The organism is Paraburkholderia sediminicola, from assembly GCF_046026675.1.
Lineage (GTDB): Bacteria > Pseudomonadota > Gammaproteobacteria > Burkholderiales > Burkholderiaceae > Paraburkholderia > Paraburkholderia sediminicola_F.
The window spans coordinates 1607280-1664950 of sequence record NZ_JAQQEY010000002.1 but is presented as its reverse complement, the minus strand read 5'-3'; the positions used below and the strand labels follow the sequence as shown (position 1 = coordinate 1664950).

49 protein-coding genes and 2 pseudogenes (1 of these 51 only partly in view) are annotated in these 57671 nt (G+C 60.9%); 15 read left to right on the top strand and 36 right to left on the bottom strand.

Translation table 11 applies throughout. The features are described 5' to 3' along the window. A protein-coding gene (locus PQQ86_RS27130) for an amidohydrolase family protein (RefSeq protein ID WP_408273949.1) crosses the window boundary here: on the bottom strand, positions 1-1160 show its 5' portion. Its footprint begins 58 nt before the window's first position; 1160 of the gene's 1218 nt are visible here — the first part of the coding sequence; the start codon lies at positions 1158-1160; its stop codon lies beyond the left edge, outside the window. 167 nt (positions 1161-1327) lie between these two features. Between PQQ86_RS27130 and PQQ86_RS27125 the strand changes: the two are divergent. Both PQQ86_RS27125 and PQQ86_RS27120 read left to right on the top strand, forming a co-directional pair. Beyond that, positions 1328-1486, top strand: a pseudogene (locus tag PQQ86_RS27125) (5-oxoproline transporter, DUF979 family subunit); the annotation flags it as partial. A gap of 36 nt (positions 1487-1522) precedes the next feature. Beyond that, positions 1523-2533 carry a DUF2891 domain-containing protein gene (locus tag PQQ86_RS27120; protein WP_408273946.1) on the top strand — a complete coding sequence of 337 codons (1011 nt, stop codon included), beginning with the start codon at positions 1523-1525 and terminating at the stop codon, positions 2531-2533. Positions 2534-2563: 30 nt separating this feature from the next. On the opposite strand, the gene PQQ86_RS27115 is transcribed toward PQQ86_RS27120, so the two are convergent. Continuing rightward, on the bottom strand, positions 2564-2989 hold the full coding sequence (locus PQQ86_RS27115) for a PRC-barrel domain-containing protein (RefSeq protein ID WP_054041262.1): 426 nt from the start codon (positions 2987-2989) through the stop codon (positions 2564-2566). Positions 2990-3208: 219 nt separating this feature from the next. On the opposite strand from PQQ86_RS27115, the gene PQQ86_RS27110 reads away from it, so the two are divergent. Further along, on the top strand, positions 3209-5575 hold the full coding sequence (locus tag PQQ86_RS27110) for a DNA polymerase II (RefSeq protein ID WP_408273943.1): 2367 nt from the start codon (positions 3209-3211) through the stop codon (positions 5573-5575). A gap of 66 nt (positions 5576-5641) precedes the next feature. On the opposite strand, the gene PQQ86_RS27105 is transcribed toward PQQ86_RS27110, so the two are convergent. The 15 genes from PQQ86_RS27105 to PQQ86_RS27035 form a co-directional block, all read right to left on the bottom strand. After that, positions 5642-6763 carry a porin gene (locus PQQ86_RS27105; protein ID WP_408273940.1) on the bottom strand — a complete coding sequence of 374 codons (1122 nt, stop codon included), beginning with the start codon at positions 6761-6763 and terminating at the stop codon, positions 5642-5644. Beyond that, positions 6760-7128 carry a Rieske (2Fe-2S) protein gene (locus tag PQQ86_RS27100; RefSeq protein ID WP_408273937.1) on the bottom strand — a complete coding sequence of 123 codons (369 nt, stop codon included), beginning with the start codon at positions 7126-7128 and terminating at the stop codon, positions 6760-6762. The genes PQQ86_RS27105 and PQQ86_RS27100 overlap by 4 nt, the downstream gene beginning before the upstream one ends. A gap of 12 nt (positions 7129-7140) precedes the next feature. Continuing rightward, a complete protein-coding gene (locus PQQ86_RS27095) occupies positions 7141-8016 on the bottom strand; it encodes an intradiol ring-cleavage dioxygenase (RefSeq protein ID WP_408273934.1) in 876 nt (291 codons plus the stop codon). Beyond that, positions 8013-9122: a branched-chain amino acid ABC transporter permease gene (locus PQQ86_RS27090; protein ID WP_408273931.1), complete on the bottom strand. Its 1110-nt coding sequence runs from the start codon at positions 9120-9122 to the stop codon at positions 8013-8015. The genes PQQ86_RS27095 and PQQ86_RS27090 overlap by 4 nt, the downstream gene beginning before the upstream one ends. Positions 9123-9131: 9 nt before the next feature. Then, a complete protein-coding gene (locus tag PQQ86_RS27085; RefSeq protein ID WP_408273928.1) occupies positions 9132-9998 on the bottom strand; it encodes a branched-chain amino acid ABC transporter permease in 867 nt (288 codons plus the stop codon). Then, the gene (locus PQQ86_RS27080) at positions 9995-10705 is read right to left on the bottom strand and encodes an ABC transporter ATP-binding protein (protein WP_408273925.1); all 711 of its coding nucleotides are present in this window, start codon (positions 10703-10705) and stop codon (positions 9995-9997) included. Before PQQ86_RS27080 ends, PQQ86_RS27085 begins: the two co-directional genes overlap by 4 nt. Positions 10706-10707: 2 nt before the next feature. Next, positions 10708-11430: an ABC transporter ATP-binding protein gene (locus PQQ86_RS27075; protein WP_408273922.1), complete on the bottom strand. Its 723-nt coding sequence runs from the start codon at positions 11428-11430 to the stop codon at positions 10708-10710. 20 nt (positions 11431-11450) lie between these two features. Continuing rightward, on the bottom strand, positions 11451-12752 hold the full coding sequence (locus PQQ86_RS27070) for an ABC transporter substrate-binding protein (RefSeq protein ID WP_408273920.1): 1302 nt from the start codon (positions 12750-12752) through the stop codon (positions 11451-11453). Positions 12753-12793: 41 nt separating this feature from the next. After that, positions 12794-13852, bottom strand: a complete 1059-nt coding sequence (locus PQQ86_RS27065) for a maleylacetate reductase (RefSeq protein WP_408273917.1) — start codon at positions 13850-13852, stop codon at positions 12794-12796. Between the two features lie 6 nt (positions 13853-13858). Continuing rightward, positions 13859-15322, bottom strand: coding sequence for an aldehyde dehydrogenase family protein (locus PQQ86_RS27060; protein WP_408273914.1), 1464 nt, complete (start codon positions 15320-15322; stop codon positions 13859-13861). 96 nt (positions 15323-15418) lie between these two features. Next, on the bottom strand, positions 15419-16414 hold the full coding sequence (locus PQQ86_RS27055) for a hydroxyquinol 1,2-dioxygenase (RefSeq protein WP_408273912.1): 996 nt from the start codon (positions 16412-16414) through the stop codon (positions 15419-15421). A 37-nt stretch (positions 16415-16451) separates the two neighbouring features. After that, complete coding sequence (locus PQQ86_RS27050; protein WP_408273909.1) at positions 16452-16943, bottom strand: cupin domain-containing protein; 492 nt, start codon at positions 16941-16943, stop codon at positions 16452-16454. Positions 16944-17115: 172 nt separating this feature from the next. Continuing rightward, complete coding sequence (locus PQQ86_RS27045) at positions 17116-18081, bottom strand: LysR family transcriptional regulator (protein WP_408273906.1); 966 nt, start codon at positions 18079-18081, stop codon at positions 17116-17118. A 14-nt stretch (positions 18082-18095) separates the two neighbouring features. Beyond that, positions 18096-19151 (bottom strand): 3-hydroxybutyryl-CoA dehydrogenase, encoded by a 1056-nt coding sequence (locus PQQ86_RS27040; protein WP_408273903.1) that lies wholly within the window; start codon positions 19149-19151, stop codon positions 18096-18098. After that, positions 19148-20254: an NAD/NADP-dependent octopine/nopaline dehydrogenase family protein gene (locus PQQ86_RS27035; RefSeq protein WP_408273900.1), complete on the bottom strand. Its 1107-nt coding sequence runs from the start codon at positions 20252-20254 to the stop codon at positions 19148-19150. Before PQQ86_RS27035 ends, PQQ86_RS27040 begins: the two co-directional genes overlap by 4 nt. Before the next feature lie 215 nt (positions 20255-20469). Between PQQ86_RS27035 and PQQ86_RS27030 the strand changes: the two genes are divergently transcribed. Together PQQ86_RS27030 and PQQ86_RS27025 are read left to right on the top strand one after the other, a co-directional pair. After that, on the top strand, positions 20470-21453 hold the full coding sequence (locus PQQ86_RS27030) for an AraC family transcriptional regulator (RefSeq protein WP_408273897.1): 984 nt from the start codon (positions 20470-20472) through the stop codon (positions 21451-21453). Between the two features lie 5 nt (positions 21454-21458). Beyond that, on the top strand, positions 21459-22532 hold the full coding sequence (locus tag PQQ86_RS27025) for a LysR family transcriptional regulator (RefSeq protein WP_408273894.1): 1074 nt from the start codon (positions 21459-21461) through the stop codon (positions 22530-22532). 52 nt (positions 22533-22584) lie between these two features. On the opposite strand, the gene PQQ86_RS27020 is transcribed toward PQQ86_RS27025, so the two are convergent. Next, positions 22585-23679, bottom strand: a complete 1095-nt coding sequence (locus PQQ86_RS27020; RefSeq protein ID WP_408273891.1) for a porin — start codon at positions 23677-23679, stop codon at positions 22585-22587. A 395-nt stretch (positions 23680-24074) separates the two neighbouring features. Here PQQ86_RS27020 and PQQ86_RS27015 point away from each other — a divergent pair, with 395 nt between their 5' ends. After that, positions 24075-25499 (top strand): spinster family MFS transporter, encoded by a 1425-nt coding sequence (locus PQQ86_RS27015; protein WP_408273888.1) that lies wholly within the window; start codon positions 24075-24077, stop codon positions 25497-25499. A gap of 188 nt (positions 25500-25687) precedes the next feature. Here the strand turns inward: PQQ86_RS27015 and PQQ86_RS27010 are convergent, their stop codons facing one another. Beyond that, positions 25688-26098 carry a hypothetical protein gene (locus PQQ86_RS27010; protein ID WP_408273885.1) on the bottom strand — a complete coding sequence of 137 codons (411 nt, stop codon included), beginning with the start codon at positions 26096-26098 and terminating at the stop codon, positions 25688-25690. Between the two features lie 656 nt (positions 26099-26754). Between PQQ86_RS27010 and PQQ86_RS27005 the strand changes: the two genes are divergently transcribed. Further along, positions 26755-27204 (top strand): hypothetical protein, encoded by a 450-nt coding sequence (locus tag PQQ86_RS27005; RefSeq protein ID WP_408203275.1) that lies wholly within the window; start codon positions 26755-26757, stop codon positions 27202-27204. Between the two features lie 439 nt (positions 27205-27643). On the opposite strand, the gene PQQ86_RS27000 is transcribed toward PQQ86_RS27005, so the two are convergent. Both PQQ86_RS27000 and PQQ86_RS26995 read right to left on the bottom strand, forming a co-directional pair. Then, entirely contained in the window at positions 27644-28771 is a 1128-nt protein-coding gene (locus tag PQQ86_RS27000; RefSeq protein ID WP_408273882.1) for an aminotransferase class V-fold PLP-dependent enzyme, read from the bottom strand. 336 nt (positions 28772-29107) lie between these two features. Then, positions 29108-30316: a hypothetical protein gene (locus tag PQQ86_RS26995; RefSeq protein WP_408273880.1), complete on the bottom strand. Its 1209-nt coding sequence runs from the start codon at positions 30314-30316 to the stop codon at positions 29108-29110. 444 nt (positions 30317-30760) lie between these two features. On the opposite strand from PQQ86_RS26995, the gene PQQ86_RS26990 reads away from it, so the two are divergent. Then, positions 30761-31273 carry a hypothetical protein gene (locus PQQ86_RS26990; protein WP_408273878.1) on the top strand — a complete coding sequence of 171 codons (513 nt, stop codon included), beginning with the start codon at positions 30761-30763 and terminating at the stop codon, positions 31271-31273. Between the two features lie 209 nt (positions 31274-31482). On the opposite strand, the gene PQQ86_RS26985 is transcribed toward PQQ86_RS26990, so the two are convergent. After that, on the bottom strand, positions 31483-31932 hold the full coding sequence (locus PQQ86_RS26985; RefSeq protein WP_408273876.1) for a hypothetical protein: 450 nt from the start codon (positions 31930-31932) through the stop codon (positions 31483-31485). A 614-nt stretch (positions 31933-32546) separates the two neighbouring features. Here PQQ86_RS26985 and PQQ86_RS26980 point away from each other — a divergent pair. Beyond that, positions 32547-33368, top strand: coding sequence for a hypothetical protein (locus tag PQQ86_RS26980; protein WP_408273873.1), 822 nt, complete (start codon positions 32547-32549; stop codon positions 33366-33368). Positions 33369-33419: 51 nt separating this feature from the next. Here the strand turns inward: PQQ86_RS26980 and PQQ86_RS26975 are convergent. Next, positions 33420-34743 (bottom strand): annotated as a pseudogene (locus PQQ86_RS26975) (hypothetical protein). A gap of 427 nt (positions 34744-35170) precedes the next feature. Between PQQ86_RS26975 and PQQ86_RS26970 the strand changes: the two are divergent. Further along, positions 35171-35797 carry a tyrosine-type recombinase/integrase gene (locus tag PQQ86_RS26970; RefSeq protein ID WP_408273870.1) on the top strand — a complete coding sequence of 209 codons (627 nt, stop codon included), beginning with the start codon at positions 35171-35173 and terminating at the stop codon, positions 35795-35797. 217 nt (positions 35798-36014) lie between these two features. Here PQQ86_RS26970 and PQQ86_RS26965 read toward each other — a convergent pair whose 3' ends face one another. Then, positions 36015-36707: a phosphatase PAP2 family protein gene (locus PQQ86_RS26965; RefSeq protein ID WP_408279369.1), complete on the bottom strand. Its 693-nt coding sequence runs from the start codon at positions 36705-36707 to the stop codon at positions 36015-36017. A 117-nt stretch (positions 36708-36824) separates the two neighbouring features. Then, positions 36825-37301: a hypothetical protein gene (locus PQQ86_RS26960; RefSeq protein ID WP_408273867.1), complete on the bottom strand. Its 477-nt coding sequence runs from the start codon at positions 37299-37301 to the stop codon at positions 36825-36827. A 269-nt stretch (positions 37302-37570) separates the two neighbouring features. On the opposite strand from PQQ86_RS26960, the gene PQQ86_RS26955 reads away from it, so the two are divergent. Then, positions 37571-39250, top strand: a complete 1680-nt coding sequence (locus PQQ86_RS26955; protein ID WP_408273864.1) for an ABC-F family ATP-binding cassette domain-containing protein — start codon at positions 37571-37573, stop codon at positions 39248-39250. 101 nt (positions 39251-39351) lie between these two features. On the opposite strand, the gene PQQ86_RS26950 is transcribed toward PQQ86_RS26955, so the two are convergent. The 4 genes from PQQ86_RS26950 to PQQ86_RS26935 all read right to left on the bottom strand — a co-directional run bounded on the left by PQQ86_RS26950 (position 39352) and on the right by PQQ86_RS26935 (position 45225). Continuing rightward, positions 39352-40812, bottom strand: a complete 1461-nt coding sequence (locus tag PQQ86_RS26950; RefSeq protein ID WP_408273861.1) for an MFS transporter — start codon at positions 40810-40812, stop codon at positions 39352-39354. Between the two features lie 136 nt (positions 40813-40948). Further along, positions 40949-42916, bottom strand: a complete 1968-nt coding sequence (locus tag PQQ86_RS26945; RefSeq protein ID WP_408273859.1) for an aconitase family protein — start codon at positions 42914-42916, stop codon at positions 40949-40951. A 106-nt stretch (positions 42917-43022) separates the two neighbouring features. Continuing rightward, a complete protein-coding gene (locus PQQ86_RS26940; protein WP_408273857.1) occupies positions 43023-43925 on the bottom strand; it encodes a LysR family transcriptional regulator in 903 nt (300 codons plus the stop codon). Positions 43926-43983: 58 nt separating this feature from the next. Next, positions 43984-45225 carry an ammonium transporter gene (locus tag PQQ86_RS26935; protein ID WP_218869728.1) on the bottom strand — a complete coding sequence of 414 codons (1242 nt, stop codon included), beginning with the start codon at positions 45223-45225 and terminating at the stop codon, positions 43984-43986. 528 nt (positions 45226-45753) lie between these two features. Between PQQ86_RS26935 and PQQ86_RS26930 the strand changes: the two genes are divergently transcribed. From PQQ86_RS26930 to PQQ86_RS26915, 4 genes are all read left to right on the top strand, one after another. Next, the gene (locus PQQ86_RS26930) at positions 45754-46470 is read left to right on the top strand and encodes a gluconate 2-dehydrogenase subunit 3 family protein (RefSeq protein WP_408273850.1); all 717 of its coding nucleotides are present in this window, start codon (positions 45754-45756) and stop codon (positions 46468-46470) included. Further along, positions 46470-48248 carry a GMC family oxidoreductase gene (locus PQQ86_RS26925; RefSeq protein WP_408273848.1) on the top strand — a complete coding sequence of 593 codons (1779 nt, stop codon included), beginning with the start codon at positions 46470-46472 and terminating at the stop codon, positions 48246-48248. The genes PQQ86_RS26930 and PQQ86_RS26925 overlap by 1 nt, the downstream gene beginning before the upstream one ends. Next, a complete protein-coding gene (locus tag PQQ86_RS26920) occupies positions 48245-49612 on the top strand; it encodes a c-type cytochrome (protein ID WP_408273845.1) in 1368 nt (455 codons plus the stop codon). The genes PQQ86_RS26925 and PQQ86_RS26920 overlap by 4 nt, the downstream gene beginning before the upstream one ends. Before the next feature lie 177 nt (positions 49613-49789). Continuing rightward, positions 49790-50983, top strand: coding sequence for a porin (locus tag PQQ86_RS26915; protein WP_408273839.1), 1194 nt, complete (start codon positions 49790-49792; stop codon positions 50981-50983). 40 nt (positions 50984-51023) lie between these two features. On the opposite strand, the gene PQQ86_RS26910 is transcribed toward PQQ86_RS26915, so the two are convergent. The 7 genes from PQQ86_RS26910 to PQQ86_RS26880 all read right to left on the bottom strand — a co-directional run bounded on the left by PQQ86_RS26910 (position 51024) and on the right by PQQ86_RS26880 (position 57363). Next, a complete protein-coding gene (locus tag PQQ86_RS26910) occupies positions 51024-51881 on the bottom strand; it encodes a helix-turn-helix domain-containing protein (RefSeq protein ID WP_408273836.1) in 858 nt (285 codons plus the stop codon). Positions 51882-52023: 142 nt separating this feature from the next. Further along, positions 52024-52572 carry a carboxymuconolactone decarboxylase family protein gene (locus PQQ86_RS26905; RefSeq protein ID WP_408273833.1) on the bottom strand — a complete coding sequence of 183 codons (549 nt, stop codon included), beginning with the start codon at positions 52570-52572 and terminating at the stop codon, positions 52024-52026. 195 nt (positions 52573-52767) lie between these two features. Next, positions 52768-53988, bottom strand: coding sequence for a porin (locus PQQ86_RS26900; protein ID WP_408273831.1), 1221 nt, complete (start codon positions 53986-53988; stop codon positions 52768-52770). Between the two features lie 80 nt (positions 53989-54068). Further along, positions 54069-54617 (bottom strand): hypothetical protein, encoded by a 549-nt coding sequence (locus PQQ86_RS26895; RefSeq protein ID WP_408273828.1) that lies wholly within the window; start codon positions 54615-54617, stop codon positions 54069-54071. 86 nt (positions 54618-54703) lie between these two features. Next, positions 54704-56047: an MFS transporter gene (locus PQQ86_RS26890; RefSeq protein ID WP_408273825.1), complete on the bottom strand. Its 1344-nt coding sequence runs from the start codon at positions 56045-56047 to the stop codon at positions 54704-54706. Between the two features lie 114 nt (positions 56048-56161). Further along, positions 56162-56521: a protocatechuate 3,4-dioxygenase gene (locus PQQ86_RS26885; RefSeq protein WP_408273823.1), complete on the bottom strand. Its 360-nt coding sequence runs from the start codon at positions 56519-56521 to the stop codon at positions 56162-56164. Next, the gene (locus tag PQQ86_RS26880) at positions 56518-57363 is read right to left on the bottom strand and encodes a gallate dioxygenase (RefSeq protein ID WP_093637918.1); all 846 of its coding nucleotides are present in this window, start codon (positions 57361-57363) and stop codon (positions 56518-56520) included. Before PQQ86_RS26880 ends, PQQ86_RS26885 begins: the two co-directional genes overlap by 4 nt. Between the last annotated feature and the right edge of the window lie 308 nt (positions 57364-57671).

Below are 57671 nucleotides of genomic sequence, written 5' to 3'. Positions count from 1 at the left end.
CCCCAGAATTGCCCGCTTCTGACGATAGCCCGATCGGCCGGCACCGCAGCAACGGCAGCAGCAGCGTTCGGCGCTTTCACGACGACGAAGGTCGCCTCATTGCCGACCTTCAATCCGTAGCCGCTCTTCCCCACCACGGCAGCGCCCGCTTCCGTTGCCATGTGCAGCGCAACGCTCAGTTCTTCATCCGTATAAAAGCCGGAGCGATAACCAACAAGCATGGCTCGTTGCAACATGTCGCCGTTGCCATACGGCCACCACGCGTCCTGAATGTTGTCGTTACCGGTGAACACGCGCACACCGGCTGCGCGCAGTTGCAGGATCGGCGGGAACGAACGATCGCCCGGCGCATTCGTCATGATCGATACACCAGCTTCCGCAAGCGCGGCGGCGACACGATCCACCACCTCGGGTGCGACGTCGCCGAGCCCGTAGGCGTGGCTCACCGACACCCGTCCGTTCAACCCCGATGCAAGGGTACGCGCGGCAATGCGGTGCAGTTGATCGATCCCCTGCTGCTCCGGCTCATGGAGGTGAATATCGATTTTCACGCCGCGCTTTTCAGCAATGCCGAACACAATATCGAGCTGGCCATCAGCGTCGCCATCCAGCGTTGTCGGGTCGATTCCGCCCACCACCTGCGCGCCTTCACGGGCGGCCGCATCGAGCACCTCCGCTGTGCCCGGACACGACACGACGCCCGCCTGCGGGAACGCAACGAGTTCGATATCCACCACACCACGCCATTTCTCGCGCGCTTCCATCACGGCATGCAGGTTGGTCAGGCCCGTCGTCGCGTCGACGTCGACATGGCTTCGCATCGCAATGGTGCCGAACGATGCAGCCTGGCGGATCAGCGCGTCGGCGCGCTCGACAATAGGCGCGGCGCTTGCCAGTTCCTGCTTTTCGATAGCGAGACGCTCACGCAGGCTTGTGACATGACGATGAGGACGCCAGCGATCGCCAACGAAGCTTTTATCGAGGTGAATATGTCCGTCGACGAACCCGGGCAACACCAGCTGCCCGGCCAGATCGACGACTTCCGCGCCGTCGATCGCGGGACGTTCCGGACCGATGGCGGCAAAGCACCCCTCACGCACGGCGAGATTGAGCGGGTTGCCGTCGGCGTCTACGGCATTGACGAATACGCGGTCGAACATGGTTCTGGCCTCTGCAAATCAGGACTCAAGCACTCATCCAGCGCGCCCTGATCGGGTTGCGTTCGTTGCGCCGCGTGGTCCTGTGGAATGGATCGTAGAACCATATCGGACCCCCGACACATCCACAAATTAAATGTTGGAATGGCCTGTATTCATTTTCTGGATAGATCTGCATACTGTGCGGCTTCTGCGGCACTTTGACGGCGCGAATAGCGCCGAACTTCAATATCGTGCCGGTCGCGTTGCTGGAACTGAAAGGCCAGAACGGCCTGATCCGGGCGCCGCGACCGGCTGCTTTACTATTGTCGGTCGTCAATATCATACTGTCGTACCTATTGCATTCCGCTTTTGAGGAGGCGCCGATGACTGTCCAGCTCACGCCCGAATTCGCGTCCCGATTCGCCAATCTCGCGCTCGCCCACCTCACGCGCGAGTATCCGAACAAGCTGACCCACTCGCTCGCCGGTCCGCAAGACGTGCAAGGTCCGCGCGCATTGCATCCGATCTTTTACGGCAGCTACGACTGGCATTCATGCGTGCACGGCTACTGGCTGATCCTGCATCTGCTCGACCGCTTTCCCGATCTACCTGAAGCAGCGCGCATCGTCGCGGTGGTCGACGAGCATTTCACCGAAGCGAATGTGGCCGGTGAGCTTGCGTATCTCGACCTGCCGCACAATCGCGGTTTCGAGCGTCCGTATGGATGGGCATGGCTGCTCGCGCTGAGCGCACAACTTCATTCGCTGAAGTTGTCGGACGCCGCGCGCTGGTCCAGGATCTTTGCGCCGCTTACCGCGACCTTTGTGAGCCGCTTCGAGGAATTTCTGCCGAAAGCGACCTACCCGTTGCGGGTCGGCACGCACTTCAATATGGCATTCGCACTTGCGCTCACGCTCGATTTCGCGCGGCAGACTTCGCGTGAATCGCTGGAGGCGCTGCTGGTGAATACGGCGGAGCGATGGTTCCTGAACGATGTCGCCTGTCAGGCATGGGAGCCCGCCGGCGACGAGTTTTTGTCGCCTTCGCTGATGGAAGCGGAATTGATGCGCCGCGTGTTGCCGCCTGCGCAATTCGTTGAATGGTTCAGGCGCTTCCTGCCCGATCTCGGCGCGAAGAAGCCCGCCACGCTGTTCGAACCCGTCACCGTGACCGACCGTACCGACGGCAAGATCGCCCACCTGGATGGCCTGAATCTGAGCCGCGCATGGTGCCAGCGGTCGCTGGCGCGCGCACTGCCGGCTGGCGACGTGCGCCGGACGGCATTGTTCGATTCGGCCGAGCGGCATCTTCTAAGCGCCCTGCCGCATGTGGCGGGCGACTATATGGGCGAACACTGGCTGGGCACGTTCGCCACGCTCGCATTGGAAGCGTGATTCAGCCGGCGAATCCGCCGGCTTGACGCATTACTGGCCGGTCAGCTTTTTAGGCTTCGGCGGCGCCTGAACCTTGTTGTACTGAAACTCGGGCGTCGCCTTCAAGGCATCCTTGGTCGCACCGGCCAGATAGAAATTCCCGCCGCGAATATCCAGCGCAGCGATCGGCACCGCTACGTCATGCGATGCCACGCCGAGAAAACCGCCGGCGGAGACGATGGCGGCGGACAGCGAGCCGTCGGGAGCGACCACCAGATCGCGGATCGAACCGATCTTCTCGTTCTGGTCGTTATAGACCGCCTTGCCGAGAATGCTCTTCTTCACGCTCCAGCCGCTCAGCAGCGCATTGGACTGTTCGACCGTGACGCTCAAGGGTTGCGTGCCGGCGACTTGCGCCTGTGCACCAAAGCTGGTTGCAGCTACCGCGACCACGACAACAAGTTTGCTCAACGTCATATCGCTCACTCCGTTCTTAGTAGACTTGACCGGCGCATGGCCTGCGCCGAAGGAATCGCTGCAAAACGATGATACAGACTACGCGGCGGGTCTGCATCCAGACGTGTCGCGCGAACGAAACGACCACCCGTCGCCGCCACGAAAACGGCGGGGGGCGCGGCCCAAAGCGCATAACGGTAAAATCGAGCCAGGCGATGACGCCCGTTTAGAGGTGGAAGTTTGACTGAGCTTGAACAGGGTTTCATTTTGACCCGACACTGGCGGGATACGCCCGCCGGCACGGAGGTGGATTTCTGGCTGGCAACGGACGGCGGGCCCCGTCACGTGCGCCTGCGTCTCCAGCCTTCGGTGGCATTTATTCCGGCCGACCACCGCGAGCGGGCGGAAACCATCCTGCGCCGCGAAGCGCCCCTCGATCTGCGCCCGCTCGAACTGTGCGACTTCCAGCATCGTCCGGTGATGGGGCTTTACTGCCCGCAGTACCGGCAATTGACGGGCTTCGAGAAACGCCTGAAACAAGGCGGCGTCGATGTCTACGAAGCCGACATCTTCCCGCCCGAGCGCTACATGATGGAGCGCTTCATTACCGCGCCGGTGTGGTTCGCTGGCGACGCACAGCATGGCGGCCCGCTTCTGAACGGCGAATTGAAGCCGGCCACGAACTACCGCCCGTCATTGAAGCTGGTGTCGCTCGATATCGAAACCAGCGCGCATGCCGAACTCTATTCGATCGCACTCGAAGGTTGCGGGCAGCGTCAGGTCTATATGCTGGGGCCGCCGAACGGCGATGCCAGCGGTGTCGACTTCGACCTCGAATACTGCGAAACCCGCGCACATTTGCTCGAAAAACTGAACGCGTGGCTGGAACGGCACGACCCCGACGCGATCATCGGTTGGAACCTCGTGCAGTTCGATTTGCGTGTGCTGCAGCAGCACGCCGAACAATATCGCGTGCCGCTACGGCTCGGCCGTGGTGGCGCCGTCATGGAATGGCGCGAGCACGGCCACAAACAGAACCATTTCTTCGCGGGCGCTGCAGGACGATTGATCATCGACGGTATCGAAGCGCTGCGCTCCGCCACGTGGAGCTTCCCTTCGTTCAGCCTCGAATATGTTTCGCGCACGGTGTTGGGCGAAGGCAAGTCGATCGACAATCCGTATCAGCGCATGGATGAAATCCAGCGTCGCTTCGATGAGGACAAGCCTGCACTCGCGCGGTACAACCTGAAAGACTGCGAGCTGGTCACGCGTATCTTTGCTAAAACCGAGTTGCTGCCGTTTCTGCTGGAACGCGCGACGGTCACCGGCCTGCCTGCGGATCGAAGCGGCGGATCGGTCGCGGCGTTCACGCATCTGTATATGCCGCGGATGCATCGGCAAGGCTACGTCGCGCCGAATCTCGGTGACGTGGCCGGCGCCGCGAGCCCCGGTGGCTTCGTGATGGATTCACGGCCCGGCCTCTATGACTCCGTCCTGGTGCTCGACTACAAGAGCCTGTACCCGTCGATCATCCGCACGTTTCTGATCGACCCGGTGGGTCTCGTGGAAGGCATGCTGAATCCCGGCGACGATCAATCGGTACCGGGTTTTCTCGGCGCACGCTTCTCGCGCACCCGCCATTGTTTGCCGTCGATTGTCGGCCAGGTGTGGCAGGGGCGCGAAACCGCCAAGCGCGAGCACAACAAGCCGCTTTCGCAGGCGTTGAAGATCATCATGAACGCCTTCTACGGCGTGCTCGGATCCACCGGCTGCCGATTCTTCGACCCACGTCTCGCGTCGTCGATCACCATGCGCGGCCACGAAATCATGCACACCACGCGTGAGCTCATTCAGGCGCAAGGCTACGAGGTTATTTACGGCGACACGGATTCGACCTTCGTGTGGTTGAAGCACGCGCACAGTGAAGAAGAAGCGAGTCGCATCGGCCGGGCGCTTGTGGAACATATCAACGCGCAGTGGCGGCAGAATCTGCAAGAACGTTTCGGTCTCGAGAGCGCACTCGAGTTGCAATTCGAGCGGCACTACAAGCGCTTCTTCATGCCGACGATTCGCGGCGCCGAAGAAGGCAGCAAGAAACGCTATGCTGGGCTGACTCTTTTGCCGGACGGCAGCGAAGACATCGTCTACAAGGGGCTCGAAACGGTGCGGACCGATTGGACGCCGCTCGCCCAGCAGTTTCAGCAGGAGCTTTATGGGCGAATATTCAGGCAACAACCGTATCAGGACTATGTGCGTGACTACGTGCGCGATACGTTGGCAGGAAAACTGGACGATCAACTCGTGTATCGCAAGCGGCTGCGCCGCTCGCTCGGCGACTACGAGCGCAACGTGCCGCCGCACGTGCGCGCAGCCCGTGTGGCGGATGAGTTCAACCGGCAACAGGGGCGCCCGCTGCAATACCAGGACGGCGGCTGGATCAGCTACGTGATGACAACCGCCGGACCGGAACCGCTCGAAACATTGCGCTCGGCGATCGACTACGAACACTATCTGACACGGCAGTTGCAACCGGTCGCCGACGCGATACTGCCGCTATTGCGCGATGACTTTACGACTTTGGTATCGGGGCAGAGACAGTTGTTCTGATAGCAGCGTTGGCAAGCTTCGCAGAAACCGCATGACAACTCTGCTTGAACAGCACCGGTCGCATCCTCAGAAACTGGTGCGCAAGCCAATGCGCGCAAGCGTCTGCGACCGGTTGCTCGCCGCACCGTCCGGTTGTAGCAAGCCGTTGATCCATGCTCGCGTCACCGCCGCATCGCCACCCGCGCGCTGATACATCGCTTCGACGTAGCCGGTGGTACGCTTCGAGAAACTGTATTGCAGCGCCGTGGTGATCTGCTGCGCCTTGTTGTCCAGCAGCACGTCGTTGCCTTTCATATACGCATAGTCGAGGCCGAGCGTCCACGCCCCGGAGATCGTCCACGCCGCGCTGCCCTTGTACACGTCGATCTTTGCGCCGCTCGCCGTATTCTTCGTGTTGGTGTACAGCAGCATGGCCAACACGCTGCCGAAGTTATAGTGCGCACCCACGCCGAAATTGCGGATACCGTCGTGACCGTCGCCCAGTTGCGGATACTTCACTTCGACGTACGCCGCGCCGATGCCGAACGGACCGTTCGCATAGTTCGCACCGAAGCTCATGGTCGAGTCTTCTGAAAACGAACCCGGCACACCACCAAAGCCGTAGAGAGCGCCGAGAGTGAAGCCAGAGATATCCGGGCTGCGATACTTGACCGAGTTCCCCACACGCGTTGCACCCGCCATGCGGTCAAAGTCGAACGAGCCGGTTGGATTGTTTGGCACGCCCAACGCAGTAAACGGCCCCTGACGAAAATCGTAGATACCACCGAACAGGAACGCGCCGTCATACAGTCCGAGCGTCAGCGTCTCGAACATGAAGTCATACTGATTGCCGAAGGTCAGCGAGCCGAAGCGATCATTGGTGAGTCCCACCAGGGCTGTGCGATTGAAAAGCTGTCCTGCGCCCGGAATCGTCGCGCCGCTGCCCAGATCGAACTGCGACGTAAGTTCGAAGATCGCCTTATTGCCGCCCCCCAGGTCTTCACTGCCTTTGAAAGTCAGCAAATCCGGCGACAGCACGCCGCTGTCGAACAGCGTCGCGGCGCCGCCGTGCTGGTTGTTCACATACGTGACACCCGCATCGATCACGCCTTGCAGTGTCACACTGCTTTGCGCGCCTGCGAAACCCGGCGCCATCAAAGCGACCGTGCAGCCTGCTATCGAAAAGCGCTTCGTCTTCGTCTTTTTCATGTCTGTCCCCTTCCGTTGTTGTTAAATATGTTTCGCTGCTCAATACGAATGGCAACGCGCGTGAGCGCAGCCCCCTGACACGGACCGTCGATGCACTGACCGTCTTCGAACCGGAACATCGCGCTGTGATGCGCGCACATCAGCAATTCGGCGTCGTAGGCCCAGAACGTGTTCGGCTCGTAGTTCAGCGGAATCGAAAAGTGCGGGCAGACGTTGCGGTAAGCCCAGGCGTCGTCGCCTCGGCGCACCACGACGATGCCAGGTGCACCGGCTTGCTCAGCGGCAATTTCCAGCGCGCCGCCGTCCGGAATATCGTCGAGCGCGCACAGAAAGCCCGCATGGGGTTCGGGACTCGCCGCATTCATGACGTGCCCTCCTCACGCGAGTCGTCGACTCATCACGAAGTCGCGCTGGACTTCGAAGAATGGGCTCGGCAAATCCCACTCCCTCGCGGCCGACGCGCTGTCGTTTGGCACGTAGTCGATTACGAGCGACGGCTTCGCGCCAAACACCGCGTCGGAGTCGACATACGGGTCACCGGCGGAATACAGCGCGGTGGTGAGCGTCTCGTAGCCGGGCGCCTCGATCAGGAAGTGGATATGCGCGGGCCGCATCGGATGACGTCCGGTCGCGAGCAACATCTGTCCGACGGGACCATCGGTCGGAATCGGATAGCTGGTCGGTTTGATAGTTCTGAATGCGTATTCGCCGTTCGGTCCAGAACGGAATTTGCCGCGCAGATTGCTCTCCGGTTGATCGGGGTCCTGGCCTTCGTACATGCCGTTATTGGCCGTTTCCCATACCTCGATCAATGCGCCGGACACCGGTGCACCACGTTCGTCGACGAGACGGCCGTGGATGAGCGTCGGCTCGCCTTCGGTGCGCGCTATGTTGGCGCCGAAGGGCTCATCTCTCGCTCCCTCGCGGTAGAACGGGCCGAGGAGGCTGCTCTCGGTCGTGTCGCCGGCGCGTTCGTGATTGATCGCGTCGACCATGATCGACAGGCCGAGCGTGTCCGACAGCAGGATGAACTCCTGGCGAATGCCGCTGCACTTGTTGCCGGTCGCAGTCAGGAATTCAATGCCGCGACGCCACTCCTCGCCGGTCAGTTCAACCTCGCTGGCAAATGCATGCAGATGCTTGACCAGCGCGGTCATGATCTGCTTGATGCGCGGATCGGTGCAATCGGCAAACGTCCTGAGCACGTTCTGCGTCAAGGGATGAATGGTTTCGTCGTTCATTGTCGACCTCATGCGCGATGGGGAGCCGACGGCGTTTCGACGGAATCGGTCGATGCATCGTGCGGCGAAGCTTGTTGTGAACCTTGCTGTGAAGCGCCGGCGTCGACGAATACAACGCGGCGTCCCACGGGGAACAATTGCAGTCCGTAGCGGCGCGATACGAAACCCCACAGCCCTTGCGGAAAGAACATCGTCACGACGATCGCCAGCGCGCCGAGCCCGATCAGATACCAGGTGCCGAAGTCGGAGAGAAACTGGTTCAGCACGAAGAAAATCAGCGCGCCGACAATCGGGCCTTCGAGCGTGCCCAGGCCACCGATCATCACGATGAAAATGCCGAACGCCGTCCAGTTCACCGAGAACGCCGCGTCCGGCGAGATACGCAGGTTGCCGACGAAATACAGGCCACCGGCCAACGCTGTACCGCACGCGGATACCAGATAGACGAGCAACCGTGCACGTTTCACGTCGACACCCTGACTGCTGGCCGCCACCGCGTTGTCGCGCATCGCGGTCAATGCGAGACCGGCTTTGGAACGCAGAAACAGATACAGCAGACCGATCGCCGCCGCGACAATGGCCAAAGCAAGCCATAACGTCAGCGATTCACGCAGCGCACGCGGCACGTCCTGCAGCGCGGTGAGACTGGTGCCCGAACCGCCGCCGAGCACCGACACGTTCGCCACCGTCAGCCGGAACACTTCGGCGATCACCCACGTGCCGATTGCGAAATAGCCGCCTTCCAGCCGGAACGCCACCATCGATACCGGAATCGCGATGACCGTTGCGATTGCCGCCGCGATCGGCACAGCGACGAACGGCGAGATCCCGCAGTAGTTGGCGAGAATCAGCATCCCATAGCCGCCGATGCCGAAGAACGCCTGCTGCCCGATCGACACCATCCCGCCATAGCCCGCCAGCAGATTCCACATCAACGCGAACACCAGATACGACGCGAGCTGCACGAAGTCGCGCATCGCATCGCGCCCGGCCCACCATGGCGCGCTCGCCACCGCCAGCGCGACGATCAGGAGCACGATCATCGCTACGCGGCTCGCGCGGGTCGCGCGCCGCACTTCGAAGCCCCCTGCGGGCCGGTTCATATGCATCATCGTCATGTCGAGCCTCTATGCGGTTTTGGGCAGCAAGCCCTGCGGCCGGGCCACCAGCACGCCGAGAAACACCACGTGACCGAGCCAGATACCCCAGCCGGGATCGAAGTAAAAGCCCACCTGCTGCGCAATACCGAGCGCCATGCCGCCAACGAAGGTGCCCCAGAACGAGCCCATCCCGCCGATGATCACGGCTTCGAATGCGTATAGCAGCAATGCCGGGCCATCGGTCGGCGACACCGCGGTGCGCATCGAATACAGCGCGGCAGCGACTGCGATCAGAACGAACGCAATGCCCATCGCGAGCGCATAGGTGCGGCGATAGGAGACGCCCATCAGTTGCACGATCTCGCGGTCATCCGAGGTGGCGCGAAACGCGCGGCCAAGTGGCGTACGGCCGAACAGCCACTGCATGGCGAAAGCCAAAGCGGTGGTGACGACCAAAGTGACGAGCGGCAGATAGCCCAGCGTGATGCCGCCCACTAGCGTGAGGCTCTGCGACTCGAAGCTGCCCGTTGCGATCGAACGCGGATCGGCGGAGAACACCTGTTGCAATACGTTCTGGATCACGATCGACAAGCCGAACGTGACGATCAGCGAAGGCAGCGGATCGCGGCTGCTCACCCGGTTGAGGATTACGTACTGCACCGCGTAACCCGCACCAAACGCAATCACGAGCAGCAGAACCAGCGACACGGCGAGCGGCAGATGCGCGTAGCTCGTCAGAGCGAACAGCACGAACACCAGCAGCACGATGAAATCGCCGTGCGCTGTATTGGTGAGCCGCATCACGCCGAACACCAGCGACTGCCCCATCGCGAAGAGCCCATACAGCGCGCCGAGCAGCACGCCTTGCACGACGATATTGATGAACGTGTTCATGCGACCGCTCCAAAATATGCCTGCGTGATGGCCTCGTCCGACACCTCGGCCGACACACCCGCCAGCGACACGCGTCCTTCCTGGAAGCAATAGAAACGCGACGACACGCGGCGTGCGAGTTGCACGTCCTGCTCGACGACGATCGCACTCATGCCGTCGGCGACAATCGCGGGCAACGCCGCATAGATCTCGCGCACGATCACCGGCGCGAGGCCGAGCGAAAGTTCGTCGCACATCAGCAGATCGGGATTGCTCATCAGCGCGCGGCCGATCGCGACCATCTGCTGCTGGCCACCTGACAAGGCGGTGGCCGCATGATGACAACGCTCGCGCAAGGCCGGAAACAGCGAGTAGACGCTTTGCAGGTTCCAGCGGCCGGGGCGTTTGGAAAATGCGCCAAGCAGCAGGTTTTCCTCGACGCTCAGGCTTGCAAACAGACGCCGCCCTTCCGGCACCAGCGCAATGCCCTTGCCGACAATGCTCGCCGCAGCCGCGCCGCCAATCGGCTCGCCGCGATACAGGATCTGCCCGGAGGAACGGGGGCGCAGCAGGCCCGCCACCGATTTCAGAAAGGTCGACTTGCCTGCACCGTTCGAGCCGATCAGCGCGATCACCTCTCCGGGCGCCACCGTCACGTCGATGCCGAACAGCGCCTGGAAGTCGCCGTAAAACGCGCTCAGCGCGCGAGTCTCCAGTAATGCCGACATGGTCATGCCTCCAGTCCGAGGTACACGCGCCGCACTTCGGCGTCGTCCATCACGGCGGCGGGCAGGCCTTCAGCGAGCCGTTTGCCGAAGTTGATGACGAGCAGCCGGTCGGCCACCGCGAGCAACGCATGCACGACGTGTTCGATCCACACGATCGTCACGCCCGCCTCTTTCACGCGACGAATCTCGTCGACGAGTTCGTGCGTTTCGGGTTCGGTCAGGCCGCCTGCTATCTCGTCCAGCAGCAACAACTGCGGTTGCGTGGCCAATGCGCGAGCCAGTTCGAGGCGCTTGCGGTCCAACAGGCCCAGCGTGCCGGCCAACTGGTTAGCGCGCGCTTTGAGGCCCGTGCGTTCGAGCACATCCATGCAGACGTCGTAGGCCGCGTGCTCGGCCAGTTCGCCGCCGAAGGTGGCGCCGACCAGCAGGTTTTCGAATACCGTCATGCCACCGAACGGTCGCGGCACCTGATACGAGCGGCCGATCCCCGCCGCGCATCGGCGATGCGGCGGCAAGTGGTTCACATCAGCGCCGTCGAATTCGACGCTGCCCTGATCGGGCCGCACGTCGCCGCTGACGAGGTTGAACAGCGTGGTCTTGCCGGCGCCGTTCGGACCGAGAATGCCGTACGTCTCACCGCGCTCGACCGCGAAGCTGATGTCGTCGGTCACCTGTAGCGCGCCATAACGCTTCGACACGCCAGTTAATCTGAGAACTGGGTTCATCACCGCTCTCCGCTATGCATTCACGCGATCAGCTTGAGCGGGCCGGATAGCGGCACGTTCGGCGCGAGCTGGTTGTTGACGATGGCGAGATCGAAGCGATGCTTTTGTCCCGATCCTTGTGCACTGCGCCATTGCCCGCCGACCAACGGCGTCTTCGCGACGTTCTTCACCGGCCCGCTGCCCCACGCGACATGACCGACCAGCGTATCGAGCTTCGTCGCCGCCACTGCGTCGCGGATCGCTTCATTCGAGTCGACATCTTTCGCGCGCTTCAACGCATCGACAGCGATTTCGAACAGCGCGTGCGCGAAGCCGATCGGTTGCGTCCATTGCTTCGACGTGATGCGCTCGTAGTCGTCCGCGACCTGCCGTGCGCTTTGTCCCGTCAACGACGACTTGAACGGATGCGACGGCGACCACCACACCTCGGTGGAGAGTCCATCGCCGAGATCGCCGAGCGCTTCGATCGAAGTGGGAAACAGCAGTGCCTTGCCGATCGAAATGACCTTGGGTTTCAGACCTTGCTGACGCGCCTGAACGAGGAAGTTCTTCGCATCGGGTGGAATCACGACGCCAGTGACTATCTGCGCATTCGCCTGCTTGAACGACGAAATCTGCGCGGAGAAGTCCTGCGTCATGCTTTGGAAGCGACCCGGGTCCTTCAGCGTGAAGCCCTTTTGGGCGAGCACGGGCGGGAAGCCAAGTTTCGCGTCACCCCAGGCGTTGCCGTCGCCATCGTTCGGGAATAGTCCGCCGACGCTGTGATTGGTCTGCACCGCTTGCCACATGCCGGTGTAGACGGTGATCACATCCTCTAGTCCCCAGAAGAAGTGATAGGTGAAGCGGAAGCCCTTCTTCGGATCGCCCTTTCTACCGAAAAACCAGGGCTGCCACGGCACCACGGTCGACACGCACGGCATTTCGTTCAGTTCGCACGCATCGCTCACTGGATTCGCAGTCTCGGGCGTACCGGAGACGAGCATGATGTCGACCTTGTCCTTCAGGATCAGATCGTTGGCGACTTCGCCGGCGCGATTGGGATTCGACTGACTATCCTTGACGACGATCGACACCGGATAGGTTTTGCCGCCGATCACGATGCCGTTTTTCAGCGCCGTCTGCATCTGCTGGATCGTGAAGCGGTCGGCTTCACCGAACGGCGCGAGCGGGCCGGTTTGCGGCGATACGTAGCCGATTTTCAACGTGCGCGGGCCAGCGGCGAAGACAAGCGGCGAGAACGCCGAGGTTGACGCGGCGAGCGCGCCGCCTGCGGCGAGTGTGACGAAGCGGCGGCGCTTCGCATCGAAGGAATGTGCGTCCATGGTTGTCTCCTGATTTTTTTGTATGAATGGGGGCGTTTGTGCTAATCCGGCCGTCTGCCTTCGAACGCAGCTTCCAGCAGTGCGCGTAGCGGCGTTCGTTCGACCGGCCGCGGATTCCAGTACGGGTTCTTCAACGCGAGATCGAGCGCGAGGTCGAGATCGCTTGCGCTGACACCCATGTCTTTCAGCGCGGTAGGGGCGCCGTGATCGCGTGCGAGATCGAATACGCCTTGCGCGGCGTCGTCGGCATGCAGCGCGCGTGCGATACGCTTCATCGCCTCCGGTGCGGCCTCGCGGTTATAGGCGAGCACGTGCGGCAACACGATCGTGTGTGTCTCAGCGTGCGGCAGATTGAATGTGCCGCCGAGCGTATGGCATAGCTTGTGATGCAACGCCATGCCGACGCTGCCGAGCACCGCGCCGCATAACCATGCGCCGTAGAGGCAGTCGCCGCGCGCGTCGAGATCGCCGGGTTGCCGCATCACCCGAGGCAAACCTTGGCCGAGCGCACGGATACCCTCTTCCGCCATCAACTCGACGATCGGATTCGTGTCCCGCGCGTAGAGCCCTTCGGCCGCGTGGGCGATTGCGTTGATGCCGCTCGTCAGCGATAACGCGGGCGGCAGCGAGGTGGTCAACGACGGGTCGTAGATCACGGTCTTCGGCAACACGCGCAGATCGCGACCGGTCTTTTTGACACCGTCCTCGGTGAGGCCGTAAATCGGCGTCATTTCGGAGCCTGCATAGGTGGTCGGAATCGCGATGATCGGCAGCGAGGTTTCAAGTGCGATCGCCTTGCCGAGTCCGGTCGTCGAGCCACCGCCGATCGCGATCGCGCAATCGGCGCCAACCTGCACGGCAAAGTCGCGGGCCGCGCGAGCGGTTTCGATCGGCACGTGCATCACGGCTTCGGCGTAGACGCCTGCCGCCCGTGAGCCAAGACTTGCCGCCAGCGCTTCGGCCTCGGCGCGCTGCTGCGGCGTGGACAGCACGATCGCGCGCGTGGCGCCGAGGAAGCCAATCTCGCGATCCAGCTGGTCGAGACTGCCCGCACCGAAGATCACGCGTGACGCCAGGCCGTTATAGACGAACGATTCCATGGCGGTTCAGCGCGGGTAGTAAGGCGGAATCTGCGCATCCACGTTGACCCAGACCGACTTGGGCTGCGTGTATTCGCGCATCGCTTCGAAACCCATCTCACGTCCATAGCCGCTCGCGCCGACACCGCCGAACGGTGACGCGGGGCTTACGCGCTTGTAGCAGTTGATCCACACCATGCCGGCGCGAATCTCGCGCGCCACGAGATGCGCGCGTTGCAGGTCGCGTGTCCAGAGACCCGCGCCAAGACCATACTCGGTGCCGTTCGCGATCGCGAGCGCTTCTTCGTCCGTGCGGAATGTAGTGACCGTCATGAACGGACCGAACACTTCTTCCTGCGACACGCGATGCTCCGGCTTCGCTTCGACGATGGTCGGCTCGACATAGCAGCCATTCGCCAGCGCGGCATCGTCCGGCGCCTTGCCGCCCGCCAGCACGCGGCCACCCTGTTCGCGTGCGACGTCGACGAACGACAGCACGCGGTCGCGATGCTGACGCGAAGTGAGCGGGCCCATTTCGGTCAGTGGGTCGAGCGGATTGCCGATCCGGATCGTGCGGCTCAACGCGGCGAACTTCTCGAGCACTTCGTCAGCGATCGATTCATGGACGATCATCCGCGAGCCGGCGATGCACGCCTGCCCCTGGTTATGGAAAATCGCAAACGCGGAGCCTTGCACAACGGCATCGATATTCGCGTCGCCGAATACGATGTTCGCGCCTTTTCCGCCGAGTTCGAGCTGCACCTTCTTCAGATTGCCGCTCGACGCCTGCACGATCTTGCGGCCGATCGCCGTCGAACCGGTGAAGGCGACCTTGCTGATCCCCGGATGCTCGGCGATGTATTGACCCGCCACATGACCCAGGCCCGGCAAGATATTGACGACACCCTCCGGAAATCCAACCTCGGCCATCAGTTCTGCAATGGCGAGACTCGAGAGCGGCGTGAGTTCAGCGGGCTTCATGATCACGCAGTTGCCCGCGGCAAGCGCCGGCGCCATCTTCCAGCTCGTGAACATCAGTGGGAAATTCCACGGCACCACTTGCCCGACAATGCCGACCGGCTCGCGCGTCATGTAGTTCAGAAACCCTTGCTCGACCGGAATCACCGAGCCTTCAAACTTGTCGGCCATGCCGCCGAAATAGCGGAACGTAGCCGCCGTGCGCGGCACATCGAGATTACGTGTGTCGCGAATCGGGTGGCCGGTATCGAGCGATTCGAGGCGTGCGAGCGCATCGGCATTCGCTTCGATTGCGTCGGCGAGTTTGAGCAACAAACGCCCCCGCTCCATCGCGGCGAGATTGCTCCACTTCGGAAACGCCGCCTTCGCAGCCGCCACGGCGCGATCGACATCGGCGGGTCCGGCCATCGCGACTTCGGCAATCACCGAGTTGTCGTGCGGATTGAGGGAGGCGAGCGTTTCGCCGTTTGCAGCCGGCACGAAGCGGCCGCCGATGAAGAGTTGCGTTTGCATGTCAATCCCGCGCAAGTAAAACTTTGGACGTGACAGTCCCCGCGACGCCAGCGGTCTGGCGCCGTTCGATCGACGATCGGAGGGAATATCTGAGAGTTAGATCTGGATCGGATACGGCGGCAGTTCACCGCTTTCGTAGCGCTTCGGCAGATCGGGGGTGGCGTTCTCCCACACCAGCAGCATCGAGCGTTTCTGCGAGTAGCCCTTGTGGCGGATGTCGGCCGGCATCGCGGCGATATCGCCCGCGTTCATCGTGATACGGGCACGCGGCTCGCCGCTGTCCTTGTCGCCGACGTCCCAGATGATCTGGTCGGACAGTTGCAGGAACCACTCGACGCGGTCGTTGCCATGAAACACCGGTAGTACGAACTCTTCGGTGGTCGGGCAGAACAGGCTTTGCTGGCACACGGAAGTGACCGACGGATTCCACGTCACGTCCGAGCGCGACAGGTACTTGAAGAGGCTGAACGCATGCAACGTGTTCTCAAAGCCTGGCTCTGCATGAATCTCCGGCTCGTCCTGATCGACGTCGGCGAACTGGCGGTTGACCGGCAGGTCATCGCGCAACGGCGAATCGCCTTCGAGGCCCGGCATGCGTTTGGTGGCGATCCGCGTGCGCTCGATCGCGGCGATGTTGTCGCCATGTTTCGTGCCGAACGCAGAACCGGTTTCTTCGGGAGCTGCGAACGGATCGAAACCTTCGTTGACCCAGTCCCGCAGAATCGCCTTGAAGGTGGCCATGATGAGCGGTGTGTCGAACTGCTGCATATGATCGACGCCCGCTTCCTTGAAACTCGCGTTGTACGCGCCGGCATACATGTCGACCTTACCGTAGTGATTGCGCGTGCCGATCACTTCGTCGAAGTTGACCCAGCCGTAGAAGAAGCCCCACGCAACATCCCGCATCATGGCGCGCAGGAAGTCGTCGGCATGCATCTGGTGCGAGCGGATCTGGCCTTTCGCGGGCCATTTGACGGTGGCGAAATAGGCGTCGCGGCTGAATTCGAAATCGCCGAGGCGGAATGTGCGATAACCGCTCACCGCGTCGGCCTCGCTCGCGGTGACGTTTTGCAGGATGCTGACTTTGTCCATGATGGACTCCAGGAGAGGATCGATCGGGTAGAGGGAATCAGTGGATGCAGATATCGGCCCACTTCTCGACCGAATAGCGCCCGAGGATCGTCTGCACGAGCAGCACACCCTTCGTCCTCGCTTCGAAGCGATACGCGGCGCCCGCAGGCAGCAGCGCCTGATGGCCGCGACGCAGCCGCACATAACCCATCGACTGGCCCGACGGCTGGCCTTCGAGCCGCACGCTGCCTTCGGTCTGCGCGTCGACCAGCGGGCCGTCCGACGGCTTGATGAAATAGATGTCGATCTCGCCGTCGAGCACGACCGCGAATTCATCGTGCGACGCAGCAAACCACGGCGACGAACCCTCCGCGCGCAGCGTCTCGATCACGTACTTGAGATTCTTGCCGACGACGACTTTCTCGTAGGGCTCTGCGCGGCTCGCGACGTCGAACACGTTCGACATCGCGTAATGCTCCGGTTTGCCCTTGATGATTTCGATGGAGCCTTTGCGGAAATTGTCCAGGCTACCGAACCAGGTCTCTTGCATGTCTGCCTCCAGTTGATCTACGAATCCGCGAATGCATTGCTTGGATCGAAGATTAAGTGGCGGCAGGCGCAACAGCAATGATCTGAGGGTCGGGAAACGCGAACCATGGGTGCTTCAAAAACGCGCCAGGGAAACTACCTGGTGGAGAACCCGCAAGGTTCTCCAGTGATTCTCAGTCTTCGGCCAACTCCTCGCCGACGCTTTTGGTCTCGTCGTCCGGCGGTGAAATGCCTAGCGCCTTGTCCCACTGCGGTTCGCGCAAATAACGGGCGCGCAGGAAGTCGACGAAAGCCTTGACCTTGGTGGTGGAGCGGTGCGAGGCGGGATAGACCGCCGACAGCCACAGCGGCGGCGCCGCGTACTCAGGCAGCACGCGTTCAAGGCGCCGTTCGAGCAGATCGGCCGCGGCGACCATCGTCGGCAAATAGACGACGCCCGCACCGGCTCGCGCGAACTCGAGCAGCAGGTGCACGCTATTGGTTTTGAGCACGGGATTCAGCGCGATTTCGAAGCACTCGTTGCCGCGCATCAGCGGCCACTTGTCGCCCCATGGGTAGTACGAATAACGGGCGAAATCGTGCCGCAACAGGTCGAGCGGCGTTTCGATCACCGGCTCTTCCTTCAGATAACCGGGCGCGGCGCACAGCACGCCACGCACGGGAAAGAGACGCCGCTCCACCAGCAGGTTGGAAGCCGGTGGATAGATCTGCAAGGCCAGGTCGAAGCCTTCCTGCACAGGATCGATCACCCGGTCGTTGACGGTCACGACGAACTCGACGCGTGGGTAAGCCGCGCGGAATTCGATCAGCGTTTGCGAAAAATGCCCAAGCGCAAAGCCCGGCAGAACGTGGATATTGAGCGTGCCGGCAAGCGCCTGCGGATCGCCGCGCGAGCGTCCGGACAGATCGTGGACCTTGGTGACCAGTTCCGCGCACTCGCGGTAGTACGTTTCGCCGAGTTCCGACAGGCGCACCGCCCGCGTTGAACGATGAAAGAGCGGCACGCCGAAATGCTCTTCGAGCTGCTTGACGCGCGAGGTCACCACCGATTTGGCGACGCCCAGCTGGCGCGCGGCGCCTGCGAAGCTCTGCGCTTCCGCGGCACGCACGAACGCTTCCATCGACATGAACAGGTCCATCTTGTCTCCTCCGGTCACCGTGGCCCGTAGTCTGCCTTGCTTACGGCAAGTGTAGTCTGGTTCGGGACACTGGACGCGGAAACGGCATTAAACACCGGCGCGAGCCCCGTGCTGTCGAGCAACCTGCTGAATTCACCGAGTCGTTTGTGCAGATACGCCGGCACATCGACATCCGCGTAATCGTAGAAGCCACGCGCATTGCGCAGGCCGTCGCGGCCTTCACGCATGTTGTCGCTGACGATCGTAGCGGGCAGGAAGCGCGGATCGATCGCCCGCGCCAGATAGTGCGACGCGTAGTAGAGAATGTCGCAGCCGCCCCAGTCGATAAATTCGAGCAGACCCAGCACGGAAAACCGCAGACCGAAACCGGTACGGATAGCCGTATCGATGTCTTCCGCACTGGCAACGCCCTCCTCGACCATGCGCGCGGCCTCGTTCATCGCCAGCGCCTGGATGCGCGGCACGATGTATCCCGCCGACGGCGCGCACACCACCGGCACCTTGCCGACCCTGCGCAACAAGGCGACCACACGCTCAACAGTCTCTTTCGCCGTGGCATCGCTACGACTAACCTCGACGAGCGGCATCAGGTGGGCCGGGTTGAGCCAGTGCGCGTTGAGAAGCCGCCCGGGATGCACGACCACCTGCTGAAGCTCGGTCACTAGAAACGTCGAAGTAGTCGATGCAAACAACACGTCCGCCCCAGCGTGCTCACCTAGCCAGGCGAACGCGACCTGCTTGGCCTCCATCACTTCCGGCACGGCCTCGAAGACGATCTCGCCTTCGGCAAGCCCTTCCCGCGCGCACTCACGATCCACGATAGCGATGCGCGCCATCGTCTCCGCTGCCTGCGCCTCGCTGATGCGGCCGAACACCACCAGCGTCTGCAACTGCCGTACGATCTCGCCACGCGCGGCCGCCGCAAAGGCGCTACGGGCTGCCGCGTCGCGCTCCTTGAAGTCGATCAGCGTGACGCGCAAGCCCGCATAAGCGAAGGCCAGCGCGATGCCCTGCCCCATCCGCCCCGCACCGAGGATATGAACGTGCTGGATCTCGACGGCTGCGCTCATTGGTCGAAACCCCGTTCGAGCAAGGCCGTCATCGCCTCGCGCGAAAGCGACGCAAGACCCAGCCGCTCGAGCGTGCGGCCTTCGCCGTACAGGTCGCGCTCTGACACCGCGCTCGCCAGATTCAACAGACCTTCGGCGACGGGCGTCGGCACTCCGGCCCAACGTCCCGCCGAAACAAGAAACGACAAACCGAGCCGCGTATCTTCGAGCATATAGCGGTGCGTCTTCAGATCGATGTCCTCGCGCCAGTCGCCACTATCCGTCAGCTTGCCGTGCGCGCCGCGGCCGTACATCCACTCGTCGCCCTCGCTCGCGTAGTGGTCGGCGAGCGGGAAATGCGGCGCGGTGTAGCCGAGGGCTTCGCGTACCGCCATACGCTCGGCGTCGAGCACACTCGTCACGCGGCGGATCGACGGTTGCGTGCCTTCGTTGTGGATGTCCCAGGCGTCGAAGTGCTCGAGCGGTCCGGCGTTCATCATGATCAATGGCGGGTGGATCACCGGTCCCGCGTTCATCAGGGCGCCGCTCAATGCATCCTCAATCGGTTCGACCGATGGATAAGCCTCCTGCAGCACCGGAACCGCCCACGTCGCGAACCGTGCGGGAAAAACGCCGCTCGGCAGACGCGTGGCGTACGCGCTCACCACCACGTTGTCTTCGCCATGTTTGCGTGCGAGGTACGGCAGCGTGCCGGTCTCCGCGAAGGCCACCTCGTGCGCGTTGCCCGCCTCGTGCATCGCCTTCGCGAACACATAGCTGCCGAACGTGCCAGGCGGCAGGAACACCACCTGATGGTCCGCGAGAAATGGTGCCAGTTGAGCCGCCAGCGCTTCGTGCGTCGTTGAAGGCAGGGGAATCACGATGAGCGCTGCGCCCTCCACTGCTTCCGCAAGGTCGTCGACGAGACGGATCGCGCCCGGCTGCGCGCCGATCGGCACCCGCCGCTCGCCACGAAAGTCTTTGACCTTGAGCGCGCCGAGTTCACGCAGCCGCGCCGCGGCGACCGTATCGCGGCGCCACCACGTCACGTTATGGCCTTTTTCCAGCATGTCGATCACGGCCGCATAGCAGCCATGGCCCCCGCCCAGTACGCTGACATTCATCACACTTCTCCTTGTTCGATGATCGTCAGACTACGGGGTCGCCGGCACAAAGACGCTTCACAGCGCGCAAGCCGCATTCAAATCCGGCAACTCAATGCAAGCGCAGTCGCGCGCCTGATGAACAATCGCGCTATCCGGGTCGATCCGTTCTTGCGCGAAAAATATGGTCACCGCATGATGAGCGCGGTCCCCGCTACACGCTTCGAGGCTCATGAATGGAAATCGCGATTTCACGCAGAAACCGTAACCGTCTGATCGCATCGCACGCCCGCGAGGACATCGAGCGGGAAGTGTCACAGGTGCTGTGCCCGCACCGGATGGAAGTCGCACACCGGGGCCCGCTCAACGCCGAGCTATACGGCGTCGCTCTCCATCAGGCGATGCTCCTCGAACTCCACTACGGCAGCGAAACCCACATCGATGCCGGCGACATCGGCAATCACTACCTGTTTCGCACCACACTCAGCGGGCAATGCGCGCTGGAATCGGGTGGCGAACGCGTTTCGCTGCGGGCGGGGAGCCTGAGCGTGTCATCGCCCGCGCGCATGAGCCGCATCGTCACGGACCGCGAATGCCGCAACCTGCTCTTGCGGATCGACCGCCAGGCGCTCGAGGTCAAACTTGCCGAGATGTTGAACGACAGCGTCAAACAACCGCTCGTGTTCGATCTCGCTTTCGACAATGCACACACGGGCACCACGGTTTTCTTGTCGACCCTGCGCTACCTGTGCAATCTGTGTGACCAGTTCGACGAGCCCGCGCAGGAACGGATCTTCGGCCGCGATCTCACGCAGTGGCTGATGACCGTTCTGCTCAGCCAGTTGCCGCATTCGTACAGCGCGACGCTGGCCCGTGCTTCCTCGTCGCCACTGCCGGTCCACGTGCGCCGCGCGCGCGACTATATCGACGCCCACCTCGACGAGCCGCTGCGGATGGACGCCTTGGCGCGCGCCGCCGGTGTGTCGACGCGCACGCTACAGAACGGCTTCAGCCAGTTCCTCAATACGTCGCCCGGGGGCTACATCCGTGAACGGCGGCTCGAGGCCGTGCACCGCACACTACAGACGCAGTCTGAACGGTCGGTGACCGATATTTTCATCGAGCACGGCGTACACAGCTTTGGACATTTCGCCAAGGCGTACGCGCGGCGCTTCGGCTGCCTGCCATCGGCTACCGCGAAGCGCATGGTGCGCAACTGACTCCCATGCAGACCGATCCCGCCAATTCTGCCGATCCCACCGTTTCTGCCGATTCCGTTCCGCACGAACATGACCCGTTGCCCTTCGCAGACACCGCCGGGGCCCCGCGCGTGCGGGACCTCGATCTGAACCTGCTGAAGGCATTTCACGCGGTGTACATCGAGAAAAACGTCGGCCGTGCGGCGTTGCGGCTGGGGATCACGCAGCCTTCCGTGAGTCACGCGCTGGCCCGCCTGCGGCTCGTGTTTCGCGATGCGCTGTTCGTGCGTACGCCCGGCGGTGTCGAAGCGACGCCGCGCGCGCAGCGCCTCGCGATTTCCATCGATCGCGTGCTGGACATCCTGCAGGACATGCTCGATGAAGGCGCGCAGTTCCGCGCCGCCACGTCGCGCCGCGTGTTCCGCCTGCATATGAGCGACTTCGCCGAAGCCGCGTTCCTGCCGACGCTGATGCGCGAACTCGATACGCGAGCGCCGGGCGTGGTGATCGAAACCCATCAGATCGACGACAGCCAGTTCAACGTCGCGCTCGAATCGGGCCGCATCGACTTTGCGCTCGGGCATTTTCCGCATGCGTCGAGCCACTTTCACCATAGCGAACTGCTGCAGGAGCGTTATGTGCTACTGATGGCGCGGCGGGTGGCGGAGCAGTTCGAACTGCAGGAAGGCTATACGCTGAATGCAAACGTGCCCGCGGGACTGCACTTCATCGCGGTCACTTCGCACCCGCAATCGGTCGAACTGCTCGAACGCTATGGGCTCACTTCGCGCGTGCGGATTGCCGTGCCGAACTTCATGGTGGTGCCGGCCATCCTGAGCCGCTGCGATTACGCGCTGATTCTGCCGCGCACCGTTGCGCGTGCGTTCTCCACGCTCCGTGAATCGGTCGTGTTCGAGCTCGAAGATGCGCTCACGTGGCCCGTGAACGCCTACTGGCATCGCCGTTTCGATGCCGATCCCGGCCACCGATGGCTGCGCGGTGTGCTCATGGAGCTGTTCCGGATCGGCGCGCGCGAGCCTTTCGACAGCTGGCTCAGCGCGCCGCTCGATCTCAATCCGGAAGGCGTACGTAGCGCCTGAACGCGTCAAAAGGGACGCGCCGGTCCATCAGCACGTCCGCTTGATCAACCGCCTAGAAGGCCGTCATGATGCCGGCCACCACCGAGCTTGCGGTCGCGCCAGCCTTCGCCACCGACACCCCGCCACCCGCCGCGCCGTTGACCGTGAAGTTCGCGTGCGCGCCGTTGCGGATCATCGCCGCGCCCGTGTAGAGCACGGTGCGCTTCGAAAGCGGATAGTCGCAGCGTACGCCGAACGAATCTGCATTGCCTTCGCTGTCGGCCACTTTCCGGTAATGGCCGTAGCTCAGCAATACCAGCGCCCGACCAACCGGCACCGTGGCGTCGAGTTCGAACAGATCGTTGTGTGGATTCGAACTGGCGGCGTTCACGCTCGTCGCGACGTCCGGGCCACCCCGATGACGTAGATAGATAAAAGCCGGTTTGACGAAGCCGAAATCGTACGAGATTGCGCCTAGCGCGTAATTGCCGGCGGCCGTCGGACTGTTCGCGTTCAGTGCCGCCGCGCTCGCCGGACTGAAGGTCTGCTGCATATAGTCGGCGTCGACCGACAGATTGCCGTTCACGTAGTTAACCGACGCGCCATACGTATCGCCCAGCGTCGAGGGAACGTTCGATGCACCATTCGCTCCGCGCGCGGCGATAGCCCGCACCAGCACGCCACCCATACGGGGCGAGGAATAGCGTATTGAGTTGTTCACGCGCAGAAAAGCCGGCCCAACGAAGTTATTCGCCGCATTGCCCCACGCGAGGCCGGCTCCGTCTCCCGGCAAGCTGTAGGTCACGAACGACGTATGCAGCACCGTGTAATTGACGCCGGCCTGCATCGCGCCAAACGGACCCGACAGTCCGACCCACGCTTCGCGTCCAAACAGCGCGCCGTTGTTGCCGAGCGTGCCGTTAGTCGAGTTGAAGCCGTTTTCGAGCTTGAAAATCGCACGATAGCCGCCACCGAGATCTTCACTGCCCTTCAAGCCGAATTGCGTCGCGAAGATATCGCCGCTGCCCATCCGCACCACGTGGTTGGGGCCGAAATTCGCGTATTCGATCGACGTGTCGATCCGTCCGTACAAAGTCACGCTCGATTGCGCAAGCGCGGGTGCCGCTGCGAGGCTCAGCAGCGACACGCACCACATCCGTTTGGTCATTCCTTTAGTCCCGGCGAAAGTCTGGTTCTATCTGCCGCGCGGATTTGCCGTCGCGACGCTCGTGTTTTCCGTCTTCTCCATAGCCTTTCGTTTGATGGAGCGGAAAACGAAGCGAGTCTAGGAACACCAATTTCGAGCGTCGATGAATGCGCACATATAACACTTATAGACAGCGCGAATGAGGTGCGCCGCGCACCGTACAACGGCCTCTCTCGCCTTGTGGGACAAGCCTTTCCGGCCGCCTCCTGGGGAAAACTTTAGCGGCCCAGGGGAATCTCGCCGTGTGTGCGCAGGCCTTGCGTATATGTTTCGGAAATTTGGTTGCATACGCTGCTTCGCAACCTCATTGCAACCTCATCGCAACTTCGTCGAATATCAGGCACAGGAGAATCGGCATGGCCGTATCAACGAGCAATAACTCTGCGCGCAGGCGCTATACGTACGAGTGGTACGTGGTCCTGATCTGCATGCTTGCGTATGTGTTTTCCTTTGTCGACCGGCAGGTTCTCGCGCTGATGATCGAGCCGATCAAGAAGGATCTGCATCTGACCGACACGCAGTTCAGCCTGCTGCAAGGCTTCGCGTTTTCGCTCTTCTACGCGGTGATGGGCATGCCGCTCGCCTATCTCGCCGACCGTTTCGCCCGCCCCCGCATCATCGCGACAGGCATTGCGTTATGGAGCCTCGCCACCGCGGCCTGCGGCGTTAGCCAGAACTTCATCCACATGTTCTTCGCCCGCATGAGTGTCGGCGTGGGCGAAGCCGCGCTGTCGCCCGGAACGTATTCGATGTTGAGCGACTACTTTCCCAAGGAAAAACTGGGGCGCGCGGTGGGTGTGTACTCGCTGGGCTCATTCATCGGCGGCGGGATGGCATTCCTGATCGGCGGATACGTGATCCATCTGCTCAAACAGATGACGACGATCAGCGTGCCGCTTCTCGGCGACGTGCGTTCGTGGCAACTCACGTTCTTTATCGTCGGATTGCCGGGCTTTCTCGTTGCTTTGCTGTTTATCCTCACCGTGCGCGATCCGGCGCGTCGAGGACTCGTGCGGGATGGCGCAGGCCAGGCAAAGCGCGTATCGATGGGCGACTCGCTGCGCTTCATCGGCACGCATGGCAAGACGTTCACCTGCCACTACCTCGGCTTCTCGTTCTATGCGATGACGCTGTTCTGTCTGATGAGCTGGACGCCCGCGTTCTATATCCGCCACTTCGGGCTCACGCCGGCTGAAGCCGGTTACACGCTCGGCACGATCCTGCTGGTCGCGAACACCATTGGCGTGTTCTGCGGCGGGTGGCTCAACGACTGGCTCATGAAGAAAGGCCGCACGGACGGCCCGATGCTCGCGGGTTTCATCGGCGCGGTTGGGATGCTGGTGCCGGCCGTTGCTTTCACACAGGTCGATAGTCTGAATGTGTCGCTTGCGCTGCTGGTCGTTGCGATGTTCTTCGCGTCGTTCCCGATGCCCACTTCGACCGCCGCGATGCAAACGCTCGCGCCGAACCAGATGCGTGCGCAGATTTCAGCGGTGTTTCTGCTGGTTTCTAACCTCATCGCACTTGGGATCGGTACGACGCTCGTTGCGTTGCTGACTGACAAGGTGTTCGGTTCGCCGAAAGCTGTTGGCGACTCGATGTCGATTGTTAACCTTGTTGCCACGTTGCTGGCTGCCGGGCTGTTGTGGCTGGGGTGCAAGCAGTTCCGGTTAAGTCTTGCGCGTGAGCAGGGGCAAACGGGTTCAGCGGCGGCCACGTCACATCACGGCACCGCAGACGCTGCGCATGCCGGCGAAGTTGCGCCGCTCGTGGGACAGTAAGCGTATTCCTGCTTCGGTCTTAACCCGTGTCTTTGCACTATCCGCTGATGGAAGAACCGCCCGCTTTCGGGCGGTTCAGCATTGGACGGCAGTCGGCGAACTGGAGCTGTCCGCCTTATCGGTCGTTAATGTTGCACGGGAGCTGGCTGTTCGTCCGCATCTTCTTCTTCGTTTGTCGCGGATTTGGCTTACGTTTGTTTGGCCGGGCTGGGCTTCGTGGCTGCCGGTGTTTCCGTCGTCGCTATTTGTGATGCCTCTGCGAGAAGGCGCGCTGCACGGCTCGCGGTGATGCGGCTTTGAGGGATGCCCTTCGCATCGAGCGCGATCACCTGGTATAGCTCACGGTCGCACTCGAGCTCCCGGTGATATTGCTCTGCTGTGTCGACGAGCAATTCAAGCATGGTCTGTTGACGTCGTCTTTCGTCGCTCGTGATGGCAGGATTCCTACACATTGAGGACGCAAGTGTGATTAATGTGTTGAGTTGGCTCAACTGCCGGTTGCAGAGGGCGAAGGTGGAAAGCGCGAGCTTTTCGTACTGGAGCGCGTCGACTGGCGGGCGTGAAGCGGGTTGAGATTGTTTTGTAGGTTTGTTGCTCATGGTGCGACCTCCCTAGTACTTCTTTGATCGCCCGACACTCGCTTGCTTGGGGAAGTGGGTGAGCGGGCACGTGGCGGGTTTGGAAGACCGGGATACAAACGAACCGGCGAGCCTTGCGGCTCCCCCACCACGGCCCGCCCATTGGAATATAGACGTGCAGAGGTAGACGCACGACCCGCGTGAGCGGGTGTGCGGTTTGTATCGCAGGCTTCCACACCTGGCCGCCGGGTGTTTCCCGACGGCTTGATGATTATAAATCAAGGCAGCGACGTCGCGATCAACCAGGCAGGCTAAGTGTTTGCGTTTGGCCGATTGGATGAGGGATTATCGGCGGCGGTTGGCGGGTTGTCGCGAACTCGGAGGCCACAGAGGACGCGGGCAGTTGGTCGTTTCTGCATCGACAGTCAGCGCGTAGGCATATCTGGGCTTCGTCGGTGTCTGAACTTGGCGGTCCATGACGGTTCATTGGCCCTAGCGAACGTTGGGCTTCCATCTGATCGCAACCGGTCGAATGACTGCTCTCCGAGAACGCGGAGGACTGAAATTGACCCACAAGAGACCTTCAGAATTGTCGAAAGCGGCCGTTCACCAAGTAGCCGGGTCTCGCAAACGCGTAGGACTGGCAACGCACACAATCCCGATCCGACTGGTTCATCATGTCCGACAACTGGTTGCAATATGTTCCCCTCGACCCTGAGTTCAGGCCAACCGAGCTGGCCGCCGAAACTGCGCTTGCGCTGTTTTCTCGGTTCGTTCCCAATGCGGATGAGGTCGTATTCTCGTTCAAGCAGGAAATCGAATTTTTCCATCCCGGTGCGAATTGGGCAGGCGTTACTTGCTCCGTATGCGGCACAAACGTCGAACCTTGGTGGGCAAACAAGATGGACGATTTCGCTGCTGACCGCCAATTTGACCTCTTTGTCGTGACCGCATGCTGCCAGTCAAGTGTTTCATTGAACGACCTCGGATATGTATGGCCCGCAGCATTCGGACGATTCGTACTTGAGGCGATGAATCCGAACACACTTGGTCTATCGGTCGCCCAAGAGTCCCAGGTCGAGGACGCGCTTGGCTGCAAACTCAGAGCAATTTGGGTCCACATTTAGCGAGATCGCGGTTGCGTCCGAGCCCCGTTTGTGTCGATAAGCGCTTTGCGCGTCCAGGACTCATTGGCGAGTGTCCGTTATGGAGCGACATCGACGACTGACCGAAAGTGGCCGTTCTCAGCCATTGGCAACCCCGAACATCGGTAACAAAACACGCGCATTGTGGCACGGGCTGGACGCCCTGAACGTCTCCTTTCGAACGATACGAATGTCCCTTCGGGGTCGAAAGTACGCATTCGTTGATGCCACTGTGCCCTTTCGCGATTGCCGTTGCCGAACGACCGCTGTGATGCAGTGAGCGGGCATGCCTGTGTCGACATGCGAACGTCGGCCAAGCCCGAATAGTGCGCATAGCCCATCCGCCAGGCTTCGGTTTCCTCCTGCCGAGCCGATCGCGATGACGACCAATACGCACATCCTCCGCAACAGAAAAAATGCCCTAAAGAATACTGTCCAGCGCCTTCGCGAGCCTGCCCACCGCCCCATCAACATCATGCAGTTTGTCCAAGCCAAACAATCCAATGCGGAAGGTCTTGAAATCTTCAGGCTCGTCGCATTGAAGGGGAACGCCAGGCGCGATCTGCAAGCCGGCATCAGCGAACTTCTTGCCGGATCGTATTCCGTCATCGTCCGTGTAGCTGACGACGACGCCCGGAGCCTCAAAACCTTCGGCCGCCACGCTTTTGAAACCCTTGTCCACGAGGAGTGAGCGAACGCGCTTGCCGAGTTCAAGCTGCTCTACTTTCACTTTATCGAAGCCGTATGCCTCGGTCTCCTTCATGACGTCACGCAACGTAGCGAGACCGTCCGTGGGCATCGTTGCGTGGTATGCGAACCCACCGTTCTCGTAGGCTTCCATGATCTGCAGCCATTTGCGAAGATCACAAGCGAAACTGGTGCTAGTTGTTCCGTCGATTCTTTCGCGGGCAAGCGGGCTAAGCATGATCAGCCCGCAGCACGGTGACGCGCTCCAGCCCTTTTGCGGCGCGCTGATCAGGACGTCAACGCCGCTCGCCTTCATGTCGACCCAGACCGTGCCGGAGGCAATGCAATCCAGTACAAACATGCCGTCGACGGCATGCACAGCGTCGGCCACCGCGCGCAAATAATCGTCCGGCAGCATGATCCCGGATGCGGTTTCGACATGCGGCGCAAAGACCAGATCCGGCTTATTTTCCCTGATCGCAGCGACCACCTCTTCGATCGGTGGCGGTGCATAGGCAGCCTGCCTCCCCTGTTCGACAGGGCGCGCCTTCAGCACGATCGATTCAGACGGAATGCCGCCCATGTCGAAAATCTGCGACCAGCGGAAACTGAACCAGCCATTGCGAATCACCAGACACTTCTTGCCCGTCGCGAACTGCCGGGCAACGGCTTCCATGCCGAACGTCCCACTGCCCGGCACTACAATGGCCGACTTCGCGTTGTAGACTTTCTTCAGAGAACCGGAAATATCACGCATGACTCCTTGAAAGAGCTGCGACATATGGTTGATTGATCGGTCGGTGTAAACGACTGAATATTCGAGCAGTCCCTCGCGGTCGACATCGGGAAGTAAGCTTGGCATGTTTGTCTCCGGTTATGGACGAATATAAGAATTCGAAAACAGATTCTAACGAAAGCCGCCTCCAACGGCATCGGCCGAGACGCCCCCCTTACCCATCCAGCAAGTTTCGGCATGAACCAGCCGTCGAGTCACGCTGGCTGGGAATGCTCCAGTGGCGACGATCGGTACGATTATGGACCTTCGTAGGAATCGCCCTGATGGAGGATCGGAGTCACGGCAGTGCCATCGCACGTGTCCGGCATGCGCATGTTGCTTCCATCATGGAAACGGGACGCCTGTAACGGCCCGTTGCATACGTGAGTCAGCGCGCCCAGCGGCACAGGCGCGTGAGTGCGCCTACTCCCAACCCTGATATCCGGCAGGCTGAGCCGGATTGCCGTAACCGGCGGGGTACGGCCGCCGCAGTTCTGGAGGCGTGTACATCTCGTTGTATGCCGGATAGGCAGGCGGGCGGCCCACTATGATGACCTGCTGCGCCGCCGCTTGAGTGGGCGGACGAGGTACATAGGCGGACTGCGCGTCAACCGGTTGGTACCGAGCGGGTGGATACGGAGCTGGCGCGTATTGGTTAGCCTGAACAGTTCGAGGCGGCGGCGCGTATTTCCGCCCGGCGTACCCACCAGACTCCTGAGACTCTGTTGACGTCTGGTTATAGGCCGGCGCCGCTGCGTATTGCTGGGGCTGCTGATTCTGATATTGCCGGGCTTGCCGGTTGTAAGCCGCTTGAGTTCCCTGCTCCGCCGCGTATTGCGACTCCTCATCGACCTGCCGATATTGCGGCACCGCGCGCTGAGCATTCTGCACATCTCGCCTCTGCGTCACCTGCGCGTCGTCATCATGCGGCAATGCCGTCACGGCTTGCGTCGGAATCAGTATGGGAGGCTCGGACTCGGGGGCAAACAGCTTCGGCGACGTAGTCCGAGTAGAAACCTGCTTCAGAGGCACGGGCGGCATTTCAGCCCGCTTAGGCGGCCTAACCCGTAGTGAAGCCTGCTTCAACGACGCGACCGCGACCGGTGCAGAGACCCGCTTCGGCGGCGCAGACGCGACTTGCGCGAGGGCGTGCTTCAGCGGCATAGGGCTGGCCTGCGCGACGACCTGCCTCACCGGCGTGGCTCGCGCAGCAGTATCCCGCTTCGGCGATGTCACCGGCGCGGATACTTGCCTCGGTGGCGCGGCTTGCGCTACGACCCGCCTTGGAGGTGCAACCCGCTCGGCAACCGGCTTCGGCGATGCGGGCATGGCCGGAGCAGCAAGCGGCTTTTGCCGATGCTTCACCTCGTCGCCCAACGTCGCATAGGATTTCGAGTCTTCCCTGGCGCGCGCGTTATAGCCGATGAAATGCGCATAGCGCAGGTCCGCCAGGCGCGCCTGAATGTCGGCATCGGTGGAGACGCGTTTTTCCCCGGGGTCGAGAGAGGCGTCGACGGCCGAGTCTTCGAAGGCCGAGGCTGCGGCATCAGCGGCACGGGCGGATTCGGGATGCAGCGCGCCCACAGAAGACATAAGCGCAGCGGCTACCGCGACGAGCACTTTTTTTTCCATACTTTCACCTCGGAATTCCGTGCGACAGACCGCGTGGGATTCTCCAATCTCCGGACCGGACCTTCACTCGCGCTTACGGGATATCGACTATTTTTAGCACGTCCTTAATGGCCCAGGGTAGTGTTCCCGGGTATAACCCAGGCGAAAGCCTATATGCCGAACAACCATAGCAATACTGACGTTGTCGGTTCGGAAATTCTTGCCTCCTCCGGCGGCTATAGAACCGACTAGCATGTCGTCGTTGGCAGCGGCGGTGAGGAGTGTGTTTACGCCGGCAACATCTGGCGTGTGAATCGACTCGATCGCGGGCACGATCCGGTCATGGTCAGGGAGGTTCGGCTTCGGACGGGATCCGGCCACGAACGGCCAGTCGACATTGCGACCTGAATTGTTGACAATTAGCATTAGGCTGTCGAAGTTCACATTTCACTGGTACGGTTGCTGATGGAAAAAATAACCGTGAGAGAAGCAAGTAAGGACAGACAACGCAACGGCGCAGACGAGGAAATTGAGTCGATCAACCAGTTGCCTTTTCTGCAACATTGTCTCGGGACCTTTGCCGCTATCTCACTCGCATTGATCTTTGGCTTCGGGGCTTACGACGACCTCCAGATCGCGCAGGCATTTGAGAAGGACTCAGTTATCGTCACAGGACGAGTGATACGGTTCGAACAGGGGCAAAATGGAAACGTTAGTCCAGTTCTCTCATACTCGTTTCAGGACCGAGCCTATGAGCATCGCGTTCCAACGAAGGACGGACGTTACAACATGAACGAGCTTCGTGCCGGACATTTTGAAGTGCGCCTTGTTCGATCAAACCCGCAGGTCGCCTTGGTCAATACTTGGGAGCAACCACCCGTTTTCTTGCCATGGATTTTTATGGCAGGCGCTGCCGCTTTTATTTCAGTGGGCCTTTTAGCCAGTTTGATCGGGCGAATGGTCCGGCGGCAGTTTTAGGTCATGGGCGACTCAATACGACGTCCAATGACCATTTTGACGATCCTCGATGGCCCGACGGGGGTCGAGCTGAACAGACCGAATTAGGCAGAGGTCGGCCACTTTCGGTCAGTCGTCGATGTCGCTCCATAACGGACACTCGCCAATGAGTCCTGGACGCGCAAAGCGCTTATCGACACAAACGGGGCTCGGACGCAACCGCGATCTCGCTAAATGTGGACCCAAATTGCTCTGAGTTTGCAGCCAAGCGCGTCCTCGACCTGGGACTCTTGGACGACCGATAGACCAAGTGTGTTCGGATTCATCGCCTCAAGTACGAATCGTCCGAATGCTGCGGGCCATACATATCCGAGGTCGTTCAATGAAACACTTGACTGGCAGCATGCGGTCACGACAAAGAGGTCAAATTGGCGGTCAGCAGCGAAATCGTCCATCTTGTTTGCCCACCAAGGTTCGACGTTTGTGCCGCATACGGAGCAAGTAACGCCTGCCCAATTCGCACCGGGATGGAAAAATTCGATTTCCTGCTTGAACGAGAATACGACCTCATCCGCATTGGGAACGAACCGAGAAAACAGCGCAAGCGCAGTTTCGGCGGCCAGCTCGGTTGGCCTGAACTCAGGGTCGAGGGGAACATATTGCAACCAGTTGTCGGACATGATGAACCAGTCGGATCGGGATTGTGTGCGTTGCCAGTCCTACGCGTTTGCGAGACCCGGCTACTTGGTGAACGGCCGCTTTCGACAATTCTGAAGGTCTCTTGTGGGTCGGCTACGGAAGTTCAGCGTTGGTCGGTGGCCAGCGTCGTGGGGCGGAGGTCATTTGTCTCAGTGCGACCCTGAGCGGCCCCTTAACGGTTTCTCACTTACGACCGAAAGTGGCCCGGAAGCAGGCCCGCGGCCGTTGCTGCCAAACTGCTCTACATCGCCGACCGCGGGTGCCGCAAAGCAGAAACCAAGCGGCAGAAGTCGTTGAATTCGGCCTACAGGAAAAAAAGATAATCGATAAATATCCATTCTTAACTATGCGATTTGGATATTTTCGAAAATCAATGGCCAATTTCACCAAGGTTCACCGGCACTACATATCCGAATGAGGCTGCCCTCTGTAGTCGGCGCGCCACTCTAAAATCTGGTGGGCAACATGCTTCTCGATTGGCAGTTGTGAGCTGCCTAACACGCCGGCCGTCGGAATACTTATTTAGCCAGAAAATCAATTCAAGTTTCTCCGTACTCCGCCGTAATACGATCACAACCTTAAAAATGAGGATGGCATGAGCATTTCGATAAATTCCGCGAACTCCACGACGCTATCTGTATCCGACTCGGCACTCAACTCCGCAGCGCCAACGCCGGGCGTTTCAGCTTCGCAGACCACTCCTTCATCGATTACCGTCAGTGCCGTTGACACCCAGGACCATACCCGTATTGACAAATACCTGGATGCACTGAATGCACCATTGAAAATGGGAGTCGATGCTCAAAGCATTGCTGATGCGCTAGTGCCGACAATGCAGTCCGTCATAAAAGAACGGCCGGATCTTGCAAATGCGCAATTCGACTTCGCGGCGGACAATGGTGCCATTGCTGTCTCTTCGACAACAATGAGTAACAGTGACAAAACCTGGCTTCAGGGAAAGCTAAATAGCAATACATCCCTCGTCCAGGCTGTGAAATCATTTCATGATGACGCAGTCGCCGGTTATACGACTTGGGCGAAGGCGGGTGGCAAGCCACTTTCACAGTCCGAGACCGACTCCATAAGCAAACAGGCAGATAATTTGACGAGCTTTATGGACCTGTTCAAGAACCTCGGCGCCGGGGCTCAATCTTCGCTGATGAGAGATGGCACTTACAGCACCTCAGGCGGAGCACCGCTGAATCTCGCTCAAGATCCCGGCAGCGCGAAGGGATTCTTGAGTTTTATGCAAAGCGTGCAATCTGCGAAGAACGGCACTGCCACTTTCGCGACCTCTTCGGGGCAGTCCTTGCACGCAGTTCTTCAGATGAATATTTTCGAAATGAATAGTTCAGCGATGCCGAACTTCTTTCCGCCATCGGACACTCAGTCACTAGGATTTAAGGAGAAAGCCTGATTCCAAGACGTAAGCACGGTGATTCGGCCCGGTATCACCGGGCCGAATTATTTAGTATCGGCCGAGGTAGGTTTCTGTGCAGATGTGAGTGAAGTACGCGTACGACGAGCTGGCGCTCAGCGCCTGACTGTCCGTATAGGCGACCGCGAAGGAATTGGGGTTGTACGTGATCTGCCAATGATCAGCCGGCGTGGACAGTGTTTGAAAAGTCCCGGTACTGGTCCCTTGCCCTTGGCAGACTCCTACGTTCAATGGAGTAACAAGTGTGCCCGTGGATCCCGTATAGCCCGAGGTAGCGGTCAACAGCGTCAGCGCACCTGTCGTACTGCGGTCATGCGCTTGAATGGTGACATGCTCACCCGGCGGCAGTCGAACATTGCCGGTGTGGTCCCAGGCGATCACGCCCGAAGTTATCGTGCGCGCCACATTTTCGTGTCCGGGGGCAAGATGCGTAATGTTTTCGGTATCCGTGAACTGATAGAACCCGGCAGTGCCGCCGCCATCTGAAACGCGCAGTGAGTATGTCTGTCCTGCAGGGGCGGATGTCCCCGTGTCGTAAGCGCGCATCAGCAATGTAGCGCCGGCGGACGATGTAACGTTGTACGTTGTTCCTGACGTGAGAGAGGCCCAAGTGTTTGGTGCTGTCTCCAACTGGGCGGTTTGGGTCCCAGATCCTGTGAAGGTAATCAGATTGGCGGTTTGTGTGCTTGATGTCTGAAAGTTGATTGCCCGGCAGCTGTGTCGGGTGGAGAATTGAGTCGTTCGGTTCGTACGTATCGTAGCCGGTCGTGCCAGTCACTTGAAACTGGAACGTCGCACCACCTGCTCCCTGTTATGAGTCTACGAGCAATAAAAGTCGGACAGGACCGCCGGGTATGCCTTCGACGATTTTGTTCTGCGACGAATCGCGTTCGTCATCCAGATACGTGAAAGAACCATCCGAATTGACCTGGACCAGGTGGGCGTCGTGTTCTTCATTAAATGGGAGATTAACGACATAGGCCACTGTCTTGGTTACATCAGCTGCAACGAACTCAAAACAATCTGTTTGCCCGGAAGGCGCTGTACTTGCGTTGTACGCCGCACCAACTTGAATGTCCGCACAGCCTGTAACAGGCGGCGCTACCGTCGCAGCGGTAAATGTGGTACCACGCGTTGTTCGCAGCGATTGGAAGCGGGTAGTTGGAAGACTCCATGGCCTTACGGTGATAGGTTTCGCAGCTGCGGACTTTAGGCGGGCGATGGCAGGTGTGTCGTCGTTGACGCTAATTCCCGAAGTGTGGGACTGTGCATTAATAGTTTCGGCCCAACTGAGTTGCGGCATATAAATCGCCGTACCAATGAACAGGCTCAAGAACAAGGCTTTTGTTTTCATATTTTTTAGCGGAATGAGTTGCGGATGAGATTCGGACAGCGGCACTCATGTTAAGGCTAATTTCTAATTATTTCTTAAAATATATCAATCATCGGACTCGCATATGCTATTCGAATACATGAATTTTCTATGTGCCGCTCAAAAGCTTTTTCCCAGCACTGCTCCAGGAGGGAGATAGAAGCCAAGTTTTGTCGGTACCGAATTGCAGGCGTGGATAATGCCCTTTGCATTAAATCGATGCCAATTTGGCGCCAATCAAATTTGCATCGACCATGTGAGGCGGCCTCTATTCGCTGACGATGCGAATGCTGAAAGCGTGACGAAGAGAGACACTCGCGCTCGCTGCGCGTCCGTCGCTCTCTGGCCGTTTGTCGCCTCCGGTGGTTCGCGCAGACTGGAACTCCCTTCACTTGGAAAGGAGATCGTCATGGAAGCTAATACCGTCGCCAGCCCGGCACGGGTGCCTTGGAACAAAGGCAAGCTTACTGGGCAGAAGCCCCCGCTAAAACTGAAAGAGATCTGGGCGATACGGATTCGTCTGCAACTGGCCGCGAGAACCCGCGACCTTGCGATGTTTAACCTGGCCATCGACAGCAAGCTGAGGGCATGCGATCTGACCAGGCTACGCGTGCGCGATGTCTGCCTTGGCCAGCGTGTAGCGTCACGAGCGATGATCATGCAGCAGAAGACTCAACGTCCGGTCCAGTTTGAAATCACCGAGCAGACCCGCGATAGTGTGGAGGCCTGGATCAAGCTGGCGAAGCTAGTGGCGCCCGACTTTCTATTCCCGAGCCGCATTCACGGGTCGCCGCACCTGTCCACGCGCCAATACGCCCGTCTGGTGCACCGCTGGATAGGGTCGATCGGCCTTGACGATACCGCATACGGAACGCACACAATGCGTCGAACCAAGGCGTCGCTAATTTACCGCCGCACGAAGAACCTGCGGGCGGTACAGTTGCTGCTCGGTCACACGAAACTGGAAAGCACAGTTCGATACCTTGGCATCGAAGTCGACGATGCACTCGAGATGGCAGAGCAGACCGAGGTTTGAGCTACGGTCAGGCCGGACGGTAACGGTCGCTGTCCGGCCATGAAGCGACGTTCATCCAGACCGTCACATGGACATTCGTGCGACTGCTCCGCTTTCTGAGCGGCCGTTTCGATCACAATGACGCGTGTCGCGTCAATGGGACCTGGCTTCGATAAGATCACTCGCTCGGGCGGCGCCACCACCGGCACGCTCCCAGCGCCGCACCGCAACGCGTGGTTCATAGATGTTTGAGCACACCGCTCGCCAGCTTGCGCAGTTCGTCGAACTGCGTAACGAGTTCGAGGCACAGAATAAAGGCCAGCATCGCTGAAGGCCCCGGGCAGCGTTCGATCCATCGCAGCGCCGGAGTCGCGGAGCGCACGCGGATCGCATCTCGCGTCATGACATAGGTAATTCCGATTCCCGCAGCGGCGCCCACCAGCAAATCGGTTGGGTAGTGAAAGCCGAGATAGGCGCGCGGAACGCAAATGAACAGCACGGTATAGAGAATCGCCAGCACACCGATGCCACGCCACACGAGGAAGATGCCGGTGGCGACCGCCATCCATAGCATCGCGTGATCGCTTGGGAAGGAACTCCAACTTGTCAGCAGTGCGTCCTTGATATCGCTACTTGCAAAGTGCAGATGCAGTTCGGCGCTATAGACGGGGCGCACTCTGAACGGCAACCAGTGAGTCAGCAGTCTTCCGGTGAAGAGCGCCACGAGGCCACTGAGAAGCGTCGCGAGAACCATTTCTCGCCGCCATTCGCGGTGCTCGTCCTGCTGAAACCACATCCACCACAGCACGGGAATGAGTACGAGGCCTTTGAAGGTGTAAAGGTCGGCGATAGCTTCTATGGATTGGGTCGCGAAATGACCGAAGTGTATGTTGGACAGATATGTTTCGATAGACGAATCGAAGCTATTCATTATTTTGTAAGAAACTTGAACTGGTCGCATCGAGGTTAGCATAGCCCAATGGACGCGCCGCATTTTTGGTGCTTACTTTCACTGACAACTTTTACTGCGCAATTTCATCGCCAACTTTCACTGACGGCTTACTGCGCGAGTTTCCTCTTCGGGCGGCGTATGCTGACGAACACTGCGTCGGCCACGTTCATCGGAAAATCGTCGGGTAGCTATGGCGACACCTGCTCGATACACGTCGATCAGCGCGTCGATAGCCGCAGCGGAAATGCCGCGCGCTGTCCTTCGGTGGCCCGATCGAGCTTCGGCCGAGAATCCGCCAACCATCTCATTCCTCGAGTGTCCGCTGCTCTCCGAGACGCGCCGCACAGTTCGCAGGATGATGACTGTCTGCACCGGGTCGAATTGAGCCGGCCAGCCGCGCAGCTTGCTATCGATTGCGACGTTGAACAGCGCCAGATCGCGAACCGAATGGGCATTCTGGAGATGAATCCGTATTGCCCAGATTTCTTTCGGCTCCAGCGGTGGCTTTTGCCCGATTAACTTGCCTTTGTTCCAAAGCTCCCGCGTTTGCCTGGTTTCCATGGCGGACTCCAATTGATTGATCGGAGCCTGATTTTGTTCTGGCCGAGGAGGACCACCTCCCCCCTGTACGCACGTCGGATGCGTGCTACAGGGCAGGAGCCGCCACTCACCGTCTGTTCGCTGGCCCCACAGCCGGATCGCCCGGTGCGCCAGTACCCGCCTCGCTTTGTGGCCGGTGGGCGCCGCAAAGCGCAAGCAGTTCTTCACTCGTTCGGCCAGAAAAGGGACAGCCCTGTACGTCCGGTGGGCTATCATGCCTATCCTCTTCGAAGCAGCTCCTTATGATTTCCGTCCGTAATGTCACGCTGCGCCGTGGCGTCAATGTCGTACTCGACAACGCATCCGTCACCTTCACCCCCGGCGAAAAGATTGGCCTTGTCGGCCGCAATGGCGCCGGCAAGTCATCCTTCTTCGGCCTTCTCAACGGCACGCTGCACGAAGACGGCGGCGAGTTCTCGATTCCCGCTGCCTGGAGGATGGGCCAGGTTGCGCAGGAGATGCCGGAGACCGAGCAGAGCGCGACCGACTTCGTTATCGAGGGTGACACCGTACTGCTGGCCGCGCAGGCCGAAGTAGCCGCCGCTGAAGCCAGCGACGATGGCATGCGCATGGCGCACGCCTACATGGCCCTGCACGACGCCGGTGCACATGATGCCCCCGCACGCGCCCAGGCGCTGATCCAGGGCCTGGGCTTCAGTGCTGCGGAGCTTAGCCAGCCGGTCAACAGTTTCTCCGGTGGCTGGCGCATGCGACTGCAGTTGGCGCGCGCGCTCATGTGCCCGTCCGACTTGCTGTTGCTCGACGAGCCGACCAATCACCTCGACCTCGATGCGCTGGTCTGGCTGGAAGCGTGGCTCAAGCGCTATCAGGGAACCATGGTAGTGATCAGCCACGATCGCGAATTCCTCGACGCGGTGACGCAGGTGACGGTGCACGTCGACAACGCCAAGCTGGTGCGTTATGGCGGCAACTACAGCAAGTTCGAAGAGATGCGCGCTGAGCAACTGCTGTTGCAGCAGGCCGCGATGGCCAGGCAGGCGGACAAGATCGCTCACCTGCAGAAATTCATCGACCGTTTCAAGGCCAAGGCCTCGAAGGCGAAGCAGGCGCAGAGCCGGGTCAAGGCGCTCGAACGCATGGAGAAGATCGCACCAGTGCTTGCCGACGCAGAGTTCACCTTCGAGTTCAAGGAGCCGCTCAACGTCCCGAACCCACTGTTGTCGATGCTGGACGCGAGCTTCGGCTACCCCGCGCCGACCGACGCAGCGCCGGGCACGCCACCGACGGTCATCGTGCGGGGCATCAACCGATCCGTACTGGCCGGGCAGCGCATCGGCATTCTCGGTGCCAACGGCCAAGGCAAGTCCACTCTGGTGAAGACGGTGGCGCACGAGCTGGCGCCGGTCGCCGGCGAGATCAGCGAAGGCAAAGGCCTGAACATCGGCTACTTCGCACAGCAGGAACTCGACGTGCTGCGTCCTCTCGACACGCCGCTGGAACACATGATCCGCCTTGCCAAAGACACGCCGGCGCACATGCGTGCCCCCGGCCAGAGTGGCACCGAACAATCGCTTCGCACCTTCCTCGGCACCTTTAACTTCAGTGGCGACATGGTCCATCAGGCGGTCAGCACGATGAGCGGCGGCGAAAAGGCGCGGCTCGTGTTGTGCATGATCGTGTGGCAACGCCCCAACCTGCTGCTGCTCGATGAGCCTACCAACCACCTCGACCTGGCCACACGCGAAGCGCTAGGCATGGCACTCAACGAATTCGAAGGCACAGTGCTGCTGGTCAGTCACGACCGGTCTCTGCTGCGCGCGGTATGTGACGAGTTCTGGCTCGTCACCAAGGGCGGCGTCGAGCCCTTCGACGGCGATCTGGACGATTACCAGCAGTTCCTGCGCGACGAAGCCCGCCGCATGCGCGAGCAGGCTGCCGGGGAGCAGAAGGTCATCGCCTGAGTTAGCCCCCTGGCAGTTCCAGTTTGGAAGCTGCCATAGCGCTCGCATCGAGTCGAAGGGCGGCTTCGGGTCGGGAGCACACATTCGTGCCCCAGACCCGACTACCTGGAAATCTTCTCCAGCTCAAGCCCCTTCGTCCGCGGCCCCATCAAACCGATCGCCAGCATCACAATCAGCATCGCCCCAGCGATGAACACGAACACACCAGTCGTGCCGAAGTGCTTCAACACGGCCGCGATCAGAAAGGCCGTGAAAATCGCCGAGAAGCGGCTCCACGAATAGACGAAGCCCACCGCCCGCGCGCGGATGCTGGTCGGAAAAAGCTCGGTCTGATATGCATGATAGCTATACGAAATAATATTGCCTGCGAGCGTCAGACACACGCCGAGACTCACCAGCAGCACCGCGCCGGACGCCTGGCTGAACCACAAACCGCACACGATATTCACGGCCGCCATCACCACGATCACCGTCTTGCGCTCGAAGCGGTCGCCGATAAAAAGACCGATCACCGGACCGATAGGCGCGGCCAACGCGATCACGCTCGAGTACATCAGGCTCGTGGTGATCGTAATGCCCTGCTTGATCAGCAGCGTCGGCACCCAGTTCGCAAAACCGTAAAAACCGACGGTCTGGAAGATATTGAAGATCGTCATCATCAGCGTGCGGCTGCGGTACGGCGGCACCCACATATCGCGGAAGCTGCCGCGCGGCGCGACCGGTGCGGGAGGCGCCGGCGGCGGCAGTTCACGGCCGTATTCGCGGCGCACTTTCGCTTCGAGCTCGCTCATCACGCGATCGGCTTCGGCGAGACGCCCCTGTTGTGCGAGCCAACGCGGGCTTTCCGGCAACGCGCGCCGGATCCACCAGACAAACAGCGCACCGTGCGCGCCGATCAGCACCACCCAGCGCCAGCCGTCGAGGCCGAACAGCGTGCGCGGCACCAAGAGATAAGAGAGAAACGCCACCACCGGGACGGCCGTAAAACCGACCGCCTGCTCGCATGCGAAAGCGCGGCCGCGAATCTGCTTGGGCACCAGCTCCGAGATATACGTGCCGATCGTCACCAGTTCGACGCCGATGCCAACCCCCGCCACGAAGCGCCAGAAGTTCAAACCCGTCGCCGTTTCCTGAAACGCCATCACGACGTTGGCCGCCGTGTACCACAGCAGCGAATACGTGAACACAGCGCGGCGTCCGAAGCGATCCGCCAGAAAACCGCACGCGATCGTGCCGATGAACAGCCCGCTGAACAAAGCGGCGATGAAACTCGCGACGCCGGTCGAGCCGAACAGGCCATGCGTCGTCGCGGTCAGCAGGCCGCTTTTGACGAGGCCAGGCGCAACGTAGCCCGAGTACAGCAGGTCGTACAGTTCGAAGAAGAAGCCGAGGCTCAGCAGCACCACCAGCTTCCAGATGGAACGCGTGGCGGGCAGCCGGTCGAGGCGCGCGGAGATGCTGCCGGCGTCGAGCGTGGTGGACGCAGCGGCAGTCGCGCTTGCGGAAGACGCCGCGCCGCCGGCGCCGCGCGCGACGGATCCAGCGTGATCGGGGGATGCCATATTGTTTGTCTCCTGGTGATGCGGGTCATACAGGCGAAGCACGATGATGCTCGCCGCGGCCGGTCTTGTGCCGGCCTTGGGTACTTTCGTGTGTCACGCACACCACGATGCCGGGCCGCAAGGTCCGGCCAGCATTCTAGCCGCGTGCGCGCTTCAATTGTTCGAAGGTGGTGATTTTTCCGGCCAGCGCGCTCGCCGCAACGGTGTACGGGCTCGCGAGCCACACATTGCCCGGCCCCGAGCGGCCGGGGAAATTGCGGTTGATCGCGCTGATCGTCACCTCGTTCGCATCGGCCGACTGCCCCGGTCCGCAGTTCGCGCACGAACCGCAGCCCGGCATCACGAGCGTCACGCCCGCGCGTTCGAAAACCGGCAAATAGCCCTGGTTCTCGCAATAGGCGCGCACGGCCATGGTGCCGAATTGCAGGAAGAGACGCGTGCCGTCGGGCACATGCATGCCCTGCTCCACGCCCCAGCGCAATACCTTGTGATAGAAGTCGAAGTCTTCGCGCTTGCCCGCCGTACACGAGCCGCCATACGCGATATCGATCGCGACGTCCTGCTCCAGTTGCGGCGCCGGCACGCCGTTGCCCGGATCGCCCGGACGCGCAAGCATCGGTTCGATGGCGGTGGCGTCGATGCGAATCGTGTCGCGATACGTAGCGCCGGCATCGCTTTTCATCCAGTTTTCAAGGGTGAAATCGACGCCGCGACGCTCCTTCAGGAACGCCACCGTGCGTTCGTCCGGCTCCACGACGCCCGTGAAGCCACCCAGTTCCGCGACCATGTTGGTCAGCGTGGCGCGTTCGTCGATCGACATCGCGCGCACCGCGGCGCCGCCATACTCGAACACGAGGCCGATCGCGCCGCCCGAGCGGATCGCGTCCATCTGCAACAGGTGCAGCACGAGGTCCTTCGCGGTGACGCCGTCGCGTAACGTGCCGTCGATTTCAATGCGCAAGGTCTCCGGCACCTTGCAGCGCACGTAGCCCGTCACCCAGCTATTGGCGATTTCCGTTGCGCCCGCACCGAATGCCAGGCAACCGAGCGCGCCGGAATGCGGTGTGTGCGAGTCGGTGCCGCATGCAACCTGTCCCGGCAATGCGTACTGCTCGGCCATCAACGCATGACAGATGCCTTCGGAACCCGGCGAGTTGTCGAGCGCGCCGTGCGAGCGCACCGGATAGTCGCGCGAGAACGACGTATGCCCTTCCATCAGATTGGCAACGCCCGGCAGCAATCCGTCGCGCACGTGGGGAATGCTTTGCGAGGCGAGCACCAGATGATCCTGAAACGCGATGATGTGATCCGGCGCATGCAGCGGCGCGGGCTTGCCGAACGCGCGATGCATCAGATGCGCGCACATGCCGGTGAAATAGTCGTGGCTGAAGCGCCAGTCGGCGGCGATGAACACGCCGTCGCCGCGTTGCGCGCTTTCAATGCCGGGATGGAGATGGCGCTCGATGATCTTCTCGACCAGCGTCTTGGGCTCGGCGGTGCTTGCCGCATTCGATGCGTTTGCCGCGTTTGCCACCTCCCGCACACGCGGCGCCGGCCAGTCCGCGAACTTGCTGTACGCAAGCAAGCCGCCGCTGCGAATGATCTGCTGCGTGAGCGCATCGCGCCCCTTGAGAAACTCGTCGATCGGCACCGTCTCTCCTGCGATCAGACGATCGAGCACGGAGAAATCGGTGGTGGTGAGAATGCCGATGTTGTCGCAGTTCTGCTGATAGATACGCTCGAAACTCTCCGCGACGATCAGGCGAATGCCCGCGGACAACTCCGCCAACGGGCTCGATTCGCGCGACGACCCCTTGCCGTAGCGCTTGCCCGCCACCGTCACCTGGAAGCCGCCATTCTTGACTGCATGGCGGCCAATCGGCATGCGCTCGCCGGCCTTGAAGCCGACGTACGGATACTGGCCGAGGCGTTCGTCATAGGTGAGCATGACGGTGACCGGTGTGATTTCGTCGGTGGAGACGTTATCGCGCAGCGCACCGGCGGTGGTGCGCGTGAAATTTTCGCCGGCGAGTTGCGCCTCGATCACCGCGGGGTCCTGGGACAGGTACAGCACGCGGCCGTCCAGACGAATCGTATCGCTCATGAACATTCTCCTTGCGCCCACTATACGGCGCGCGCAGGCAATGCCGAAGTGCCGGTCCGGCAACGCAGACGTCTTGTTTGGAGAATGGTGCGATGCGCCCTGCGGGCTAGGGCTTGTTGCCGAGGAACCCCACCAGCGCCGCCGCGCTGGCGCTTAACTGATCGCGCGACTTGAAGATCATGATGAGATGCCGCACCGCCCAGGCGTCGCTCAAGGACAGCAGGCGCACGTCGAGCGCATTCACATAGAGCAGCCCCACCTGCTCGGGCACGATTGCGATGCCAAGGCCGGCATGGACCATCCGACATAACGCATCGAGGCTGCTGACGCGGATCTTGACGTCGATCTGCCGCCCTGCGCTGGCCGCCTGCTGTGCGAGAAGCCTGGTCAACGCACTCTCGCTGCGCAGGCCGACGAAACTGTCGTCGAGCAACTCGTCGAAGGCCACGCGCGAAGCGGAGGCCAGACGATGGCCGCCCGGCACCAGCACCGCCAGACGGTCCTCCCGATACGGCACCTGCTCGAAAGCCGCACTGCCCGCCACCGGATTGCAGATGCCAAAGTCCGCGCCGTGTTCGTCGACGATACGCAGCACGTCGGCGCTGTTCTCTTCCTCCAGTTCGATCGACACCTCCGGGAACGCGCGCCCGAAAGCCGCCACGTCCTCCGGCAAAAACTGCACGATCGACGAGAGATTCGCCACCACCCGCACCCGCCCCTTCGCCCCCGAGGAAAAGCGCGACAACTCGGCGCTCATCTGTTCGATGTTGCCGATGATCGCCAGCGCATAGCGCAGCACGGTCTCGCCGACCGGCGTCACCGTAATGCCGCGCGACTGGCGTTGGATCACCGGCAAGCCGATCAGCGCCTCGATTTCGGCGATGCGTCGGCTCACCGCTGACGACGCGATGAACTCGCGCTCAGCCGCGCGCGCGATGTTCTGCTCCTGGCAGACGGCGACGAACAGGCGCAGCGAGGTGAGGTCGAGCTTTTTGAGGAGATTTTCCATGGATGCTGCGCTTAACGTTGGGCCCAGACCCAACGCTAGCACAGAGGCGACCATGGGCTTACGCGTCCAGATAAGCCACTTCGCCATGCAACTCGGTATCGAGCCCGTGCTGCGCCGCGGCTTCACCCACTTTAACGGGTGTCACGCGGTTGATCAGCCACAACATGCCCCACGTGAACACGAACGCCCAGACGCCGGACACGCATACCGCCACGCATTGCTTGACGAAGAAAGCGCCGCCACCTAACAGCAGGCCATCCGCGCCATTCGGATTCCACGCCTTCGACGCGAACACGCCGAGCAGAACGGTACCGACGAGGCCTCCCACGCCATGCACGCCCCACACGTCGAGCGCGTCGTCGAGGCCGAGCCGGTTTTTCAGCGCAACAGCGTAATAGCAGATCACACCAGCGGAGATTCCGATTATCGCGGCTGTGCTCAACGACACATAGCCGGCCGCGGGCGTGATGGTCGCGAGGCCGGCGACCGAACCGGTCAGCAGGCCGATGAATTTCGGCTGCCGTGCGTTGGCCCATTCGATCAGCAGCCACGTGATAGCAGCGAACGAAGCAGCGACATCGGTGTTCAGGAAAGACGAAGCCGTGATAGCGTCGACGCGTAACTCGGAGCCGGCGTTAAAGCCGTACCAGCCGAACCACAGCAGACCCGTGCCGAGCGCGATCAAGGGCACGTTGTGCGGCTTGTGGGTGAGGGTCTGACGGCGCCCCACGTACAACACCGATGCTAGCGCGGCGAAGCCGGCGGTGTTGTGGACCACAATGCCCCCCGCGTAATCGAGCACGCCCCACTTCGCGAACAGTCCATCCGGACTCCAGACCATGTGCACGAACGGGAAATACACCAGCACCAGCCAGCCGGTGAGGAACAGGAAGTACGCTTTGAACGTCACGCGGTTGGTGAACGCACCTGTAATCAGCGCCGGCGTGATGATCGCGAACATCATCTGATAGGCGACGTGGACCACCAGCGGAATGCCCGCGTCGTTGCCCGTGTACATGGTTTGCAGCGTAATCCCGCGCAGGAACGCATAGTAGGTCGGGTCGCCAATGATGCCGTGCCAGCTTGGGCCGAAGCACATCGAGTAGCCAAACGCGAACCACAGCACGGTTGTCCATGCGAGCGAGATGAAGCTCTGCATCATGATCGCCAGCACGTTCTTGCGTTCGACGAGGCCGCCGTAGAAAAACGCGAGACCCGGCGTCATCAGCATGACGAGGCTCGCGCACAGCAGCATGAAAGCGGTGTTGCCGACGTTAATCGGCATGGTTGCGGAAAGCACAGCTTGTCTCCTTGATGGTCGTCGTGATGTGCGCCTCCGGCGGCGCGAGGCACAGGCGTCGAAAAGAGCCCTTCAGCGCGGAATTTCTTTCAATTTGTAGGCTTCATCTGTTTTCGCGCGTTTGCGGCAGGCGAAAAGTATTCTCGCGCCGAGGCCGGCGCAATACGGCTGGAAGATATAGCGGGATTCACGTGACCCGTATGGCCGTCTCAGGCCCGGCTGGCGACCGCTTGCCGTTGTCAGCGTGCTGTAAGCGCGGGTAAACCACGTCCACACGAACGGCCGCTCACAGCCATTGCCGGAGCAAAAGCGTCTCTTTTTCGCGTCAACTTCTCAGCGCTCCGCGCGGCAAAACACTTATGATTTGAAAGACATATTTCTTTCAAGAGGAGATTTAATCACTTCATGAAACAGCTTATTGTAAAAAAGTAGAGACACTTTGGAACCGGTTCCATTTACTATGGCGCCCAAATCCGACGACCGTCCGTGCGCACCACGGCGCGCTCCCATCTCGCGATAAAGAACAATATGGCTCAATCTCCTCTTACCTCCCGCCGCGGCTTCTTACGCACGGCTGTTGCGCTGGTTCCCGCCGGGACCCTCGCCGGTTGTGAAGTCAAGCAATCCGCCACGACCGCTCAAGGCGCGAGCGGCGCCGCCTCTGGCGCCGACTACAAGCCGCATTTCTTCGACGCGAAGGAATGGGCATTCATCCACGCGGCGGTCGATCGTCTGATTCCATCGGACAGCGAAGGCCCGGGCGCGGTCGAAGCCGGCGTGCCCGAGTTCATCGACCGGCAGATGGACACGCCATATGCGCACGGCGCGCTCTGGTACATGCAGGGCCCGTTCACGCAAGGCGCGCCGGAACTCGGCTACCAGTTGAAGCTCGTGCCGCGCGATCTGTACCGGCTCGGCATCGCGGCGGTCAACGCCTACTGCACGAAGACCTACTCGCATCCATTCGACGCCCTCGACGCGCCCACGCGCGACACCGTGCTCACCGCCCTCGAGAAAGGCTCGATCGACCTCGCGGACGTACCTGCCGGCGTCTTCTTCGGCCAGCTGCTGCAAAACACCCGCGAAGGCTATTTCTGCGACCCGATCCACGGCGGCAATCGCGACATGGGTGGCTGGAAGATGATCGGCTTCCCCGGCGCGCGCGCCGATTTCATGGACTTCGTCAACCAGAACGGCCAGGCCTATCCGTATGGCCCCGTGTCGATTGAAGGAAAGCGCACCTGATGACTACACAAACCAAACCGCACGTCGACGCGGTCGTCATCGGCTTCGGCTGGACCGGTGCGATCCTCGCGAAGGAACTCACCGAGGCCGGCCTCAAAGTGGTCGCGCTCGAACGCGGCGAGTATCGCGACACCTATCCGGACGGCGCGTATCCGAACACGATCGATGAGCTGACCTACAACGTCCGCAAGAAGCTGTTCCTCGATCTCTCCAAGACCACCGTATCGATCCGTCACAACGTCGGCGAAACCGCCCTGCCTTATCGGCAGCTTGCTGCGTTTCTGCCGGGTGAAGGCGTCGGCGGCGCCGGCTTGCATTGGTCAGGCGTGCATTTCCGCATCACGCCGGAAGAGTTGAGTCTGAAGAGCCACTATGAAGAACGCTATGGCAAGCGCTTCATTCCGGACGGGATGACGATTCAGGATTACGGCGTCAGCTACGACGAACTCGAACCGCATTTCGATTTCGCCGAAAAAGTGTTCGGCACCTCGGGCCAGGCCTACAAGGTCAACGGCAAGGTAGTCGGCGACGGTAACGTGTTCGACGCGCCGCGCAGCAACAACTTCCCGCTCCCCCCACAGTTGAACACGTACTCGGCCGAGCGCTTCGGCAAGGCCGCGCGCGAACTCGGATTGCACCCGTACCGCCTGCCTTCCGCGAATACGTCGGGTCCGTACACGAACCCGTACGGCGTACAGATGGGACCGTGCAACTTCTGCGGATTCTGCAGCGGCTACGCGTGCTACATGTACTCGAAGGCATCGCCGAATCTGAACATCCTGCCGGCGCTGAAGCAGTCGCCGAATTTCGAACTGCGCTCGCGTTGCCACGTGCTGCGCGTCGAACTCGACGATACGAAAAAGCGCGCCAAGGGTGTGACGTACGTGGATCCGGCGGGCAACGAAGTTTTTCAGCCTGCGGATCTCGTGATCGTCGCGGCATTCCAGTATCACAACGTTCACCTGCTTCTGCTCTCGGGCATCGGCAAGCCGTATGACCCGATCTCGGGCGAAGGCGTGGTTGGCCGCAATTTCGCGTATCAGAACCTCTCGACGATCACCGCGTTCTTCGACAAGGACACCTTCACCAATCCGTTCATCGGCGCGGGCGGCAACGGCGTCGCCGTGGACGACTTCAATGCCGACAACTTCGATCACGGTCCGCTCGGCTTTGTCGGCGGCTCGCCGTTGTGGGTGAATCAGGCCGGCACCAAACCGATCAGCGGCATCGCGACACCGGCCGGCACGCCCAACTGGGGCGTGGACTGGAAGAAGTCGGTAAAGGACCACTACGCGCACACGATTTCGATGGACGCGCACGGCTCCAACATGTCGTACCGCGACGTGTTCCTCGACCTCGATCCGACCTATCGCGATTCATACGGCCAGCCGTTGTTGCGCATGACCTTCGACTGGAAGGACAACGACATCAAGATGGCGCAATACGTGACCGGGCAGATGCACAAGATCGCGCAGCAGATGGGGCCGAAGTCCATCGGCGTCTATACGCGTGAATTCGGCGCGCACTTCGATTCGCGCCGCTATCAGACGACTCACCTCGTCGGTGGCGCGATTATGGGCACCGATCCGAAGACGAGCGTGTTGAACCGCTACCTGCAAAGCTGGGACGTGCATAACGTGTTCGTGATGGGCGCGTCGGCGTTCCCGCAAGGCATCGGCTACAACCCGACCGGCCTCGTCGCGGCGCTCGCCTACTGGTCGGCGCGCGCGATCCGCGAGCAGTATCTGAAGAACCCCGGCCCGCTGGTGAGCGTATGAAGAAAAACATCGATATGAAACGCCTGGGTCAGGCATTCAGACGCGTGCGCGCAGCGTCGTTCTGCGTGGCGGCTACGTTGTCCGTTCCGCTCGCCGCGCAAGCCGCTACGCCGCCAACTCAATCCGATGCGGCGTTGATCGCGCACGGCGAATACCTCGCGCGTGGGGGTGACTGCATTGCTTGTCACACCGCGCAATCGGGCAAGCCCTTCGCGGGGGCCCTGAAGTTCGACACGCCGATCGGCGCGATCTACTCGACCAACATCACGCCCGATCGCAACACCGGCATCGGCTCATGGACCTTCGCACAGTTCGATCGCGCGGTGCGCGCAGGTGTACGGCCGAATGGCGACACGCTGTATCCGGCGATGCCATACCCCTCGTATGCTCGTCTGAGCGATGACGACATGCACGCGCTGTATGCGTACTTCACGCAAGGCGTCGCGCCGGTGAACCAGGCGAACCGTGCGGTCGATATCGTCTGGCCGCTGTCGATGCGCTGGCCACTCGGCATCTGGCGTTATCTGTTCGCACCTGATCCTGTGGCGTTCAATTCGAAGCACTACGCCGATCCGGTGGTGGCACGCGGTGCATACCTCGTGCAGGGCCTCGGCCACTGCGGCGCCTGCCACACGCCGCGTGCGGTGACGATGCAGGAACGCGCGCTGAGCGATCTCGACGGCGCCGAGTTTCTCGCGGGCGGCGCGGCGATTGACGGCTGGGTCCCGTCGAGCCTGCGCGCTAATCCACGCACCGGCATCGGCGCGTGGAGCGAGGCCGATATCGTGCAATTCCTGAAGACCGGACGCACGCAGCACAGCGCGGCATTCGGCGGCATGACCGACGTCGTGCAGCACAGCATGCAGCACATGAACGACGCCGATCTGACCGCGATCGCACGCTACCTGAAGACGCTGCCCTCGACCGATCCGAAGGAAACGCCGTACGTGTACAACGATACGGCAGCTCGCGCCCTGCGTACCGGCGACGCCACAGCGCCAGGTGCAGCCGTGTACCGCGACAACTGCACTGCCTGCCATCGCAGCGACGGTCGTGGTTATACGCGCGTGTTCCCGGCACTGAGCGGCAATCCGGTCGTGCAGGGCAAGGACGCGACTTCGCTGATTCATGTGCTGCTGACCGGCAACACGCTTGAAGGCACGAAGACCGCGCCGTCCTCGTTCACGATGCCCGCCTTCGGCTGGCGCCTGAACGATCAGGAAGTCGCTGACGTCACGAACTTCGTGCGCAACAGTTGGGGCAACACCGGTTCGACGGTCAGCGCGGCGGACGTCGCCAAGGTTCGCAAAACGGTCACGGTGCATGCGCCCGAAATGCCACCTGGTGCGGCACTAAGCCACTGATATCGCGCCCTTGCAACCCGCCCGCAGTCAGGGCGAGTAACAAGGGCCGCGCAAGCCGCTTCCCCCGCTTCACGCGATCTGCTCCGTTGGTCAGGAGCGGACTGCGTGCGTGCGGAAAAAAGAGAGATCGCCGTACAGGCGACTTGAGATAGACGATCCAACCGAGCTATAACCACGATGAAAAAGCAATTGATTGCTGCACCCCTGCTGTTGTCCTTCGCAGGTATCGCGTTCGCGCAGAGTTCCGTCACGCTGTACGGCATCGTTGATGCGGGTATCAGCTATCGCAGCAACGAGCGCACCGGCTCAGTCGGCGCTTACACGGGACACTCGAACGTCGCGTTGACGAGCGGCAACCTCTCCGGCAGCCGCTTCGGCATCAAGGGCCAGGAGGACCTCGGCGGCGGCTGGAACGCGCTGTTCCTGCTCGAAGACGGCTTCGACATCACCAACGGCAAGACCGGCCAGAACGGCGGCTTGTTCGGCCGTCAGGCGTTCGTCGGCATCGGCAGCCAGCAATACGGCACGGTCACGCTCGGCCGCCAGTACACCTCGCTGAACGATTTCGTCGCCCCCGTTGCGCCGGTCGCGATGGTCGGCGGCTACGGCGCGCATCCGGGCGATATCGACGATCTCGATCAGACCGCGCGCGTCAACAACTCGGTCAAGTACACAAGCGCGAACTACTCGGGTTTTACGTTCGGCGCGTTGTATGGATTCGGCGGTCAACCGGGCAGCCTGAAACAGCAGAATACGTGGAGCGTGGGCGCGGGGTACGGCAACGGCCCGCTGCATGTAGGCGTCGGCTACGAGCGTTCGGATAACAGCAAGACCGGGCCGAAAGACTCGACGGTCGGCAAATGGAACGGCACCGACGACGGCCTGTTCAATTCGTCGATCAATGAAGGCTACGCCAGCGCGCAATCGCAACAGATCATCGGCGCGGGCGCTACCTACAATTTTGGCCCGGCCATCCTCGGTGTGAACTACAGCAACGTGCAGTACCGCTCGGGAGCCGATTCGTTGTTCAACGGGCACGCGACGTTCAATATCGCAGGCGTGTTCGGACAGTGGACGATCCGCCCGGCCGTGCAACTATTCGCGGGCTACAGCTACACGCGCGGCGGCGAAGTGGAAGGTGTGGATGAGCGCGCGCAATATCACAACGTGACGCTCGGCGCGCAGTACAACCTCTCGAAGCGTTCGACCGTCTATCTGATGGGCGGCTATCAGCACGCGTCCGGTGTCACGCTGGATGCGCTCGGCAATCCGGTCGCGGCGACCGCGTCGGTCAGCGACAAGGGCAACAGCCACTCGTCGGACACGCAGTCGCAGGCTATTGTGAGCATTGGCTTGCGGCACCGGTTCTGATGAGGTGAAGCGGCAGTAGCGATTCGCTTGCCTCTGCCGCTCAGTGCTGTTGCTGGGTCGCGTCGATCATCTCAAGATGATGCGCTTCTGTCTCGTCGTCTGCGGGGAACATGCATTCGATACGCAGCTCCTGTGCCGCGACGGCTTGCGGCGTGCCCACGGTTGCGACCATTGAAAAGTAGTTCAGGACCTTGCCGTCCTTGACGAAGCCGATGGGGATCACCGGCATGGCCGCAGCAGCGGCCCCGGTTTCCACGGTGCGCTGAGAAGACTTCATATCAGCCTTCACATCCGGATACGCACGCAGCGCGGCAAGCAACTCGTGCGTCTGTTCATCGACCACGCGACCAACCGACTCCCGATAGACACGCTGAATCAGGCTATTCGACACCGTTTGCCAATCGGCAACGAACGGACGCATCCCATCCGGATCGAAAATCAGATGCAGCATGTTGCGCGGCCCCTTGCGCGCAGCCATATCGATGAAGCAATTAAAAAAACGCGGCGCAGATTCGTTGGTCATCAGCACGTTCCAGTAGCGGTCCATGACGAGCGCGGGAAACGGCTCGTGCTGGCGCAACATTCGCCCGAGTGCTTTCGTGACGCTCTGCATTTCCTGTGCGTTCCAGGCGCCATCGGCATACATCGGCGCATAGCCCGCTGCCAATAGCAACGTGTTGCGTTCGCGCAGAGGAATGTCGAGCGTCTGAGCGATATCCAACAGCATCTGCCGGCTCGGCACGCTGCGTCCGCTTTCGATAAAACTGATGTGACGCTGCGAGACACCCGCGTTGAACGACAGGTCCAACTGGCTGATGCCGCGCATGTCTCTCCAGTGACGCAACAACGCGCCGAGTTCATTCGGCGGCGTCTTCCTTTCGGGATTCGCAGGATTCATCGGTCTCTCGTCCGCAAGTCGATACAAATCAGGTTCGGTGATCGATGGCGCTGGAGCAGCGTGCATGTCCGGCGCCAACCGGCCGTTCGAACCGCGCCGGTCAGCATACTCCCAGTTGCGGACCGGCCCTTCCAGACGTGGCTTACGCGGTCCAGACATATTCCTGGAACGGCGCTTCGAGCGGCGGCTTAGTGATGTTGCCGGCGTAGTTCGTGATTGTGGAAGCAGCCAGCACCGTGAGGACTTCAAGCACCTGGTCCCGACGGAAGCCGGCTTCGAGAAATGAGTTCACGTCATTGTCACCCAGGTGTCCGCGCTTCTCGATCGCTGTTTTCGTCAAGGTCGACAACGCGGCATGCTTGCGATCGGCAGGTGCTCGGCCATCGCGAATCGCTTCGACATCGGCGGGTGAAAGGCCCTCTTTCAGCGCGAGCGCGGTGTGAAACGCAACTGCCCATGAACACGCGTTGGTCACTGCGTTAGTCAGCAATAGAGTCTGTATCTGCGCTTCCGAGAAAGTACCCGCATGAACCTTCTGGAAGATACCGATAAAGCCGCCAATCAGCACCGGCGATTCAGCCATCGCCCCCGCGATGTTGGGGATAAGACCGAAGTTCTGCTCGAGTTGCCGAAGCACTGGCCTGGATTGTTCGGGTGCGGATTCAATCGTGTGAATGTGAAACGTCGACATGGTGTGTCCTCGATCGTAAGCGCCGCTCGGGATGAGTTGCGCGATGACCGAAGATTAGGCGTGAGCGTGCGGCTCGCCAATTACCTCGGATGTAATAGGTTTGGGTAACCGGCACGCGACCATGCAAGCGTTCACGAAAAGCAGAAAGGCCGGGTCTGAACTGACCCCGGCCTTTCTCACCGTAAAAACTACCAATCAGAACCGGTGAATAATGCCCACACCCACCGCCAACTGACTGCCTGAGGAAGACGGCGTACTGTTATACCCATCGCCGAGTGTCGCCGTGGCGTCGATGATCTGCCCGGCGCCGTTGGCGCCCAGCGTCTTGCCCTTCGCCTTCTGATAAGCCTCCAACGCATACAAACCCGTGCGCTTGGACAATGCGTAGTACTCGGAGAGATTGAACTGGTGATATTGCGCACTGTCCTGAATGCCGTTCGCGCGTGTAGCACGGGTATAGCTGTACCCCGTGGCAAAATCCCACGCAACGGCCGGTTTCCAATGCAAGACGGTACCAGCCGTATTGAAGATCGCCGTATCGTGGAACTTCGAGCCGCTGCCCGGAATGTACTGGACGTTCGAATAGGTCGCCGTGATATCCCACGCGCCGTTGAACTTATAGCCGCCACCCACCGCGAAACGCTGTTGCGCCTGCGCGGTCTGGTAGCCGTTCGTCAACGCGGATACGCCGATTTGCGAGCCGCCGTTCGTGGTGGTCGAATCCGAGCCCCATGAGCCGCCGCCCGCGGTCGAGTTATTGATTCGCGAGAAGCCGACTGCGAGGCCGACCGGCCCCATCGCATACTGGACCCCGGTCGCCCAGGTCGAGCCCTGATTCGTGCTGCCCGCCACGCCGCCCAGCGAATACGAGCCGCTCACGGTCAGGCCATAGAGCTTCGGCGACGTGTACTCCAGCGTGTTGTTCGCACGGTAGATCGTGTCGAGGCCGTCGATATCGCCAGGATGCGCGCCGTAGTACCCGGTGATCCAGGTGGTCGGGCTATACGGTGAGAGCATCTGGTAGTACGAAGCGTATTGGCGGCCCGCCGTGAAGGTACCGTACGCCGGATTGGTCACGCCGACCCATGCCTGGCGCCCGAACATCGCGTTGGTGTATTGCTGGGCACCGGTTGCCGAATTGAAGCCGGACTCGAGCTGGAAGATCGCCTTTGTGTTGCCACCCAGGTCTTCCGCGCCCTTCAGGCCGAAGCGGCTGCCCGCAAATACACCTTGCGCCATTTTGACGGCCGATTTTCCTCCGCTAGTGGAGCCGAGCGACGTCAGATTGTTCGTATAGGAGAAGCCGTTGTCGACGATACCGTATAACGTGACGCTGTTTTGCGCGAAAGCCGGCACGGAAGCCGCGATCGCTGCTCCCAACAGCGCAACGTCTACTCGTCTGATACTTTTATTCATGCTGCAGATCTCCAAATCACACGTGTTGTTGAAATTGTCTTAATCGGCATTGACGCTCGAGGTTCGCCAAACACTTTGTTCTATCGGCCTTGCGGTTGCAGCAGTCGCTTTACCGTCAAGGCCAAGGGGACCGTGAAGAAGATATGGGACATGAAGCCACCAATGATCACCGCCGGGTCGTAGTAGTTCGGATGGTTGTCGGAGGCGATCATGATCGCCACATGCATCGCGATCCACGCGAAAACCGCGTAAAACAGCGCCACGAAAGTGGCTTCGTATCCGCGTCGGCGAAAGTAAGGCCAGATTGCCGCGAACAAAACGCCCCAAGCCGACGCGAACACGAAGTGAATGCCCGTGCCGACGATATAAGCCCATACCCCGATTGATTCCTGCACCTGCTTGCCGAACACCAGCCCCGTCGCGTTGCGTGGAATGCCCGCCAACGGCATCAAGTGCTGCGCCCCTACCCAGATGAGCGCTTCGTAAATCCAGATGATCACGGCGCCGACCAATCCGCCGATCACACCCGCGCGAATCATGGCCATACGGTTCGGCCATTCCGTCACATTCGCCGTCTCACCCTTGTTGATCCCATTTCCACTTCCGCTCACGCTCAAATCGCCACTCATGTCTGCTCTCCTTCGATAATTTCTGGTAAGGGATGCCGTGCGCACAGCAGCCAACACGCCGCTGCGTGGGCTCGCTGCAAACGCGTTCAAGCGTCAGCCACGGGACTGGTGATAAAGCGCAGCGCGAGACGGTTCATGACAATCGCCACAGCAGCGATCAGCGCAGGCACAGCGAGTACCGCGAATACGGTTTCGAAACTGAATCCCAGCGACAGCAAAGCGCCACCCACAAGCGAACCGAGAATGCCGCCGAGCCGGCCGAACCCAAGCATCCAGCTCACGCCGGTTGCACGGGCACGTGTCGGATAACAGCTCGGGGCAAGCGCATTGAGACCGGTCTGTGCGCCGCTCATGAAAAAACCGGCACAGGTAACGAGAACCGGCAGCAGGTTCGATTTGAGCGTGCCCATACCCAGCGCGAAGATGAACACGCCGCCGAGCAGATACGCCGCACCGATCACCGCATTGCGATCCATGCGGTCCATCGCGAAGCCGACCGCGACGGCACCCACGGTGCCGCCCAACTGGAACATGCCGGTGATCGCAGCGGCACGCTCGACCGGCAAGCCGGCGTCCTTGATCAACGTGGGCAGCCAGCCAGTGAGCAGATAGATGATCAGCAGGCCCATGAAGTACGTGAGCCACAGCATCAGCGTGCTGAACGCGTAGCCGTCCGCGAACAGCATCCGCACCGGCGCCTTCGCAGCGACCACAGGTTCGGGCGCGGTGAAGCGCACGTCTTTCCCGAAGACATGTCCGCAAACGCGGCCAAGCGTTGCTGAGATGCGCTCGGTCGACATCTTGCGCACCAGCATCAAACGTGCGGACTCAGGCAGCAGCCACAACAGCACGGGAATACTGAGGATCGGCAAGATACCGCCGAACATGAACACCGCGCGCCAGCCGAAGTGCGGAATCAGCGAAGCCGCCACGAATCCGCCGGCCCCCGAACCGAAGTTGAAGCCGGTGAACATGATCGTGAGCAACAGCGAGCGACTGCGCGACGGCACGTATTCGGAGAGCAGCGTGGTCGAGTTCGGCATCGCGGCGCCGAGGCCCAGGCCCGTCAGAAAGCGCAGCGCAACGAGTTCCACGGGTGAGTCGGCGAATGCGCACGTCAGGCTGAAGAAACCGAAGCAAAGCACGGAGGCAATCAACACTTTCTTGCGCCCGATGCGATCGGAAATCGGCCCTGCAGCCAGCGCGCCGATTGCAAGGCCCACCATCGCGGCGCTCATCACGGGACCGAAGGCGGCCCGGCTGACATTCCAGTCATGCATGATGACGGGCGCGACAAAGCCCATCACGGCCGTGTCCAGCCCGTCCATCATGACGATCAGAAAACATAGAACGAGCACCAGCCATTGGTACGCCGACATCTTGCGTGCGTCGATAAACGCCTTGATGTCGACTGAGTCTGCAGATTTCATGCGTGTCTCCGGAGAAAACAGTTTCCCGCCCCGGCGTTCTGTCAAAGCCGGGGTCTTCTTGGTATTGAAATGAAAAAGCCGCTAAAAAAAGATGCGGCGCAGGGTCAAGTAGCCTTAGACGGCTTCCGGCACCCTGCGCGTTTTCAGAAACGCCTCGAGTGTTTCGCCTCGCATGCTGGCGTACATGCCCAGGTTCGTAATCTTCACTACGCGTGCGAATTTCTCGAGCACGAAGAAACACACGCCATATCGAATCAGTCCAATCCAATCCGTGTTGTCAACGAGCGCGCGCTCCTCCGCCGTCAGGCTGACCGCGTCGTATGCAGCGGTCCGGTTCTCCAGCCACAGCGTGCGAGCCGGCGCTTCGCGCATCTGCCAGAAGAACCGATTCAGGCGCATCGCTTTCATGCTCTGGCGGATGTCGAACGGATAGGTGCCCGTCAATTCCTCGATACCGATCAGTTGCGGGTTCATTGCGTCACCTCCTCTTCGTAGAGGGTCACGGCCATCGCGGTGCTCGTCGCAAGGTAATAGCTGCGATGCAGTTCCCGTACCTTCGGCCCGAGCGCGCCGCGCATCGCGAGCCACATGATTGTCTCCACGCTCTCCGCGCCACCAAGGCGCACATAGTCGACATGCTTCATCGCGGCGAGACGTTGCGGCTCATGCACGATCAGATCGAGGAACTCGATGTCCCAATCGGTGTTGTTGAAGCCACTTCGCTCGCCGTGGACCTGGTGCGACAACCCGCCGGTGCCGACCACCACGACATCCAGATCCTGCTCGAACGACTCAATCGCCCGGCGCAGCGCCTGACCGAGACGGTAGCAGCGGTTCGCGGTGGGCAGCGGATATTGCAGCACGTTGACTTCCATCGGCACGAGCGACATCGGCCAGCCGCCGTCGTGAGGCAACATCAGCGAAAGCGGGGAATTGCATCCGTGATCGAGTGCACGGTCCTGGAAAATCGTCAGATCGAACTCGTCGTTGACGAGCTGCTCCGCAATGTGAATCGCCAGATCGGGATGACCGGCAATGTCCGGCAGCGGGCGCTTGCCTGCGCCCTCGTCCGCGAACTCGTGATTGGCCGATACACCTAGCGCGAAAGTCGGATAGCAATCGAAGAAGAAGCTGTTCGCGTGGTCGTTGTAGAACATCACCATCACGTCCGGCTTGCGCTCGGCGAGCCAATCGGCCACCGGTTCGTAGCCTTTGAACAGCGGCGCCCACGCGGGATCGTTCTGCTTGCCCTTGTCGTACGCCATGCCGATAGTGGGCACATGCGACGTGCCGATTCCACCAATGATCCTTGCCATATCCCGTTGTCTTCCGTTACTTCGTGCCGCGCGTGATCAAATACTAATCGGATGGGTCGCCGCTACCGGGCGGCAGCCCTTGCAACCATCCTGATGGTGCAACCATAAGGATCATGCAGGCTTGCCGAAAGTACGGGTAAACCACATTCGCACCGGTTAAATTGCTCGCAAGCGCCCTGATTGCCAGTGGGCGGCAGACGGATAAACACTGAAAGCCCCACCGGATATGGGGTTCGGGCTATCGCTGGCGGGCGTGCCGAGTCCCGCTCCACCCTCCTGACTATTCACATGCGATAAACAAAACAGAT

Bases quoted from the DNA above. Each gene is read 5' to 3' on its own strand.
- PQQ86_RS26940 (WP_408273857.1), bottom strand. From the start codon at position 43,925: ATGGAAAATCTCCTCAAAAAGCTCGACCTCACCTCGCTGCGCCTGTTC.
- PQQ86_RS26980 (WP_408273873.1), top strand. From the start codon at position 32,547: ATGAGCATTTCGATAAATTCCGCGAACTCCACGACGCTATCTGTATCC.
- PQQ86_RS27065 (WP_408273917.1), bottom strand. From the start codon at position 13,852: ATGGAATCGTTCGTCTATAACGGCCTGGCGTCACGCGTGATCTTCGGT.
- PQQ86_RS27095 (WP_408273934.1), bottom strand. From the start codon at position 8,016: ATGAGGTCGACAATGAACGACGAAACCATTCATCCCTTGACGCAGAAC.
- PQQ86_RS26990 (WP_408273878.1), top strand. From the start codon at position 30,761: ATGGAAAAAATAACCGTGAGAGAAGCAAGTAAGGACAGACAACGCAAC.
- PQQ86_RS27045 (WP_408273906.1), bottom strand. From the start codon at position 18,081: ATGGACCTGTTCATGTCGATGGAAGCGTTCGTGCGTGCCGCGGAAGCG.
- PQQ86_RS26915 (WP_408273839.1), top strand. From the start codon at position 49,790: ATGAAAAAGCAATTGATTGCTGCACCCCTGCTGTTGTCCTTCGCAGGT.
- PQQ86_RS27000 (WP_408273882.1), bottom strand. From the start codon at position 28,771: ATGCCAAGCTTACTTCCCGATGTCGACCGCGAGGGACTGCTCGAATAT.
- PQQ86_RS27060 (WP_408273914.1), bottom strand. From the start codon at position 15,322: ATGCAAACGCAACTCTTCATCGGCGGCCGCTTCGTGCCGGCTGCAAAC.
- PQQ86_RS26910 (WP_408273836.1), bottom strand. From the start codon at position 51,881: ATGAATCCTGCGAATCCCGAAAGGAAGACGCCGCCGAATGAACTCGGC.
- PQQ86_RS26920 (WP_408273845.1), top strand. From the start codon at position 48,245: ATGAAGAAAAACATCGATATGAAACGCCTGGGTCAGGCATTCAGACGC.
- PQQ86_RS27040 (WP_408273903.1), bottom strand. From the start codon at position 19,151: ATGAGCGCAGCCGTCGAGATCCAGCACGTTCATATCCTCGGTGCGGGG.
- PQQ86_RS27115 (WP_054041262.1), bottom strand. From the start codon at position 2,989: ATGACGTTGAGCAAACTTGTTGTCGTGGTCGCGGTAGCTGCAACCAGC.
- PQQ86_RS27025 (WP_408273894.1), top strand. From the start codon at position 21,459: ATGCAGACCGATCCCGCCAATTCTGCCGATCCCACCGTTTCTGCCGAT.
- PQQ86_RS27085 (WP_408273928.1), bottom strand. From the start codon at position 9,998: ATGAACACGTTCATCAATATCGTCGTGCAAGGCGTGCTGCTCGGCGCG.
- PQQ86_RS27005 (WP_408203275.1), top strand. From the start codon at position 26,755: ATGTCCGACAACTGGTTGCAATATGTTCCCCTCGACCCTGAGTTCAGG.
- PQQ86_RS27035 (WP_408273900.1), bottom strand. From the start codon at position 20,254: ATGAATGTCAGCGTACTGGGCGGGGGCCATGGCTGCTATGCGGCCGTG.
- PQQ86_RS26965 (WP_408279369.1), bottom strand. From the start codon at position 36,707: ATGAATAGCTTCGATTCGTCTATCGAAACATATCTGTCCAACATACAC.
- PQQ86_RS26955 (WP_408273864.1), top strand. From the start codon at position 37,571: ATGATTTCCGTCCGTAATGTCACGCTGCGCCGTGGCGTCAATGTCGTA.
- PQQ86_RS26930 (WP_408273850.1), top strand. From the start codon at position 45,754: ATGGCTCAATCTCCTCTTACCTCCCGCCGCGGCTTCTTACGCACGGCT.
- PQQ86_RS26945 (WP_408273859.1), bottom strand. From the start codon at position 42,916: ATGAGCGATACGATTCGTCTGGACGGCCGCGTGCTGTACCTGTCCCAG.
- PQQ86_RS27075 (WP_408273922.1), bottom strand. From the start codon at position 11,430: ATGAACCCAGTTCTCAGATTAACTGGCGTGTCGAAGCGTTATGGCGCG.
- PQQ86_RS26950 (WP_408273861.1), bottom strand. From the start codon at position 40,812: ATGGCATCCCCCGATCACGCTGGATCCGTCGCGCGCGGCGCCGGCGGC.
- PQQ86_RS26880 (WP_093637918.1), bottom strand. From the start codon at position 57,363: ATGGCAAGGATCATTGGTGGAATCGGCACGTCGCATGTGCCCACTATC.
- PQQ86_RS27090 (WP_408273931.1), bottom strand. From the start codon at position 9,122: ATGACGATGATGCATATGAACCGGCCCGCAGGGGGCTTCGAAGTGCGG.
- PQQ86_RS26970 (WP_408273870.1), top strand. From the start codon at position 35,171: ATGGAAGCTAATACCGTCGCCAGCCCGGCACGGGTGCCTTGGAACAAA.
- PQQ86_RS27020 (WP_408273891.1), bottom strand. From the start codon at position 23,679: ATGACCAAACGGATGTGGTGCGTGTCGCTGCTGAGCCTCGCAGCGGCA.
- PQQ86_RS27100 (WP_408273937.1), bottom strand. From the start codon at position 7,128: ATGAATGCGGCGAGTCCCGAACCCCATGCGGGCTTTCTGTGCGCGCTC.
- PQQ86_RS26900 (WP_408273831.1), bottom strand. From the start codon at position 53,988: ATGAATAAAAGTATCAGACGAGTAGACGTTGCGCTGTTGGGAGCAGCG.
- PQQ86_RS27050 (WP_408273909.1), bottom strand. From the start codon at position 16,943: ATGCAAGAGACCTGGTTCGGTAGCCTGGACAATTTCCGCAAAGGCTCC.
- PQQ86_RS27120 (WP_408273946.1), top strand. From the start codon at position 1,523: ATGACTGTCCAGCTCACGCCCGAATTCGCGTCCCGATTCGCCAATCTC.
- PQQ86_RS26985 (WP_408273876.1), bottom strand. From the start codon at position 31,932: ATGTCCGACAACTGGTTGCAATATGTTCCCCTCGACCCTGAGTTCAGG.
- PQQ86_RS26895 (WP_408273828.1), bottom strand. From the start codon at position 54,617: ATGAGTGGCGATTTGAGCGTGAGCGGAAGTGGAAATGGGATCAACAAG.
- PQQ86_RS27015 (WP_408273888.1), top strand. From the start codon at position 24,075: ATGGCCGTATCAACGAGCAATAACTCTGCGCGCAGGCGCTATACGTAC.
- PQQ86_RS27010 (WP_408273885.1), bottom strand. From the start codon at position 26,098: ATGAGCAACAAACCTACAAAACAATCTCAACCCGCTTCACGCCCGCCA.
- PQQ86_RS27030 (WP_408273897.1), top strand. From the start codon at position 20,470: ATGGAAATCGCGATTTCACGCAGAAACCGTAACCGTCTGATCGCATCG.
- PQQ86_RS26995 (WP_408273880.1), bottom strand. From the start codon at position 30,316: ATGGAAAAAAAAGTGCTCGTCGCGGTAGCCGCTGCGCTTATGTCTTCT.
- PQQ86_RS27080 (WP_408273925.1), bottom strand. From the start codon at position 10,705: ATGTCGGCATTACTGGAGACTCGCGCGCTGAGCGCGTTTTACGGCGAC.
- PQQ86_RS26885 (WP_408273823.1), bottom strand. From the start codon at position 56,521: ATGAACCCGCAACTGATCGGTATCGAGGAATTGACGGGCACCTATCCG.
- PQQ86_RS27105 (WP_408273940.1), bottom strand. From the start codon at position 6,763: ATGAAAAAGACGAAGACGAAGCGCTTTTCGATAGCAGGCTGCACGGTC.
- PQQ86_RS27055 (WP_408273912.1), bottom strand. From the start codon at position 16,414: ATGGACAAAGTCAGCATCCTGCAAAACGTCACCGCGAGCGAGGCCGAC.
- PQQ86_RS27070 (WP_408273920.1), bottom strand. From the start codon at position 12,752: ATGGACGCACATTCCTTCGATGCGAAGCGCCGCCGCTTCGTCACACTC.
- PQQ86_RS26905 (WP_408273833.1), bottom strand. From the start codon at position 52,572: ATGTCGACGTTTCACATTCACACGATTGAATCCGCACCCGAACAATCC.
- PQQ86_RS26890 (WP_408273825.1), bottom strand. From the start codon at position 56,047: ATGAAATCTGCAGACTCAGTCGACATCAAGGCGTTTATCGACGCACGC.
- PQQ86_RS26925 (WP_408273848.1), top strand. From the start codon at position 46,470: ATGACTACACAAACCAAACCGCACGTCGACGCGGTCGTCATCGGCTTC.